Here is a 45257-nt window from a genome sequence, read left to right as displayed (position 1 = left end):
AAAACCCCAGGCCCTTCATCTGGACCAAGACCGCCGCAGAGATCCTTGAGTCACTGGCGAACTTCTGCCGACGAATTTCCGGCGCAGGACACTAGTGCATCGGCGGCCTTCTCGCGGTCCGCACCGCCGCGGCGCGTCCGGATCAGGTGGCGGCGGTCGCCGGATTCCACGCGCCGGTGGGCGCGGCCGGACCCGGGAGTTTCTCGCGGCTCACCGCGCAGGCACACTTCGGGCATGCCGCGTCCGACCTGACGCCGGAAACACTCGGCGAACTCAACCAAGCCCTCGATGCCGCCGGAGCCAGCTACCCGTCCGAGATCTACCCGGACACCGTCCACGGGTTCACCATGGCCGACACCGACTCCTTCCACCCCGCTGGCCTGCAACGGCATTGGCACCGGCTGCTGCCGCTCCTCGACCGCACCCGGTGAGACCTCGCTGCCCGACCCGCCACCAGCCGGACAGCACAGCCCGCGCCGTCGAGGTAGTCGTCAAAGCCGACCGGACGGCCGGGACGGTACTTCTCCGGGGAACCGGCGAAGCGGGCGGATCCCGAGGCACAGTCCGGAATCCCGGACCAGACGCGGACGAACCACCCGGGCTGGGCCAGGTCGTTGTTGATCCGCGAGATGCCTTCGGACGGGCCTACGCCTCTCGCGAAGCTGCCGAGATAGCGCACCGACCGGTGCGTCGAGTACCAGGTGGTGGCGTAGAAGTGCACCCAGCCGGTGCTGGCCATCAGCACCGCACAGGCCGCGTACCCGGCAAGACCGCGCGAGCGGAACACGGCGGTTGCCCGGTCTTCGGTCGCGCTCGGGCACCCACAAGTCCGTGAGGGGAACCCTGAAGGAATCTGATTCCTTCAGGGTTCCCCTCACGGACCGCTCGGTGTGTACAACGCGCCGAGAAACTCCACCAGCAGCCGCTCCCGCAACGGTTCCGGCGCGGCGGCCAGCAGCGCGTTGATCGGCGCCATCCGCTCCGGCAGCCCGTCGCCGCCGGTCAGGCCCGCCGCGGCGAGCAAGCCGCCGAACTGCTCGGACGTCAGCGTTTCCGGGTCGAGGGCAGCGACGAACGCGGCGACGTCCGGATCGACCCGCACCGGGCCTTCCGCCCGCGCCGCCTCGACCGAAGCCGCCAGATCGGCGAGGAATTCCGGCTCGCTGCCGTGGTTCGCGGCGGTGACGGTGAGGTGCAGATTCAGCGGAGAAGTCCCGTGCGCGAACTGCGGCTGGACATACCAGCCGCGCCCTTTCATCTCGTCGGCGACGGTGAACAGGTCGAAGCCGTCCGAGCCGGTGAACGCGATCAGCGTCGACACCGGATCGCCCAGCACGCGCAGGCCCGGAATCGAAGCCACGCCAACGCGAATCCGTTCCACGGCCGCCCGCGCGCGCGAGGCCAGCGTCAGGTATCCGTCCTCGCCGAGGTGGTGCACGACGGCCCACGCGGCGGCGAGCGGACCGCCGGAGCGGGTGCTCTGCAGCGTCGGGTTGAGCATCGTGTAGCCGGGCCAGGCCGCGCTTGCGAAGTAATGCGTCCGCCGGAGTTCCGCCGAGGCGTGCAGCAGCACCGAGACGCCCTTGGCGCAGTAGGCGTACTTGTGCAGGTCCACCGAAATGCTGGTGACGCCGGGAACGCTGAAGCCGAACGGCGGCAAGTCCGCGCCGAGCTTCGCGAAGTACGGCAGCACCCAGCCGCCGATGCACGCGTCGACGTGCATGCGCACCCCGCGTGCCGACGCGGCGGCGGCGATCTCCGTGATCGGATCGACGACGCCGTGCGCGTACGACGGCGCGCTTGCCACGACGAGCACGGTGGAGTCGTCGATCGCCGCGGTCATCGCCGCCGGGTCCGCGCGGAAGGTGTCCGGATCGACCGGCACCACGATCTTCCGCACGCCGAACAGATGCGCGGCCTTGTGGAACGCGGCGTGCGCGGTTTCCGGGAGCACGATCGACGGCGCAGCGAGGTCCGGCCGCGCGTCACGGGCGGCGAGGACCGCCAGCAGACACGATTCGGTGCCGCCGGACGTCACCGTGCCGACCGTCTCCGGCGTGCCGCCGAGCAGTCCGGCCGCGCGGGCGACCAGGTCGTTCTCCATCCGCAGCAGGCTGGGGAACGCGGTCGGGTCGAGGCCGTTGGCGGAGCTGGCCAGCGCGTGCGCGGCGGCGGCGATTTCGTCCACTTCGGACAGTCCGCTGTCGTACACGTAGGCCAGCGTGCGCCCGCCGTGCGTCGGCAGGTCGCCGGAGCGGAGTTCGCGCAGCCGCGCCAGGATGTCGTTCACGCCTGCTTCTCCAGGACCGAACCGCGCAGCAGCGGGATGCCGAGCGCGATCAGCACCGCGGGCAGGACCGACGTGCCGATCACGATGGCGGTGATCGCCGAATGCGGCTGCGGGACGGCGCTCGTGCCGGTGCTCGACACATAGCTCCCGCCCTGCAGCACGAGCCCGAACAGCCCCGGCCCGAGCGCGAGCCCGAGCGTCTCGGACGCGGTCCACACACCGGCCGTGACGCCCGCCCTGGTCTCGCCGGTCCGCTCCTCCTCGGCGCTGATCAGGTCCGGCAGGATCGCCAGCGGGAACACCGAAATCCCCGCGTAGCCGACGCCGGCGAGCGCGACGAACACCAGCGTCGCGGCGAACGGGAGCCGGTCGGCGAAGTACATCGCGACGAGGCCGACGAAGAACGACGTGGTGGCGATCCGGAACCCGGCGAGCTTGCCCCAGCTCGCGCCCAGCCGCGGCCACAGCGGCATGGTGACGAGCGCGGGCCCGACGAACCCGACGAACAGGTAGGTGCGGTAGCTCGGGTCGCCGAGCACGTGCTGGGCGAAGTACGGGATCGCGGCCAGCACGGTGCCGATGCCGAGCGCCTGGATGAAGTAGACGCCCAGCAGCCACCGGAACGAACGCCACCGCGCGATGGTGCGCGCCAATTCCTTGAGCCGCACCGTGTTGGGCCGCAGCGAGCCGACCGGCGCGCCCTTCAGGCCGAAGTAGACGCCGAGCGTGGCGGCCAGGATGATCACCGCCATCACCAGGCCCATCACCCGGTAGCCCGGCACGCCGGGCAGCAGGTCGGTGATCGCCGGGGCGCCGCCGCCGGACACCAGCACCGCGACCGCCAGCACGCCGATCCGGACGCTGGTGAGTTTCGTGCGTTCCTCGGCGGAATCGGTCAGCTCGGCCGGGAGCGCGTTGAACGGCACCTGGAAGAACGCGTACGCGGTGGCGCACAGGAAGAACATGACCACGACGTACGTCGCGTCCCACAGCGGCGCGCCGAAGCCGGGATGCGCGAACAAGGCGAAGAACAGGATCGCGACGCCGATCCCGCCGCGCAGCAGGAACCGCCGCCTGCTGCCGGTGCGCGCGAGGTCGGCGTCCGACAGCCGCCCGGCGACCGGGTTGAAGACCACGTCCCACGCCTTGGGCACGAACACGATGATCCCGGCCGCCGCGGCGGGCACCGCCATCGTGTCGGTCAGGTACGGGAGCAGGAGCAGCCCCGGCACGGTGCCGAACCCGCCGGTGACGAAGGAGCCGAGCGAGTAGCGGAATCTCGTGCGGCGGGACAGCGACGCCAAAGGTCCTCCTCGAAGGCGGAACGACGAACGCATGCCTAATGGATCTTCGCCGGTTCCGGGTAGTGGTCGGGAGGAATCGTGCCACCGTCGTGATGCACTGGCCGTACCGGGCCGACTACCCGCTCGTGAGTGCCCGTCGCGGTTCTGACCGGGATGCGCACTCACGAGCTTCCCTCAGCAGGACAGCGCTTTCGCCGCCTTCGCCAACGACCCCGCGTCCCCGCGCAGCAGCAGTGTCGTCACCACTGTCGCTTCCCACGCACCCAGCTCTTCCCGGATCTTCTCCGCGGGCCCGATCAGCGAAGTGTCCTCGACCAGCGAAGTCGGGATCGCCTTGACCGCTTCTTCCTTCCGTCCCGCCAGGTACAGCTCCTGCACCTTGTCCGCCACGTCCGCGTAGCCGAGCCGGGCGAACACGTCGTGGTGGAAGTTCACGCTCTTCGCGCCCATCCCGCCGATGTAGAGCGCCAGCGCCGGCTTGATGAAGCTCGCCGCCTCCTCGACGTCGTCGTGCACGATCACCGGCACCGACGCGGCCACCTCGAAATCGGCCAGGCTGCCGCGCGCGCCCGGGCGGGCGAAGCCCTCCTCCAGCGCTGCGCGGTAGAAGCCGTCGGACTTGGGCGAGAAGAACAGCGGCAGCCAGCCGTCGCAGATTTCCGCGGCCAGCGCGACGTTCTTCGGGCCTTCGGCGGCGAGGTAGATCGGCAGGTCGGCGCGCAGCGGATGCACCGTCGGCTTCAACGGTTTGCCCAGGCCGGTCCCGCCCTTGAGCGGCAGCTGGAAGAACTGCCCGTCGATGGTCACCGGTTCCTCGCGGGCCAGCACCTTGCGCACGATCTCGACGTACTCGCGCGTGCGCGCCAGCGGCTTCGGATACGGCTGGCCGTACCAGCCCTCCACCACCTGCGGCCCGGACGCGCCCAGCCCGAGCACGAAGCGGCCGCCGGAGAGGTGGTCCATGGTCAGTGCGCTCATCGCCGTCGCGGTCGGCGTGCGCGCGGACATCTGCACGATGTTGGTGCCGAGCTTGATCCGGCTGGTCGCGGAGCCGACCCAGGCCAGCGGCGTGAACGCGTCCGACCCGTACGCCTCGGCCGACCACACCGAGTCGAACCCGAGCCGTTCGGCTTCGAGCACGCTCTCCCGCGCGCCCGGGATCGGCCCGCTCCCCCAGTACCCGAGGTGAAAGCCCAGCTTCATCAAGCCCTCCTGATCTCGAAGTCCGTGAGGGGAGCCCTGAGGGAATCAGAGTCCCTCAGGGCTCCCCTCACGGCACGTCCGGCGAGTAGTGCTCCGGTTTCCCGCGCTCGGCGAGCGGGGGAAGATTGCGGCGCGGGGTTTCGACCGGCGGCGTCCCCGGGGCCAGTTCGCCGCGGGCGCGCCGCCAGCCCGCCCGTGCCCGCGGATGGTAGCGGCGGTCGTGCGGAAGCAGCGAAAACGCCGCGTTGACCAGCTTGCCCACCAGGCGGTGCCGGCGGGCGTCCCGCGCGGTCCAGCGGTAGCCGAGGAGATCGCGCACTTCCGGGTCGTACATCCCGACGGTCAGCCAGACGAACTGTTTCGCGATGATCTTCGCGACCGGTTTCCACCATGGATCCGGCAGCCACGGCAGGAACGGCGGCTTCGCGATGCCGCGGAGGTCGAGGACGTCGCGGGCGGCCTTGTTGTCCTCCAGCACCTCGGCGCACATGTGCTTCCAGTACCGCTGGAAGTCCTCCCACGATTCCGGCACCGGCCGCATCGTCATGTCGTACATCCGCCACCAGCGCACGTGCTCGTCGAACAGCGTGCGCTTCTCCTCTTCGCCGATGCCGCCCATGAAATTGCCGGCGATCAGGATGGTGCTGACGAAGAACGTCGAATGCGCCCAGTAGTACGTGTCCGGGTCGAGCGCGTGGTATCGGCGGCCTTTCGCGTCCACGCCCTTGATCCGGTCGTGGTACCCGCGCACCTCCAGCGCCGTGCGGTGCGCGAGCGGGCCGTCGTAGACCACGCCGCCGATCGGGTACAGCGAACGGAACAGCCGCTGCCAGCGTTCCTCGAAAAACCGCGAATGCTCCTCGACGCCCGCGCCGAGGCCCGGGTGCATGTTCTGCATCGACCCGGCCCACAGCGCGATGAGCAGCCCGCGCCAGTCGCCGAAGTACTTCCAGGTCAGCGAGTCCGGTCCCAGCGGCTCCGGTGCGTCCCTGCTCATCGCGGCTCCTCGGGGGGTCAGCGAAGTGACTACAGCTGTTGTCAGGCTAGGATGTGACAACAGCTGTGGTCAACTCGGGACGGGAGCGGGTATGCCGGGCCGCACGTGGGCGGGCACGACGCTGGACGACCGCAAGGCCCAGCGCCGCGCGCAGCTGCTGGCCGCCGGGCTCGACCTGCTGGGCGCGCAGGGCAGCGCGGCGGTGAGCGTCCGCGCGGTGTGCCGGTCGGCGAAACTGACCGAGCGGTACTTCTACGAAAGCTTCGCCGACCGGGAGAGCCTGGTCGCCGCTGTCTACGAGGACGTCGGAGATCAGGCCCGGAAAGCATTGTCCGACGCGGTTTCCGGCGAAGCCGATCCGAGCCGCCGCGCCGAACGCGCCGTCACCGCGTTCGTCGAGCTGATGCTGGACGACCCGCGCAAGGGCCGTGTGCTGCTGCTCGCGCCGCTGACCGATCCGGCGCTGACCCGCCGCGGCCTGCACCTCCTCCCGGCGTTCACCACGCTCGTCGGCGAGCAGCTGTCGCGCGGCGACGAAACCGGCCGCCAGCTCGTGGCGATCGGTCTCGTCGGCGCGCTCAGCAACGTGTTCATCGCCTACCTCGACGGCACGCTGAAGGTGAGCCGCGAGCGCCTCGTCGAGCACTGCGTGCGGCTGGTGCTCGGCGCGGACGCCTTCGACTCGGGGACTCACTGAGCGGCTGCCCGCTCGTCGCGCAGCCGCAGCGCGATGTCGATGATCATGTCCTCCTGGCCGCCGACGTAGCGTTCTTCGCCGACCTTGTAGAGAATTTCGTGCGCCGGGACCCCGTAGCGTTCGGCGGCGCGTTCGGCGTGCAGCAGGAAGCTGGAGTACACGCCGGCGTAGCCCTGGATGATCGACGACCGGTCCATCACCGGCAACCGGGTCAGGTACTTCTTCACGACGTTCTCCGCGGCTTCCATCAGAACGTCTTTGTCCACCCCGGTTTTGACGCCGAGCCGCTCGAACGTGGCCGCCAGGACCTCCGTGGGCGAGTTGCCCGCACCGGCGCCGAGCGCGGCGAGCGAACCGTCGATCTGCCGGGCCCCCGCGCGGTACGCGAGCACCGAGTTGGCGACGCCGAAGCTCAGGTTCTGGTGCCCGTGGTAGCCGACCTGGGCGTCGTCGCCGAGTTCCGCGACGAGGGCGGCGACGCGGTCGGACGCGTCGTCCAGGATCAGCGCGCCCGCGGAGTCCACGACGTACACGCACTGGCAGCCCGCGTCGGCCATGATCCGGGCCTGCTTCGCCAGGCCCTCCGGCGCCGACATGTGCGACAGCATCAGGAATCCGACGGTTTCCAGGCCGAGATCGCGCGCCGCGCCGAAGTGCTGGACGGACACGTCGGCCTCGGTGCAGTGCGTCGCGATCCGCACCGCGCCCGCACCGAGGCCGGCCGCCGCGCGCAGGTCGGTGACCGTGCCGAGGCCGGGCAGGAGGAGCACGGCGATCTTCGCCTGCTTCGCCTCGTCGACCGCGGCGGCGATCAGCTTTCGCTCGTCCACCAAGGAAAAGCCGTAGTTGAAGGTCGAGCCGCCGAGGCCGTCGCCGTGGGTCACCTCGATCAGCGAGATGCCCGCGTCGTCGAGCGCGCGGACGGTGTCGCGCACCTGCTTTTCGGTGAACTGGTGCGCCATGGCATGGCTGCCGTCGCGCAGAGTGGTGTCGACCAGCCGGACGTCGGTGTTGTTCACGCGGCCACCTCCTGAGCGGCGAAGAGGTCGCCGACGCGCGCGGCGGCGGCGGTCATGATGTCCAGGTTGCCCGCGTATTTGGGCAGGTAGTCGCCGTTGCCCGCGACCTCGAGGAAGACGCCCACGCGGGCCTTGCCGCTCCAGTCCGGGCGCGGCGGGTCGAACTGCGGGTCGGCCTTGAGCGTGTAGCCCGGCACGTACTGCTGGACGTCTTTCACCATGCGGTGCACGGATTCGCTGATGGCGGCGAAGTCGGCGTCCGGGTCGACCGCGCAGAACACCGTGTCGCGCATGATCATCGGCGGGTCCATCGGGTTGATGATGATGATCGCGCGGCCCTTGTCCGCGCCGCCGACCTGCTCGATCGCGTGCGAGGTGGTCTCGGTGAACTCGTCGATGTTCGCGCGCGTGCCCGGTCCGGCCGACCGCGACGACACTGAGGCGACGATCTCCGCGTACGGCACCGGCGTCACCCGCGAAACCGCGTGCACGATCGGAATCGTCGCCTGGCCGCCGCAGGTGATCATGTTGACGTTGCGGTCGGTCAGCTGGCCGGGCGGATTCACCGCCGGGCAGGTCAGCGGGCCGACCGCGGCGGGCGTCAGGTCGATCGCGCGGATGCCGGCCTCGGCGTACCGCGGCGCGTTGGCCTGGTGCGCCTTCGCCGACGTCGATTCGAACACCAGCTGCGGCAGCTCCGTGCGCGACAGGAGCCAGTCGACGCCCTCGGCGGACGTCTCCAGCCCCAGCTTCGCGGCGCGGGCGAGCCCGTCCGACGCCGGGTCGACGCCCACCATGTAGCGCACTTCCACGTGCTCGCTGCGCTGGAGTTTCGCCAGCAAGTCCGTACCGATGTTGCCCGGGCCGACGATCGCGGCCGTCACCTTGCGTTCCGCCATGCCGCCACGGTGCTCGCCGGGATGGGGCACACTCAACCCATGCGTACCACTGGACGGAACGGCGACGGGCTCGTGACCGCGCGGGTCGCCGCCGTGCTGGAAGCCTTCCGCCCCGGCGACGACGCGCTCGGCGTGTCCGAACTGGCGCGCCGGACCGGCCTCGCGAAGACGACCGTGCACCGGCTGGCCGGGCACCTGGCCGACACCGGCCTGCTGGAACGCGACGGCACCTCCGTCCGGCTGGGACTGCGGCTGTTCGAGATCGGCCAGCTGGCGGTGCGCCGCCGAGGTCTGGTGGAGGCGGCGCGGCCGTACCTGGCGGATCTGCGGGAGGCCACGCGGAACACAGTGCATCTCGCGGTCCTGGAAGGCACCGAGGTCGTGTACCTGGACGTGCTGCGCGGGCCGGACGCGCCGGACCTGCCCTCGCGCACCGGCGGGCGGTTCCCCGCGCACGCGACCGGGGTCGGGAAAGCGATTCTGTCCTGCTCCCCCGACGACGTCGTGGCGCGCGTGATCGACGCCGGGCTGCCCCGGGTCAGCCCGCGGACGATCACCGCGCCCGGATTGCTGCGCCGTCAGCTGGCGCGGATCCGCGAGGACGGGATTGCCTTCGAGCGCGAGGAATCCGGCGTGGGCGTGGTGTGCGCGGCGAGCCCGCTGGTCGACGCGAACGGGCTCGCGGTGGCCGCGGTGTCGATCTCCGGATGGGCGACGCGGATGCGGACCGAACGGGTCGCGCCCGCGGTGCGGACGGTGGCGCTGGCGTTGTCGCGGACGGTTTCCGAGACCTGATCAGGCCTTGCTCATGCGCAGGAGCAAGGCGACCGCCTCCTCCGAAGGCCCCTCCGGAGTCAGCACCTCCCGCAACATCAGACCACGAATCGCGGCGACCGCGACGGTCGCCATCGTCCGCGCTTCCTCGGCGCCACGCCCTTCCCGTTCGGCGAGCGAGGCCAGCATTTCGGTCAGGTCGTCCAGCGAATCGACCAGCTCGCGAAAGTCCTCCGGCCGGTACGCGGCCAGCCCTGCGACGTGGAAGAACCCGCGGAGCCGCGACAGCTGTTCCGGGCGAGTGTAGGTCCGCCAGATCGTCATGACGAACTCGTCGAAGGTGCTCCGCTTCGCCTTCTCGAACAGCACCTCGTTGTCGCGGGATCGCTGTGCCTTGAGCATCGCCGCCAGCACCCCCGGCAGCGACCCGAAGTGGTAGCGCAGCAGGGCATGGCTGGTGCCGGCCCGGGCGGCGACCTCGCGGAGCGACACCTCCGGCGAGGGAAGGGTCCCGTCGAAGGCGTCGAGAAGCCGGGTCAGGAGGCGCTCGCGGGCGTCGCCTTGAGGTTCTGCGCTTGACAAGGTCACCCTCGCAGTTTATCCATTGGAAAAGAACAGTGCAACGGCGGAGGGACGGCTCGTGGGACGTTTTCAGGTGGTCGGCGCGACGGTCGCCGACGGGTCGGGGCGCGATCCGGCCGACCTCGCCGTCACGGTCGAAGACGGGCTGATCGCCCCGCCCGGCGCGGCCGGCGAGCGATTCGACGCCGACGGGCTGACGATGACGCCCGGCCTGATCGACGCGCATGTCCACCTGGGCCTGGCAAGCCCGATCGAGCCGCAGTTCTCGTTCCGGCTCAGCGCCGCCGAACTCGCGGCGGACATCTTCGCCACGGCAGGCGCGGCGCTCGACGCCGGCTTCACGACCGTCCGGGACACCGGCGGCATCGACGGCGGCGTCGTCACCACGATCGCCAAGGGCAAGGTCCGGGGACCGCGCGTGCTGTCGTGCGGACCGGTCCACTGCCAGACCGGCGGCCACGGCTACTACGGAGCCGAGTGGGAGCCCACCGAGTTGTGGAGCAGCCATCACATTCCGGGCCTCTGCGCCTTGTCCATGCAGTCGGGCAACGCGAACGAACTGCGCGGCAACGTGCGCGAGGCCTTCCGTCGCGGAGCCTCTTTCCTGAAGCTGTGCGTCACCGGCGGAGTGGTCAGCTCGCATGACCAGCTGACCGACACCCAGTTCACCCGGGAAGAAATCGCTGTCGCTGTCCAAGAAGCCGCCGCACGCGGGACCTACGTGACGGTTCACGCGCACAACAACGAAGGCATCCGGAACGCGGTCGAGGCCGGGGTGCGCTGTGTCGAACACGGCACCGACCTCGACGAGCCGACGGCCGCCCTGATGGCCGCTCACGACGTCGCCCTCGTGCCCACGCTCGCCGTCGTCGAACAACTGCTTCGAGACACTGCGGGCACCGGCCTCAACGAGTCGATCCGCGAGCGAGTGCTGGGCGTTCGCGAGCGGATGGCCGAGGCGCTCGCTGTCGCCAGGAAAGCCGGGCTGCGGATCGGGCTCGGGTCCGACCTCATCGGTCCGGCCCAGCACCACCGCGGCGAAGAACTCGCCTTGCGCGCTGCCCTGGAGACGCCGATGGAAGCTCTCGTGGCGGCCACGAAGACCAACGCCGAGATCCTCGGCCTGTCCGGCGAGGTGGGAGTCATCGCGCCCGGTTTGCAGGCGGATTTCGTGCTCTGGAACGGAAACCCGCTCGAAAATCCGCACCTGTTCGCCGACCCGGCCAACGCGATCGTCGTCGTCAAGGCCGGACACGTAGTGAAGGACCTCCGATGAGCACCATGTGGCACGGCTGCCTCGCCGACACCGACTACTTCGAAATGCGTTCGAGCAGCGGGCACGACTACGGCGTCTGGGTCACCACGCCGCCGGGCTACGACCCCGCTGCGACGCGAGTGCCCGCCGTGTATGTGCTCGACGGCAACTGGGCCGTGGGCATGACGGCCCCGCTCGTCGTCACCCAGGCGGACCCCATGCAGCAGATCCAGCCGTATCTCCAGGTCAGCGTCGGCTATGCGGGCGAGGACGCCCAGCATTGGGCACGGCTGCGCAACCGGGACCTCGTGCCGCCCGGCGAGCCCATCGCCCCGGAATTCGCGGATGCCGTGGAGATGAGCGTCAGCACGGGCAGGATGACCCGCGAGGAGGCCGAGGCCTACCTCGCCGAACTGCGCGACACCCGCGCCGACGCGTTCCTGGCCTTCCTCGCCGAAGAACTGCACCCGCGCATCGAACGCGACTACCACACCGCCGAGAGCGGTCACGGCCTCTTCGGCTACTCCTATGGCGGGCTTTTCAGCCTCTACGCCTGGCTCAGCGGCCGCCCGCTCTTCGAGACCGTCGGAGCAGGCAGCCCCGGCGTTATCGGTGAAGACAGCCAGATTTTCGCCCGGCTCCGCGAGCTGGGCGACAGCCTGCCCGCCGCCAAGCTGCACGTGACCGTCAACGATCGCGAGCTTTTCGGAGACCTCGCCGTCTACCAGAACCTCGCGAAGAACACGGCGACGCTCCTGCACCGCCTCACCCCGCGCGGCGGGGCCGTCACCAGCGAGGTCCTGCGCGAAACGCACCTGACCGGGGTGCAGGCCTCGTTCCTCAGCTACCTCAGGACCTGCCGCTGCGCGTAGCCGCGTGGACTGCGGGTCGCCGGGACGCCCACGGCATCGCCTCTTCCAAGAACGCGGCGACCCGCAGCAGCACCGACTCCGAACACGCCGGACCACCCAGCTGCACCCCGATCGGCAAGCCCTGCGAGGACTCGCCCAGCGGAAGGCTGATCGCCGGAGCGCCAGTCTGGTTGAACAGCGGCGTGAACGAGCAGGCGTCGAAAAGCTGCCTCGTCCACTCGCCGGCGGCCAGCTCGGCGTTCGCGTCCAGACGGCCCAGCGGCAGCGCCGGGGTGTTCATCGTCGGGGTCAGCAGCAGGTCGTATCCGGTGAAAAACCGGCCCGCCTCCCGGGAAACGACATTCATCGCGCCCAACGCCGCGGTCAGTTCCGTCGCGCTGATCGAGCGGCCGTACTCGACGCACGCCCACGTGGTGCGTTCGAGATTCTCCGGACCCGCCGCGACCCCGGTCAGCTCTTCGATCCCGGCGACCGAACCGGCCAGGAAGCCGGACCACAGCACGTGATTCGCGTGCATGAACGATTCCCAGTCGAAGACCGGCGTCGCGCGTTCGACGTGGTGGCCCGCCGCTTCGAGCACTTCGGCCACGGCTTCGACGGCGCGCGCGACCTCCGGGTCGACGTAGCTGCCCGCCCACGATTCGGTGTGCAGGCCGATACGCAGCTGTCCGGGATCGGCACCGACCTCGTCGAGCCACGGGCGCGCGGGCGGGGCGAGGACGTACGGGTCGCCCGGATAGCTCACCGCGACCTCGTCCAGCAGGGCCGCGGTGTCCCGGACCGTCCGCGACACTGCGAGTTCGACGCCCATGCCGTACAACGGATCGGCGTAGTCCGGGCCGGTCGGCACCCGGCCCCGGCTGGGCTTCAGGCCGACCAGGCCGTTGCAGGCCGCGGGAACGCGGATCGACCCGCCGCCGTCGTTGGCGTGCGCGACCGGGAGCGCCCCGGCCGCGACGAGGGCCGCTGAACCGCCGCTGGATCCGCCTGCGCTGTGCCCGGTGTTCCACGGATTGCGCGTCGAACCGTACGCCAGCGCTTCGGAATTGCCGTTGAACCCCAGTTCCGGCGTGGTCGTGACCGCCAGCGTCGCCAGGCCCGCCGCACGGAAGCGCTCCATCAGGTGGGTGTCCGCCGGCGGGACGACGCCGGTGCCGAGCATCCGCGTGCCCATCCGGGTCGGCACTCCGGCCGCGTGCAGGACGAGGTCCTTGATCGCGAACGGAACTCCGGCGAACCGGCCGTCGCGCGAGTAGCCGAGCGGGCGCTCGAACGGACCGCCTGCGACCGCGTTCAGCTCCGGGTTCACCTTGCCGATGGCTTCGACGGCGAGTGCGGCCACCTCCTCGGCGGCTGCCTCGCCGGAGGCGATGACCGCGGCCAGCGCGGTCGCGTCCAGTGCGGCGTATTCGTCGAGGTTCATCCAGTCTCCTTCAGCCGGGGAACCGGAACGCTACGAGCGGGTGCGGACGGTGGCATCGGCCGAAAAGCCGTTCCGTCTCCGCCGCGGATGTGCGCCCGTTGACATCCCGGACAGCGGCCGTTCATGCTCCGTCCGGCGGCGGAGGTGCGGAAATGACCGCGGATGTGCAGTGGTGGGCCTGGCTGGCCCGGGAAGTGCGCGCGGCGGGCCGCGGCGAACTGCCCGTCGAAACCCCGCTCCGCGCGGTGCGGGACAAACTCGGTTTCGCCTGCGTCGCGCTGGTGAGCGGCAGCAAACAGCGCACCGCCACGGTCAACCTCGGCTACCCGGCGGACATGCTCGGCTACCTGACCACGACCTACCGCTGGAAATGCCCGATCCACCTGCGCGCGGCCCGGCTGGGCCTGCCGCTGCGCTTCGCCGACATCCCGCAGGTCCACGAGACCAGGACGTACCGGGAAGGCATTCAGCCCTACGGTTTCCGCGAAGGCGTGACGTTGCCGCTCGCGCCGGGCACCGGCCCGGAGCAGAGTTTTGTCGCGCTGAGTTCGACGCACGACCGGCCGCTGGACGACGGATCCGTCCTCGCGCTCACGATGCTGTCTCACGACTTCGCCGCGCTCGCCGATCCAGGTGCCGAACCGGGCGATCCCGCGGCCGAAGTCGTACTGCACGTCTCTCGGGCCAAGGTCGAGGTGCGCTCGGCCGTCGTGGAGCAGCTGCCGCTGAGCGAGCACGAGTCCCGGCTCGCCGCCCGGTGCGCCACGGCCGAGCGGACCGGATTCCGCCATCGGGACGCGGACGGCGCCTGGTGGCAGGTGCGTGCGCGGGTGCGCCGTCCGGACCGGGTACTGCTGCGGATCTCCCGCCTGTCCGATCCCGGGCCGCTGACCGGGCGGGAACTGGACGTCGTCGGGCTGGTCGCGCGCGGATGGCCGAACGAGCGGATCTCGGCGGCGCTCGGCATCGCGGTCCGGACCGTGCGCAGCCATGTCGAGTCCTCGCTGGTCAAGCTCGGCTGCCCGAACCGGACCGCGCTGGCCCGGCACGCGCTCGAACACGACCTCGACACTCTTGGCGCGCTGGAGTCCGCACACCGCTGATTGTGTCACAATCCTTGCACTCTCGAAGGGGCCATGCTTCACTCAGCCTGCACAGGAGTTCCGGAAACACTGGTGCAGCACACAGTTCACCGGCTTGCGATTGTGTACCGATTTTCTCGGCGGCCAGGAGGCAGCGGATGACCACGTTCGAACCGGAGCACCTGCCCCGGCGGGCGATCAAGCGGCGGCTGCCCCGGCCGTCGGAGATCCGGCCGCTGCTCAAATTCCGGCAGCCCCGGTTCGACGTCCGCGAGCGCCGCCTCGCCACCGCGCACACCGTCGACGACCTGCGCACCATCGCGCGCCGCCGCACACCCCGGCCGGTTTTCGACTACGTCGACGGCGCGGCGGAGCAGGAAATCAGCCTCGGCCGGGCGCGGCGGGCCTTCGAGAACGTCGAGTTGCATCCGCGCGTGCTGCAGGACGTCACCGAGGTGAACCCGGCGACTTCCGTCCTCGGTGGACAGTCCGCGCTGCCGCTTGTGCTGGCGCCCACCGGTTTCACGCGCATGATGCACCACGAAGGCGAGATCGCCGTCGCCCGCGCGGCTGCCCGCGCCGGGATCCCGTACGTGCTCTCGACGATGGGAACCACCGATCTCGAAGACGTCCGGTCCTGCGCGCCGTCCGCGCGGCAGTGGTTCCAGCTCTACCTCTGGAAAGACCGCGCCGCGAGCGAAGCACTCGTCGAACGCGCAGCTCAAGCCGGGTACGAAGCGCTCGTTCTCACGGTCGACACCCCGATCGGCGGGGCGCGGATGCGCGATGTCCGGAATGGGCTGACGATCCCGCCGACGCTGACCGTCCGCACGCTCGCCGGGATCGCGGTCCGGCCGTCCTGGTGGATGAACCTGCTGACCACCGAACCGTTGCGGTTCGCCGCGCTGACCAACTTCGACGGCACGGTCGAGGAGCTGATCGGGACGATGTTCGACCCGTCGCTGACCGTCGAAGACCTGCGGTGGCTGCGCGGGCTGTGGCCGGGAAAGCTGATCGTCAAAGGGATTCAGAGCGTCGCGGACGCCAAGGAGATGGCTGCTTGCGGCGTTGACGCCCTGGTGCTCTCGAACCACGGCGGCCGCCAGCTCGACCGCGCGCCGACCCCGCTCGAACTGCTGCCGCGCGTCGTGGACGCTGTCGGGGACGACTGCGAGGTCATCCTCGACACCGGCATCCGCACTGGTGCCGACCTGGTCGCGGCACGGGCCTTGGGCGCGTCGGCGGCGATGGTCGGCCGGGCCTACCTGTACGGCCTGATGGCGGCGGGCGAGCAAGGCGTCGAGCGCGCGATCGAGATCCTCCGCGCCGAGTACGTGCGGACGCTGCGGCTTCTCGGCGTCACACGTACCGACGAGATCAGCGCCGAACACGCCTCCCTGCGGCTGCCTGTCCGGCTGTGACGGCGGTAAGATCGGCAGTCGCTGTGGGAAGTTCTGCTGAAACGAGTGGCGAAGTGCGCGAACAGGCGGGCAGTACGCCGGGAAGCATCGCGCAAGCCCTCCGCGACGACCTTCTGGACGGCCTCCTCGAACCCGGGACGCGGCTCACCGAGGAATCGCTGAGCGCCCGCTTCGGCGCCGGACGGCATTCGGTGCGGTCCGGCCTGCAGACGCTGGTGTCCGAGGGCCTCCTCGAACACCAGCGCAACAAGGGGATCGTCGTCCCCGCGGTGACGACCGAACGCATCGACGCGATGTGCTCGTACCGCTCAATCCTGGAACTCGGCGCGCTCCGGCTCGCCCTGCTGCAGAACGCGAACTTCGACGCGGTGGACGAGGCGGTGCGGCGGCTCGAAGCGATGACCGCCGAAACGCCGTGGCGGCACGTGATCGAGGCGCACAGCGCGGTGCACACGGAAATCGTGGCGGCCAGCGGAAACCCCCGCGTGCTGGCGGCGCACCGGGCCTGCGCGAACGAACTGAACTGCATGCTCGCGACCATCCGCGCCGAGTCCTCCGCCGCCCACCTGGCGACCACCCACCGCCACCTCGTCGACCAGCTCGGTTTCGGTGGCCAGACCGCGCTGAAGGCCCTCGAAGACGACCTCGAACTCGGCGGCCGCGCGACGATGCACCTCGCGCTGCGCCGCCGGAACGAAGTGCCCCACCTGCTCTCGTGAGTGTTCATCCCGGTTCTAGCTCACGACTCCCAGGCTGGCGCACCACCGGCCCCGCCGCCCCGGCCGGCGCGGAGACTCGTGAGTGTTTGTGCCGGTTAGAACCGGCAACGCCACTCACGAGCACCGCGACCACCCCGGCAACGCGAGAACCCGTGCGCGTCCGCCCGGCCGTCACCGGCACAGGCACCCGAAAGACCCGCCTTGCCGAACGCACCACCGACCCCGCCGCTCTGGCCAGTACGGAGACTCGTGAGTGGCGATCCCCCTACTGAGCAGCCACCGCCCGCTCCCCCTGCACCGCCGGCTCCGCCCGCACCCCCGGCACCGTCCGCTCCGCCGCCGCCCCCTCGTCCAGCAACCCGCGCCGCGCCAGCTCCGGCCGCACTCCCTCCCCGAACCAGTACGCCTCCTCCAAATGCGGATACCCGGACAGCACGAACTCCGAGACCCCGGCCTCGTGGTACTCCTCGATCAAGTCCGCGATCTCCGCGTAACTGCCCACCAGCGCCGTCCCCGCGCCCCCGCGGACCAGGCCGATCCCAGCCCACAGACGCGGATGGATCTCCAGATCCCGCGCCGTCGTCGCGGCTCGGCCGCCGTGCAGCGCGACCATCCGCTGCTGCCCCACCGACTCGCTCGCCGCCAGCTGCGACTGCGCCTTGGCGATCTGCTCCGGGCCCAACGCATCGAGCAGCTTCTGCGCCTCCGCCCAAGCCTCCGCCGACGTGTCGCGCGCGATCGTGTGCAGCCGGACCCCGAACCGGACCGCGCGTCCTTCCTTCTCCGCCAGTTCCCGCACCTTGCCGATCTTCTCCGCGACCTGCGCGGGCGGTTCGCCCCAGGTCAGGTAGACGTCGGCGTGCCGGGCGGCGACCGGGAGCGCCGCCGCCGAGGAACCGCCGAAGTACAGCGGCGGCACCGGATCCGGCGCGGCGAGCGTCGTGGCGCCTTCGACCCGCAGGTGGTCGCCCGCGAAGTCGAACGGTTTGCCCGACCACACCCCGCGCACGACGGACAAGAACTCGTCGGTCCGGGCGTAACGGGCGTCGTGGTCGTGCCAGTCGCCGAAACGACGCTGTTCGATCGCGTCGCCGCCGGTCACGATGTTCAGCAGGACCCGGCCCCCGGACAGCCGCTGGAACGTGCCGGCCATCTGCGCGGCGAGCGTCGGCGAGATGACGCCCGGCCGGAACGCGACCAGGAACTTCAGCCTGCTCGTCTCGCGGATCAGCGCGGCGGTGGTCAGCCAGGCGTCCTCGCACCAGGTGCCGGTCGGCGTCAGCACGCCCTCGAAGCCCAGCCGCTCGGCCGCGCGGGCGACCTGCGCGAGATAGTCCAGATCCGCGGGCCGCTGCGCGCTCGGGCCCTGGGATTTGTTGGCGTGGAAGCGTTCCACGATCGTCCGGCCGTCCCCGGCGGTCGGCAGGAACCAGTGCAGTTTCAGGCTCATCCGTTCCTCCTCGCGGCCTCGATGTCGGGCCCGTAACGGCGGTCGACGAACGCCGCGAAGTCGACCTTCCCGGGCAGCGTGCCCTCGTTCGCGAACGCGTCGGAGAGCTGTTGCTCGGACGCGACGACGGCATCGTCCAGCGGAATCGGCCGGTCCCGTCCGGCGGAGACGGCCTTCTTCGCCACCTCCGGCTTCAACCCGGTTTCGGCCGCCCACGCGCGCGCCCATTCGTCGGTATGCGAGTTGGACCAGAGCTGGGCTTTCACCACGCGCTGCACGAAATCCCTGATCGCCGAGTTCTTGCCCGGGTCGGCCAGCGCGGTCGTGCTGGCGGTCTCGAAGGCGAGCCCGTTGGACGCGCCGCGGCCGTCGGCGAGCACCCGGGCGTGGGCGTCGATCTGGGCCTGCGCGGTGTACGGGTCCCAGATCGCCCACGCGTCGATCTGATGCTGGGTGAACGCGGCGAACGCCTCGGACGGTTGCAGGAACGCGATCTTGATGTCCTTTGTGGAGAGACCAGCCTTCTTCAGCGTGTTGAGCAGCTGCCCGTGCGCCGAACTCCCCTTCGCGACTCCGACCGTCTTGCCGCGCAGGGACGCGACGTCCGGCAGCGGCGAATCCGGCGGCACCAGAATGGTTTCCCGCTCCACATTGCTCTTCGCCACACTCACCACGGAGATCTTCGCCTTCGACGCCGCCGCGAAAATCGGCGGCGTATTGCCGACCCGGCCGACGTCGATCGCCCCCGCCGAAGCCGCCTCCAGCAAGGGCGGCCCGGAAGTGAACGTGGACCATTCGATCCGGTACGGCGCGCCGTTCAGCTGATTCGCCGCGGTGAGCAGGGATTTCACCCCGCCCTTCTGATCACCGACACGCAGCGTGACCTTCTTCAGCTCCGCAGGCGAAACCACGGCGGGAACCGGCGCGCGACCGTCCGAAGCGGACGACGAGCAAGCGGCGAGCCCGGTCAGCAGAAGCGCTGCGGCCAGGACGTTACGCAGGTGCACCTTCGGTCACTCCCAGATCAGCCAGGACGCGGCTGCGTACCTCGGCATTGTCGGCGGCCTTCCGCGGACGCGGCTGGCCGAGAACGTGTTCGGCGACGATGTGCCCCTCGCCGAGGACGAGGATCCGGTCGGCGAGCACCAGAGCTTCGTCGACGTCGTGAGTCACCAGCAGCACGGCGGGCTCATGCTTGCGCCACAGATCCTCGACCAGCCGGTGCATCGCCAGCCGGGTCAACGCGTCGAGCGCGCCGAACGGTTCGTCCAGGAGCAGCAGATCCGGCTCGCGGACCAATGCCCTGGCGAGCGAAACCCGTTGCGCCTCACCGCCGGACAGCGTGAGCGGCCACTTGCCGGCATGCTCGGCCAGCCGCACCTCGGCCAGCGCTTTCTCCGCGACCGCGCGGTCGTTGTCCTGACGCAGGCCGAGCACGATGTTGTGCCAGACCTTGCGCCACGGCAGCAACCGCGGCTGCTGGAACGCGACGGAAACCGTCCCGTCGACGCTGGCTGTGCCCTCGATCTCCTGGTCCAGCCCGGCCAGCACCTTCAGCAGCGTCGACTTCCCGGATCCGCTCCGCCCGAGCAACGCGACGAATTCGCCGCGGGCGATGTCCAGGTCGAGTCCGGCGAGGACAGTACGGTTCCCGAATTTCTTCGTGAGGTCACGGACTTCGACTACTGGGCTCGCCATCGCAGGGCCCTCCTTTCGAGCAGCCGGACGAGCGCGTCGGTGACGAGGCCCAGCACGGCGTAGACCACGAGCCCGACCACCACGACGTCGGTGCGCAGGAACTCGCGGGCATTGTTGATGAGATAACCGATCCCGGCGTCCGCGTTGACCGTCTCGCCCACGATCAGCGCCAGCCACGCGACCCCGAGCGACTGCCGCAGCCCGACCAGCGCCGGCGGCAAGGCACCCGGCAGGACGACGTGCCACAGCCGTTCGGCGCGGGTGAATCCCAGCGCCCGCGCGGCTTCCACGAGCTGCGGATCGGCGGTGCGGATTCCCGAGTGGACATTCAAATACAGCGGAAACGCCACGCCCAACGCGACCAGGAAGATCTTGGTCTCTTCGCCGATCCCGAACCACAGGATGAACAACGGGATCAGCCCGAGGAAGGGCAAGGTCCGCAGCATCTGCACCGGCGGATCGACCAGCGCCTCGCCCCAGCGCGACAACCCCGCGACGGCCCCGAGTACTAGGCCGGCGAGCGCCCCGAGCGCGAATCCCGCGCCGACGCGGCCCAGCGAAACCACGAAAGCGCTGCCGAGTTCGCCGCTGCGGGCGACGTCGGCACCGGCTTGCAGGACAGTCCAGGGCGAGCTGAGCTTGTCGGGCGGCAACGCGCCGGTCGAGCTGGCGATCTGCCACGCCGCGACCAGCGCGACCGGGCTGATCCAGCGGCGCGGCGACGGCAGCCGCCGCCGCGGCGCGCGTTTCGGCGCGGCCGTTTCGGCGCGCGGCAGCACGCCCGTGGTGGAAATCGACACGGATTTCTCCCGGGTGGGGTTTTCGGTTCAGGAAACGGAATTCAGCGGCGGGACAGACAGACCGCGCTCGCCTGCTGCCGGAGGTCGACGTGCAGGCGGCACACGAGGAGGACGCCGCGCTTCATGTCCCCGAGCTTCGATCCCCGGACGGGTGAAGTCAATGTCGTGCCGGACGGCTCTCACGCACTGGAATCCGTGCGGCGGTGTACGGGGTTTGTTCCTCGGGCGGGCACCCGGATGCCCGGGATGCGGGACGGGTTTCCCGGTCCGCTGCCGACCACCGGCGCTCGATCGTCACGAAATTGTCGGTGCCGTGCGGTACAAGATCACTATGTTCTTTTCCCGCGCACAGCAAGCGCTCTTCGCCCCGAACCCGAACCCGCGGCGCGCACCCCGCCGCAGCCCGCGGGCAACCTGCCGCACCGCCGCCGCGGCGAACGCACAATCAACCGGCCGGACCCGCCGTCCTCCGGCGATGCGCACCGAGCCGAATCGGCGGCGGCCCGGACCGAAACCCGGCTCAGCCGCCGAACATCATCCGCCATTCCTCGAGCGACCGGGGCCGGAACACGAAATTCGAACTCTTCACCCGCGACAACGACGCCGAAGACTCTGGCGAGTACTGGTGTCCCGGATACACCACGGGATCGCCCGGCAGCGTCGCCAGCCATTGCAGGCTGCGGAAAATGGCGTCCGCGTCGCCGCCGGGGAAGTCGGTCCGGCCGCAGCCCTCCAGGAACAGCGTGTCCCCGGAGACCAGCCGGTCGCCGACCAGGAAACACTGGCTGCCCGGCGTGTGCCCGGGCGTGTGGAGCAGCCGGATGTCGATCGAGCCGACCGTCACGACGTCGTCGTGCTCGTGCGCGCGCAGGTCGGTGTCCGACACGCCGGTCACCCGGCGCACCCATTCGCTTTCCCGCGCGTTGACGTGGATCGGCACCGGCCGCAGCGCGAGCAGTTCCGCGATCCCGGGCAGCGAGAAGCCCATCATGTCGCCGCCGACGTGGTCGGGGTGGTGATGCGTCGCGAGCACGCCGGTCAGCCGCATCCCGTCGGCTTCCAGCGTCTCCACCAGGTCGCCGACCGCGTACGCCGGGTCGACCAGCACCGCCTCGCCCGATTCCCGGTCCCCGATCAGGTAAGCGAAGTTCACCATCTGGGTCGCGACCGGGTCCCCGACGGCGAAATCGCGGCCGGCGAGCAGTTGGCGGAAGTAGAGCTGGTCTGCCATGCCCGCAGCGTAACGTCACTCCCCCACGGAGCCGTCGGCCAGTTCCCGGAGCGCGTCGAGGTGCCCGGTGTGCCGCGCGGTCTCCTGCACGACGTGCGCCAGCACCCAGCGGACGGTGAACTCCCCCGACCGGCGAGTGCGGTCCTCCGGGGTGAGCCCGGCCAGCGCCGAAGCCGCCCGTTCCCGCTCGGCGCGATAAGCCGCGACCACCGACGCGACGTCGTCTTCCGGCGTCAGGTCCCAGCTCGGGTCCGGCGAGCCCGGCCACAGCGAAGGCTCGGCGGAGCCGCCCGCCTCGATCACCAGCCACCACCGCTCGACCGCGGTCAGGTGCTTGAGCACGCCCAGCGCGCTGGTCCGCGGCGAACTCGGCAGCGGTGTCGCGGCCGCCTGCTCCCGGGTCAGGCCGGTGATCTTCTGCACCGCGGTCGCCCGGAGGAAGTCGAGGAACCGCGTCTGCACGGTCATCTCGTCGCCGTCGAGCGGATCCGGCCAGACGCGTTCGCTCTCCGCCATGGCCCCGACCCTACTGGTGCCGGAGAGGAATAGTCTCGGCCGCATGGTGTGGGGATTTCTGTGCGCGCTGCTGTCCGCGGTGGCCTACGGCGTCGCTTCGGTGCTGCAGGCAGTGGCCGCGAAAGCAGCGCCCGACGAGGGCGGTGCCGGGGTCGACCCGCGCTTGCTGCTCCGGGTGCTGAAGCAGTGGAAGTTCGTCGTCGGACTGCTGCTCGACGGCGTCGGCTTCGTCGCGCAGATCGCCGCTCTGCACGTCCTGCCGCTGTTTCTCGTGCAGGCCACGCAAGCCGCGAGCCTCGCGGTGACGGCCGTCGCGGTGCGGGTGTTCGGCGTCCGGCTCGGGGTGCGGGAATGGACCGCCGTGGGCGTCGTGGTCGCCGGACTCGCGCTGCTCGGCTCGTCGGCGGAAAGCGAGGGTTCCAGCGAGGTCGGCCTCGGTTTCCGGCTCACGCTGGCCGGTGCCGCCGTTGTCCTGGGCGTCGCCGGGCTTCTCGCCGGACGCGCGGGCGATCGCGTCCGCACCGCCGGGCTCGGGCTGGTCGCCGGGCTGTGCTTCGGACTGGTCGCGGTGGCGGGCCGGGTCATCCCGAGCCTCGCGCCGCTGGACCTGCTGCGCGACCCCGCGCTGTACGTGGTCGCCGTCGCGGGCGCGCTGGCCATGCTGTTCTTCGCCACCGCACTCCAACGCGGCAGCGTCACCACCGCCACCGCGATGATGGTCCTCGGCGAAACGGTCATGCCGTCGCTGATCGGCGTCCTGCTGCTGGGCGACCGGACGCGGCCTGGGTTCGCTGCCGTCGCACTGATCGGGTTCGTCCTCGCTGTGGCCGCCGCCCTCGCACTCGCTCGCTTCGGCGAACCCGAACCGGCAGTCGCCTCGGCCGGAGAGCAACCGCCGGAAGCGGAACCCGCGGGACGCGACGCCCGCCGGTAGCTCTTCCCCGGCACCGTCTCGCCAAAAGGTTAGGCTAGCCTTCTCTAGTGGACGAAAAGGAGAAACCGGCGACCGGACCGGCCGCGTCCGCACGAACGGAGGCGCCGATGACCACCGGCCGGGACGTCCTGCGCAGTGCCATCGCCGGACAACGGAAATCCGTCGTCGCCGGGGCTGTCCTCGCTGCGGGACACCAGGGCGGCGAGGCGCTTGTCCCGGTAGTGATCGGCGTCGTGCTGGACCGGGCCGTCGCCGACAGCTCGGTGCTCACCCTCCTCGGCTGGCTGGCCGTGCTGGCGGTCGTCTTCCTCGTGCTCTCCTCCAGCTACCGCTTCGGCGCGCGGGCCGCCGAACGCGCGTCCGAGCGGGCCGCGCACGAGATCCGGCTCGCGGTCAGCCGGCGCGTCCTGCATCCTCGCGGCGGCGTGGAGAACGGTGCGCTCGCCGGGGAATTGGTGAGCGTCGGGACCTCGGACGCCCGCCGGGTCGGGATGATCAACGCGGTGCTCCCGTTCGGCGTCGCCGCGCTCGCCGGGCTGGTCGTGAGCGCGGTCGTGCTGCTCCGGATGTCGGTGCCGCTCGGGCTGCTAGTCCTCCTCGGCACCCCGCCGCTGCTGTTCCTCGCCCACCTCATCGGCAAACCGCTGGAGAAGCGCAGCGAGGTGGAACAGGAACGCGCCGCGCACGCCTCGGGTGTCGCGGCCGACCTCGTCAGCGGGCTGCGAGTGCTGAAGGGCATCGGCGCGGAACCGGCGGCGACCGCGCGGTATCGGCGCACCAGCCGGGATTCCCTGCGAGCGACCATCCGCGCGGCTCGGGCGCAGGCGTGGCACAACGGCGCTCTGCTCGCGCTCACCGGGATCTTCATCGCGATCGTCGCGCTCGTCGGCGGCTCGCTGGCCGCGAACGGCGAGATCTCCGTCGGCGACCTCGTCGCCGCGGTCGGGCTGGCGCAGTTCCTGCAGACGCCGTTCACCATCTTCGCCTGGGTCAACGGCCAGCTCGCCCAGGGCCGCGCCTCCGCCGGCCGGGTCGCCGCGGTGCTCAGCGCACCGCCGGCCGTCCCCGAAGGAACCGGAGAGCTGCCCGCGCCGGCTGCCGGCGGGGTGGAGCTTTCCGCGGTATCGCATGGAAAACTCCGCGAACTCGACCTCGTCGTCCCGCCCGGCGAGCTGCTCGGCGTCGTCACCGCCGACCCCGCCACGGCTACCGATCTCCTCGATTGCCTGGGCCGGTTCGCCGATCCGCGCTCCGGTGCCGTCCGCGTCGACGCCGTGAATCTGTCCACTGTGGATCCCGACCGAGTCCGCGACGTCGTCCTCGTCGCCGCGCACGACACAGACCTGTTCGAGGGCACCGTGGAAGAGAACGTCCGCGGCGGAATGCCCGCCGTCCCCGACGGGGTGCTCACCGCCTCAGCCGCCGACGAGGTCGCCGCGACGCTCCCGTCCGGCACCGCCACCGCCGTCACCGAACGCGGGCGATCACTGTCCGGCGGACAACGGCAACGGGTCGCGCTCGCCCGCGCCCTCGCCACCGAGACTCCGGTCCTCGTGCTGCACGACCCGACCACCGCTGTCGACACCGTCACCGAAGCCCGCATCGCCGCCGGAGTCGCGGAACTCCGGCGCAACCGCACGACGATCGTGGTCACCACCAGCCCGGCGCTGCTCACCGTGACCGACCGGGTCGTGCTGATCGAAGACGGCCGGGTCGTCGCCGAAGGCAGCCACGCCGAACTCGTCCGCGCCGAGGCGGCCTACCGAGCGGCGGTGCTCTCGTGACCGAACGCGAACTCCTCCCCGTCGCCGCCGGACCGCGCATCCGTTCGGTCCTGCTCGACCTGCTGCGGCAAGCGAAAGGCCGCGCGATCGGGTCCTTCGCCTTCGTCGTCGGCGCGACCGCGATCGGGCTGCTCACCGCTCCCCTGCTTGGCCGCGTCGTCGACCTTGTCGCCACCCGCCAGTCCGCGGCCGCGCTCGGCTGGCCCGTCGCCGGACTGGTCCTGGTCGCCGCGACGTCCGCGATCACCACCGCGATCGGCGTCTCGATGCTCGCCCGGCTCGGCGAAACCATGCTCGCCGACCTGCGCGAACGATTCATCGACCGCGCTCTCGGCCTGCCGCTGGAGCAGGTCGAGAAGGCCGGTTCCGGCGACTTGACCACCCGGGTCACCAACGACGTCTCGGTCGTCGCCGACGCGGTCCGGCAAGCGCTGCCCGCGCTGGCCCGTTCGGTGCTGACGATCGTGCTGACGCTGGTCGCGATGGCGATCCTCGACTGGCGTTTCCTCGTCGCGGCCCTGCTGGCGGTCCCGATCCAGCTGCACACTGTCCGCTGGTACGTCCGCCGCGCCACCCCGCTGTACGCCGCCCAGCGAGCCGCCGTCGGAGCGCAGCAGCAACAACTTCTCGACACCATCGGCGGCGCCAAGACCGTCCGCGCGTTCCGGCTCGCGGACGCGCACGTCGACCGGGTCCGCGAACGGTCCAACGGCGCGGTTGAGCTGGCATTGCGCGGGGTTCGCCTCGCCACCCGGTTCTACGGGCGGCTGAATCTCGCCGAGTTCGTCGGCCTTTCCGCGGTACTGGCGGCCGGTTTTCTCCTGGTGGGCGCGAATCTCGCGACGGTCGGCGTCGCGACGGCGGCCGCGTTGTACTTCCACAGCCTCTTCGGGCCGATCAACACCGCCCTCGCGCTGGTCGACGACGCGCAGGCGGCGACCGCGAGCCTGTCCCGGCTCATCGGCGTCACGGATCTGCCTTCACCGGCCGAGCCGACCCGCGTGGGCCCTCCGGTCGACGCCTCGGTGAAGGCAGCAGGCATCGGACACTCCTATGTGGACGATCATCCGGTGCTGCGCGAGGTCGACCTCGAGGTCGCGCCGGGCGAGCGCGTCGCGATGGTCGGGGCGAGCGGGGCCGGGAAGACGACGCTGGCCAAGCTGATCGCCGGGATCCATCAGGCCACCAGCGGCACGGTGTCGATCGGCGGCGTGCCGCTCGACCAGCTCGGCCCGGCCGCCACCCGGCGCGCGGTCGCGTTGATCAGCCAGGAAGTGCACGTCTTCAGCGGATCGCTGGCCGACGATCTCCGGCTGGCCGCCCCCGAGGCCGGCGATGAGGATCTCCACGCCGCGCTGGCCAAGGTCGGCGCGGCCGAGTGGGTTGAGGCGTTGCCGGACGGGCTCGCGACGGTCGTCGGCGAGGGCGGGCATCGGCTCACCGTCACGCAGGCTCAGCAGCTGGCGCTCGTTCGGTTGGTGCTCGCCGATCCGCCGGTCGCGATCCTCGACGAGGCCACGGCCGAGGCAGGCAGCGCGGGGGCGAAAACGCTCGAATCCGCCGCGGCGGCCGCGCTCGAAGGCCGGACCGGCCTGATCGTGGCGCACCGGTTGACGCAAGCGGCCGCTTCGGACCGCATTGTGGTCTTGGACTCCGGGGTGGTCGTGGAATCCGGGACGCACGACGAACTGGTCGCGGCCGGCGGCCGGTACGCCACGCTCTGGACCGCCTGGTCCGGGCTGCGCGGCCACCGCTGGTGAGGGGAACCCTGATTCCCAGGGTTCCCCTCACCGAGGTCAGGATTCGTCAGGCGCGAGAAGAGAAAGCGGGCGCAGATCGGTCCAGGTCCGCTCGATGTGGTCCAGGCAGGCCTGCCGCGCGGCCGGCCCGAAGGCGGTCCGCCACCCGTCCGGCACGGCCGCGAAGTCCGGCCACAGGCTGTGCTGGCCCTCGTCGTTCACGAGGACCCGGTAAACGCCGTCGGGGTTTTCGAACGGATTCGTCATGGCCCAGACCTTCCCCCGCTTCAGCGGATCCCGCTGACCGCGTACTCCACCGGATCGGATCCGGCCGCCCGCCGGTCCACAATGGACTGCAGGATCTCGCCGACCCGCACCGCGGTGTTCGACAGCAGCGACGACGTGATCCCGTGCGTGTGCTCGGTGCCGCCCTGCAAGTAGAGCCCGCCGCGCACGGCCGGGTCGGTCGTGATCCGGTAGTCGCGTTCGACCTTCAGCCTGCCCTGCTCGTCCCGGCGGCATCGGCCGGCCAGTCCGCCGAGCAGCGGCGTCGGGTCTGCGGGCAGGTAGCCGGTCGCGTAGACGACCGCGTCGGCGTCGAGCACCGAACGTTCGCCGGTCGCCAGCGATTCGACAGTCGCGCGCACGTGCGTGCCCTGGTCGGCCACCTCGACCGGACGCGAGACGTTGAACAGCCGCAGCCGTTCCACGCCGAGCACCTTCTCCTGGTAGCGCCGCCGGTACAGCTCGTCGATGAGGTCGAGATCGACCGCGGAGTAATTCGTCGCGCCGTGATAGCCCATCAGGCGTTCCTTGACCGGTTCGCTTGCCGCGTAGAAGGAATCGACCCCCTCCGGGTCGAAAATCCGGTTGGCGAACGCACTGTCGTCGGCGGGGCTGTAGCCGTAGCGCGCGAACACCGCGCACACTTCCGCGCGCGGGAATTCGTCGTGCAGCAAAGCGGCGACTTCGGCCGCACTCTGACCGGCGCCGATCACTACGAACCGCCGCGCGTCCGTACCGCGCAACGACTCGACGCGGTGCAGCAGCTCGCTGTTGTGCCAGATCCGGTCTCCGGCCACGACCCCCTCCGGCAGCTTCGCGCGCAATCCGGTGCCCAGCACCAGATTCCGGGCCCGCAGCTCGGTGATCTCGCCGTCCACCGCGACGCGCACGTCGAAGAACGCGATCTCGTCGCCGTCGCGGACCGGTTCGACCGAAACGACTTCGCTGCCGTAGGACACCAGGTCGTCGACCTTCGCCGCGGCCCATTCGAAGTAGTCGTGGAACTCGACGCGCAGCGGGAACAGGGTCTTGTGGTTGATGAAATCGACCAGCCGCCCCTTCTCGTGCAGGTAGTTCAGGAAGGTGAACGCGCTCGCCGGATTCCGCATCGTCACCAGGTCCTTGAGGAACGACACCTGCATGGTCGCGGTGTCGATCAGCATCCCGCGATGCCAGCCGAAACGGGACTGGCGCTCCAGGAAGTGCGCCGTGACCGTCTCCCCCGAGCCCGCGTTGTGCTCGGCGAGGGCGATCGCGAGCGCGAGGTTGGACGGCCCGAACCCGACCCCGACCACGTCGTACACCGGCACCTGGCTGTCCTCGGCCCCTGCTCGTGACATGAAAGTCCCCTAGCGCGGCACTGCCGCATCACCGTTCTCGACTGACCAATGCTCAAGAAACCCTAACCTAACTTAGGCAAGCCTCAGCTAGTACTGTCTTCCGGGTGATGTTCGTCCCGACCACGAAAGGTGCACCGCCGATGCGCGTGGCCATGTTCGGCTACCAGACCTGGGGACACCGCACCCTGAAGGCCCTCCTCGACGCAGGCCAGGACGTGCGGCTGGTGGTCACTCACCCGCCGAGCGACCACGCCTACGAACGGATCTGGAGCGATTCGGTCGCCGAACTGGCCGAGGAGCACGGGATCCGCACCCTGCTGCGCACCCGCCCGGACGACGCCGAACTGCTCGCCGAGCTGAAGGCGGCGGACCTCGACCTGATCGTCGCGAACAACTGGCGCACCTGGCTGCCGCCGGAGATCTTCGCCCTGCCGCGCCACGGCACGCTCAACGTGCACGACTCGCTGCTGCCCGCCTACGCCGGCTTCTCTCCCATCATCTGGGCGCTGATCAACGGCGAGCCGGAAGTCGGCGTCACCGCGCACATGATGAACGACGAACTCGACGCGGGCGACATCGTCGCCCAGCGCGCGGTCGCGGTCGGCCCCCGCGACACCGCCACGGATCTGTTCCACCGCACCGTGGATCTCATCGAACCGCTCGTGACCGAGGCCCTGGGCCTCATCGAATCCGGCACCGTGGTCCCGATCGCGCAGGACCGGACGAAGGCGAGCTTCTTCCACAAACGCGCCCCGCGCGACAGCCTCATCGACTGGTCCTGGTCCGCCGAGGAACTGGACCGCCTGGTGCGCGCCCAATCCGACCCGTACCCCAACGCCTTCGCCTACCACCGCGGCGAGCGGCTGCGCATCGTGCGCGCCTCGGTTTCGGACGGTCACTACGGCGGAACTCCAGGCCGCATCTTCATCCGCGAAGGCGAGGGCGTGGTGATCGTCGCCGGCCGGGATGCACGGCGCGGCCAGTCGCCGGGGCTCCGAATCGAACGCGTCCGCACGGCTGACGACCGGGAACTGCCGGCGGCTGAGTACTTCACGACCATGGGCGGATATCTCACCGACCGTCCGTAGCCAGCACTCTCGGTGCCGGACCCGGCTCCGCGGCGAGCCGGGTCCGAAGCTGGACTCAGACTTAGGCTAGCCTTACCTATCTCGCACCGCTAACCTGTCGGCATGAGCGCTGTTCTGGTGATGGGCGCGACCGGGAAGGTCGGCCGGCACGTGGTGGCCCGCTTGCGGGAGCTGGGGCACGCGGTGCGGCCCGTCTCCCGGTCCAGCCCGGTTCGCTTCGACTGGGCGGACCGGTCCACCTGGCAGCCCGCTCTCGCCGGGGCGGACACGCTGTACCTCAACGTGTGGGGCGCGGTCGGCACGGCGGATCCGGCGGAGTTCACGGAACTGGCGGTGCGGTCGGGAGTCCGGCGGATCGTGGCATTGTCCGGCCGCGGCGACGACGGCGAGGACTACCTGCTGAAAACCCCGTACGGCCCCTGGGCGCAGGCGGTGCTCGACGGCGAGCGCGCGGCCGGCGAGAGCGGCGCGGAATGGACGATCGTGCGCCCGTGCTGGTTCGCGCAGACCTTCGAGGAAGACCCGAAACTGTCCGAACTGCGCGACGGCGAAGTCGCGATCCCGGTCGGCGACGGCACAGTGCCGTTCGTCGACGCCACCGACATCGCCGCGGTCGCCGTCGCCGCCCTCACCGAAGACGGGCACCAGGAGCAGAGCTACGAACTCTCCGGTCCGAGGCCGCTGACGTTCCCCGAGGCGGTGGCCGAGATCGCGAGGGCGACCGGCCGGGAGATCAGGCAGATGCCGGTGGAGATACCGGAGTACGTGCGCCGCCTGATCGGCCGCGGCTACGACCGGGCAGCGGCGGAAATGCAAGCAGGCCCGTTCGAATGGCTGCACCGAGGGAAAACCGGCTTCCTCAGCGACGGCGTCCAACGCGCGATCGGGCGCGAGCCAAGGGATTTCGCCGACTACGCCAAGCGGGCAGCGGCGACCGGGGCGTGGTCCGCGGGCTCACCGAAGTGACCGCGGTTCCGTCCTAGCGCTCGAAAACCTTGCCCCCGCCGACTTCCAGCCTGCGCGTCACCGAAACCGCGTCCAGCATCCGGCGGTCGTGCGTCACCAGCAACAGCGTGCCCGGGTAACTGTCCAAAGCGGACTCAAGCTGTTCGATCGCGGGCAGGTCAAGGTGGTTGGTCGGCTCGTCCAGCACCAGCAGGTTCACCCCGCGCGCCTGCAGCAGCGCCAGTGCCGCGCGGGTGCGCTCGCCGGGCGACAGTGTCGCCGCCGGGCGCAGCACGTGCGCGGCCTTGAGCCCGAATTTCGCCAGCAGGGTACGGACTTCCGCGTCGGCGAGCGCCGGGACCTCCCGCGCGAACGCGTCCGCCAGCGGGAGGTCGCCGAGGAACAGCCTGCGGGCCTGGTCGACCTCGCCGACCACCACGCCGGGGCCGAGCGCGGCGTTGCCCTCGGCCAGCGGCAACCGGCCGAGCAACGCCGCCAGCAGCGTGGACTTGCCCGCGCCGTTCGCGCCGGTGATGGCGACCTTGTCCGCCCAGTCGATCTGCAGGTCCACCGGTCCGAGCGTGAACTCGCCGCGCCGCACGACCGCGCCCCGCAGCGTCGCGACCACCGCGCCCGCACGCGGAGCCGCCGCGATCTCCATCCGCAGCTCCCACTCCTTGCGGGGCTCCTCGACGACCTCTAGCCGTTCGATCATCCGGTCCGTCTGGCGCGCCTTCGACGCTTGTTTCTCGGTGGCCTCGCTGCGGAACTTGCGGCCGATCTTGTCGTTGTCGGCCGCCTTGCGGCGCGCGTTCTTGACGCCCTTCTCCATCCACGCGCGCTGCATGCCCGCCCGGGCCTCCAGCGCCGCACGGGTATTGGCATATTCGTCGTAGCCCTCGCGCGCGTGCCGCCGCGCGAGGGCTCGTTCCTCCAGATAGGACTCGTACCCGCCGCCGTAGGTGTTCACCTGCTGCTGCGCCAGGTCCAGTTCCACCACGCGGCCGACCGTGCGGGCCAGGAACTCGCGGTCGTGGCTCACCAGCACGGTGCCCGCGCGCAGCCCGGCGACGAACCGCTCCAGCCGGGCGAGCCCGTCGAGGTCGAGGTCGTTCGTCGGCTCGTCGAGCAGGAAGATGTCGTAGCGGCTGAGCAGCAGCGACGCCAGCCCGGCGCGCGCGGCCTGCCCGCCCGACAGCGAGACCATCGGCTGGTCGAGGTCGACGGCCAGCCCGAGGTCCGCGGCGACCTCGCCGGCCCGGTCGTCCAGGTCGGCGCCGCCGAGCGCGAGCCAGCGGTCCAGCGCGGCGCCGTATGCGTCGTCGGCGCCGCCCGCGCCCGCGGCAAGGGCATCCGTCGCCGCGTCGAGCGCGGTTTGCGCCGCCGCGACTCCGGTGCGTCGCGCGAGGAAGGCGCGCACCGATTCCCCCTCGCGCCGCTCCGGTTCCTGGGGCAGGTGCCCGACGGTGGCGGTCGGCGGGTTCAGCCGGACCTCCCCGGATTCCGGGCGGGCCAGCCCGGCCAGCGTGCGGAGCAAGGTGGACTTCCCGGCGCCGTTGACGCCGACCAGTCCGATCACCTCGCCCGGGGCGACGACGAGATCGAGACCGGAGAAGAGAACGCGGTCACCGTGGCCAGCGGCCAGGTCCTTCGCGACGAGTGTGGCGCTCATATCGGAGCCGAGTTTACGGGGACCCCGCGCGCCGCGTGCCGCGTGTCGGCTCAGTCACTCCGAGTGGGTACTCTGGGCGGGTTGCCGGGTCCAACTTGAGCAGTGAGGTCGGTGAAAAGCGATGGCGGAACCCGCCCCGGTCCCGTTCGGACAGGGGAAGCAGCGGGCTCCCCGGCCGACCGTCAGCAGACGGCGCGAGGTGAGCCACGCGAGCGCGCGGTCGCTGCTGATGACCGTGCTGGGCGAGTACGTGCTGCCCCGCGACCGTCCGGTGTGGACGTCGATGCTGGTCGAATCCCTCGGCATGCTCGACATCGAGGAGAAGTCCGCGCGCCAGGCGCTGGCCCGGTCCGCGGGCGAGGGCTGGCTGGTGTCGGAGCGCATCGGCCGCCGCGTCCGGTGGTCGCTGACCCCGCCGGGGCGGCGGCTGCTCACCGAGGGCGCCGAGCGCATATACGCCTTCGGCCGCGACGCGCACGCCTGGAAGAACCGCTGGCTGATGCTGATCGTCTCGGTGCCGGAGGCGAAACGCGACCTGCGCCACCGCCTCCGCACCCGGCTCACCTGGGCCGGTTTCGGTTCGCCGGTCGCGGGCGTCTGGGTGAGCCCCGATCCGAGCCGCGAGCCCGAGGCGCAGAAGATCGTCGCCGAACTGGGCCTCGAAGCGCAGGCGATGTCCTTCACCGCGCAGTACGGCGCGATCGGCGACCAGGAGAGCATGGTCGCGCGGTCGTGGGACCTGTCCGAGCTGACCGACCGGTACGAGGACTTCATCGACCGGTTCACCGGCGTGTCGCCGTCGGACGAGCAGGCGATCCTGCGCGCGCAGACCGAGCTGGTGCACGAGTGGCGGCGTTTCCCGTTCCTCGACCCGCAACTGCCCGCGGAGCTGCTGCCCGCGAGCTGGAGCGGAGCCAAGGCGGCCGAACTGTTCCACCGCAAACACGTGGAATGGCGGCCGGCCGCGCAGGCGTACTGGGACCACCTCACCGCGAACGAGGACCAAGCATGACGAGGCTGGAACGCGACGGCGGGCTCGCCGTGCTCACCATCGACGAGCCGCCTCTCAACCTGTACACGAAGCCGCTCCAGGACGCGCTTCTCGACGCGATCGGCTCGCTGGAGGAAACCCCCGCCCGAGCCCTCCTGATCCGTGCCGAGGGCCGCGTCGTGAGCGGCGGTGTCGATGTCGCACTCTTCGACGCACAGTCTTCCGCGGCCGAAGCCAAGGTGCTCTTCGACGAGCTGCTCAGCGTCCCGGATCGCCTTGCCGCACTGCCGTTCCCGACGGTGTTCGCCGCGCACGGCCTGTGCCTGACGTGGGCTTTCGAGGTCGCGATGGCCTGCGATCTTCTCCTGGCTTCCTCCGGCGCGAAGTTCGGCCTGGTCGAAAAGGTCGTCGGCCTGACCCCCACCATGGGCGGCACCCAACGCCTCGCCGCCCGGGCTGGAGTGGCCCGCGCGAAGGAGTTCGTCTTCACCGGCTCCCCTTTCGACGCGGCCACGCTGGAACGGTGGAACGTCGTCAACCGGGTACTGCCGGACGAGGGTTTCGACGAGGCGGCCCGGGAATTCACCCGCCAGCTCGCCGACGGCCCGACGCGGGCGCACGCCGCGACGAAGCGGATCTTGGCGCACTTCGAGCATGGCGGAGTGCCGGAGGCGAACGCGCATGTGACGGCTATTGCGGCGGAGCTGTACAACACGGAGGACTTGCGGGGTGCGGTGAAGTCGTTCCTGGCCGAGGGGCCGGGGAAGGCTCGGTTCACCGGTCGCTGACGGGAATCGCTGCCCAGCCCTGGTCCGGTGTGGGACCAGGGCTGGTTTCGTATGCCGGCGATCGCGTGCCGTTGATCTTGGCGGGGTCTTCACCGCTTCCCGGCGGGAGTGTCGGGTTGCTGTGTTTGCGCAGGTCAGGAGGTAAAAGAGACCTCGTTGCAGGGCCGGTTGGGGGACCCGCTAGAGTAGTCACATCGCACTTCACGAGGGGTTCCTCGGGGGTGCGGAGTCCGGGCTGTGGCGCAGTTTGGTAGCGCACTTGACTGGGGGTCAAGGGGTCGCAGGTTCGAATCCTGTCAGCCCGACCGGACGAACGAGCCGCTTGGCTTGGGTGAAAGCCCAGGTCGGGCGGCTTTTTTGCGTTGCGGTGTTGATCTTGCCAAGTGGCTCGCCAGACTCGGCCCCCGGGAACTTGACCAAGCATGGCGCGCTTGCCGCCCTGACACCGCCGACGTCCGCACAGTCGGCATCAGCGGCTGCCGGACATGGCGATCCAACCCGCGATGACGCCCGGCCGCAGGAATCAGGCCGTCGGCGGATTGGTCAACCGCAGAAGGAGGACTGAAGAAAGTCCGCGTTTGGCGAAAAACGACGTTCGACAACCATTCCTCTCACACGGCCGAAAGCGCAACGCATTTGTGACAGGATACTCCGACAGATTTCACCGAATTACCTTACTGCGCACAAATGCGCGCGTTTCGGCGACCTGAGGTGCTGGGCGAGCAACTCGCCGGCGCCGGTGATCGCGCTCAGGTTCGGGTGGAGATATCTCTGCGTCGTCGACAACGAGCCGTGGCCCGCGGTCTTCCGCAAGTGGTGAAGAGGTACGAGCGCATCAGCCATCCAGGTCAGCCCCGTGTGCCGCAGATCGTGGTGGCGCGGGTGCTCGGAGCCGAGCTTCGTCACGACGACGTCTCAATGCGTCGCGTCGCGGAGGACCGCAGTCGAGATGCGGCGGCCGCGATACGGGTCGGCGGGCGTTGCGCCGTTCGGTCACTTCGAGCCGGATGAGTTGACCTTCGCGGAGGAGATCCGGCACCGTGAGGGATCACGCATCGCACTCGCTGCCCCGCGGAGGGTGGGAATCCGCTCGTGCGCGAACTGGTCGTCAAGCTGTTTCCCGAAGGCGTTTTCCTCTCGCGGCCGTGGGGCCGGTCCGGGATCACGCGCGGACGCGCCTCTTCTGAGGCGGCCCCGGGCGGTTTTCCCGGCGCGCGCTGCCGTCCGGGCGGCTCACTCCCCCTCGCGCCGCGTCCAGCCGTCGTCGTGGAACCGGCCCCGGGTCGTGCCCAGGTCGGTGACCCGGCCGACGAGTTCGACCACCGACTCGCCGAGTCTTTCGGGCAGCGGCACCTTGAGCCGCCGGGTCCATTCGGTTCCGCCCGGCGGCCGGAAGCTGAGGTAGAGGAACCGTTCCCGGGCCGGGCCGTGGACGTGGTCCCCGGAGTAGGACACGGTGCCGTCGGGGCGGGGCCGGGTGCCGACCTCGGTGGTGTAGCGCACCGCGCCGTCCGCGAGCGCGGTGCCGGGCTCGAGCGCGCCGGCCCGGTCCTGCAGGCCGTATTCGAGCTGGCCGTCCCGGTCGTCGAGCCCGTCCACGGTCAAGGTGATTCGCACCATCGGCATATCCCCGGAATCGGTGAAAGAGGTGTCGGTGAAACCCATCCCGCGCATCATCCACCAGTTGTATTTCCCCGACGAGGCCGCAGCGCCGAGCAGCTACCGGGAATACCGGAAAGGAGTGCTCGCCAGCCACCCGGACTGGTGCCACCGGTTCTGGACCGAAAGATCGGCCAGGGGCCTGCTGCGCGAGCACTACCCGGCGTTCCTCCCGGTCTTCGACGCGTACCGGTTCCGCATCCAGCGGTGCGACGCGATCCGCTACTTCCTGCTGCACCGGTTCGGCGGCTTCTACGTGGACATGGACATCGAGTTCGTCCGGCCGCTGGACACGCTGCTCGGCGACCACCAGCTGATCTTCTGCGACCGCAACTGCATCGGCAACGCCATCATGGGCAGCGTGCCGGGGCATCCGTTGTGGCCGGAGGTGTTCGCCGCGATGCGGCGGCGCCGCGAGCGCCCGCCGCCGCGCCCCGGCAGGCTGCTCGACTGGACCCAGATGTACTACGTCAGCCGCAGCACCGGCTCCGAGATGCTGGAGGACTGCGTCGTCCGCCTCGGCTGCCGGGACGACGGCACCGCGCTGGTCGTCCCCGGGCACGTGCTGGAAGGGGACGCGCGGTACCAGGTCGGCCGCGACCGCAAACCGCTGCCCGGGCACGAGGACATGTACGCCATCCACCACAAGGGCATGCGAGGCGTGCCGCTGCGGCTGCGCGTGATGAACCGGGCCGCCGCCTGGACGGTCCGCCACGCGCAGACGCTGCGCGCCCGGTTTTCCGGCAAGGAGGGCAAGAAGTGCTGATTCCGCCGTTGCCCGCCGGGATCCCCGCCGTCGCCGGCTACGAGCGCCTGCTGCGGTCGGAGGCTTTCGCCGTCGTCGAGCGGTACTCGGACCGGTTCCTCGCCCGGCACTGGACCGCGCTCCGGCCGTACCGCCGGAAATGGGTTCCCGATCCGCTGCACCAGTGGAGCAGGCAATGGGAATACCCGTTCGTGGTGAGCCGGATGCCCGACCGGCCCGCCCGAGTCCTCGACGCGGGCTCCGGGGTGACCTTCCTTCCGTTCCTCATCGCCGAGACCGCGCCGGACGCGGACGTGTGGTGCTGCGACCAGGACGCCTCGCTCGCCTCGGTGTTCGACGCCGTCGACGGCCCGATCCGGTTCACCGTCGCGGATCTGCACGAACTCCCCTACGAATCCGGCAGTTTCGACGTGGTCTGCTGCGTTTCCGTGCTCGAGCACACGGACCGGCAGGAGGAGATCGTGGCCGAATTCCACCGGGTGCTCAGGCCCGGCGGGCGGCTGATCCTCACCGCCGATCTGCCGCCGGACCCGCCGCTGGTCGACGAGGCCGTCCAGGTCCTTTCGGTGCTGGCGGCCGGGTTCTCCGACGACGACGGCGCGGACGTGGCCGCCGACCTCGCCCTCCCGGACCGGCTGACCACGTCCTACGCCGCCAAGCTCGACCGGCGGCTGCTGCCGTGGCGGCATCCGCTGCTGTACCGGCTGGGATGCCTGGCGACCGGGCAGGGCCTGGTGCCGTTCCCCCCTCCGATCACGGTCGCCTGCCTCAGCCTGACGAAGCGCCGCTGAAGGCGGCGCCGGATTCCGGACGCGAGCGCCCGTCCGGATCAGCTTTCGGTTCCGGCGGCCTGGTAGAAGGTGAGTGCGTTGTGGTCCCGGTCGAGCACGGTGAATTCCGGGCCCCACGGATGGGCGTCCAGTGCCCCGTTGGGGTGCACGACGTCGAGCACGCGCAGCTCTTCGTAAAGCGCCTTCACGTCCGACACCCGGACGCGGCACGAGCCGGAGCCCGCGAGATGCGGTTCCGCGCCGGCCGTGCCCGGCTGGTTCGCCGGCCAGAAGTGGATCTCCACCCCGTCGCGCTCCACGACGCCGTAGTCGTCGCCCACGTAGCCGGCGGCGAAACCGAACTTCTCGGCGTAGAAATCGGCGGCCTGCTTGATGTCGGCGACCGGAAGACACGGAATCGCGGTCAACAGAGCCATTTCAGCCATCTCCAACCCGAGGCGGTCGTCGTTCTTCGTCGCGGCCCACCCTACCGCCCGAGCCGGGACTGGCGAATGCGCGCGGCCCGATTCGCCCCTTCGCGTAACGCCCGCGAACAGCTAGGCTGAAAGACGGCCACCGGCAATTTCAGCCTCTCGACACTTCGCCCCTAGCCGTCGGCCGGGAAAAGCCGCGCTCCGACGTTCCGTCCGGGAGGAAATGTGGTTCGGATTCCGGCCGGGCGGCGCGGCGGCCCCGGGGAAAAGCGGAATATTCTCCGGCGGCTGTTCTCCCGGCGGCTGTTCTCCCGGCGACCGGCCGACCGCGAAACGCGCGAAACGGCGGACCGCGACGGGCCCCTGCCGCTGTCGTTCGACCAGGAACGCATGTGGCTGGTCGACCGGCTGTTCCCCGCGTCCGTCGCCGACGACGAACCGGTTGTGGCGCGGGTGCGCGGACCGCTGAACATCCCGGCGCTGGACGCCGCGGTCGGCGTGGCGGCGAGCCGCCACGAAAGCCTCCGCACCCGGTTTCCGTTGCGGGACGGCGCCCCGGGCCAGGTGGTCGATCCGTACACGCCCGCGAGGATCCGGATCCTCGACCTCGCCGGGCCCGGCGCTCCCCCGCTCGCCGCGGTCGTCGCGCAGGAGCGGGCCCGGCCCTTCGCCCTCGAATCCGGTTCGCCGTTCCGGGCCGGTGTGCTCCGGCTGGCGCCCGAAGACCACGTGATCCTGCTGAGCGTCCACCATCTCTCGGCCGATCTCTGGTCGATCGCGGTGCTGCTCGAGGAACTGTCTTCGGCCTACAGCTCCGCTTGTGCGGGCAGGCCGCACCGGCTGCAGCCCCCGCTCGGGCAGCCCGCGGAACTCGGCCGGCGGCAACGGCGGCGGCTCACTCCGGCCAGGATGTCCGCGCTGCGCGAGCGCTGCCGGGACCGGCTGGGCGGAGTCCGCCCGGTCGACCTGCCCTCCGACCGGCCGCGGCGGGCACTGCCCAACCTCGGCTCCCACTCCCGGGAATCCGTGCTCGACCACGAACTCAGCACCGGTCTGCGCCGGCTCGGCGCGGCGGAAGCGGTCACGCTGTTCGGCACGCTGCTGGCCGGGCTGCACGCGCTGATCAGCCGCTGGAGCGGGGCCGCCGACTTCGCCGTGGTCTCGGTTTCGGCCGGACGGCACGGGAGCGAGACCGAGCGGACGGTCGGCCTGCTGACCGAATGCCTGGTGCTGCGGCTCAGCGCCCCCGGGGATCCCACTTTCCGGGAACTGCTCGCCGCGGCACGAGATTCGGCGCTCGACGCGTTCGACGCCGCGAAGCTGCCGTTCGCCGAAGTCGTCGCCCTGCTGGACCCGGCGCGCAACCGCGAGCCGAGTCCGCTTCGGCAGTTCGGGCTTTCCGTGCACAACGTTCCCCGCGCGAAGACCCCGCTGCCCGGGCTGGCCCCGGCCGCCCTGCCCGAGCCGGAACCGGGTGCCTCGGCCGGTCGCTCGGAAGCCGATCTCTGGCTTGAGGTCTTCGACTCCGGGCACGGAGAGCTGCCGATCCGCCTCCAGTTGGACGACGTGCTGTTCGCGCCCGCGTCGCTGCCGCTGGTCGAACAGTTGCTGGTCGCGCTGCTGCGGGACGCTGTCGCGAGACCGGAGGCCCGGATCTCGGAACTCGCCTTCGAGAGACCGGCGCGATGGCGGACGCACGCCCCGGCCCGGCCCGAGCCTGCCGGGAAACCGGCGCCTTCGACCGCCGCCGGGGTCGCCGAGCTGGTCGGAGAAGTGCTCGGTGCGCGGAACGTCGCGGGCGACGACAATTTCTTCCGGCTCGGCGGGACGTCGATGGACGCGGCTCGCCTCGCCTCGCGTGTTCAGCGGCGTTTCGGTGTGGAGATCGGCCTCTACGCGATCGCCACCGCTCGTACCGTCGACGGGATCGCTGCGGCCGTCGAACGCGAAAGCCGGTGAGCTGCCGTCCGGAAACCGCGCGACGGCGGGTACCCGGCGGATGCTTTCGCCGGGGCGGATCCGGATCCGGACGGAGGAGAATCCGCTGCCGTGATCGGCGCACCGTCACCGATCATCGCCGCGGGTCCGGCGATGAGGTGATCCGCGGTTCACCCGGTCGCCCGTCGCGGAGACGGCCGCCGCACCGTTCTCTCGCCATTTTCGTTGCCGGCACGGGTATTTTCGGTGCGGCTGACCCGGAAAGGCTATCGCCCGCGTCCGCGAAAAGTACTACTCTCGACAACGCGCTTCTCGTCGGCGGCAGGAGGATGGAATGCGCGTTCACCGGCCGTCCGGAGTTCCCTGTCTCCAGGTCGGCGACGTGGGCAAGGCCGTCGATTACTACCGTACCTTTTTCGGTTTCGCCCCGGTCACCGTCTCCGGCCAAGCGGCGCTGCTGCACGGGCACGGCGTTTTCCTCGCGCTCCGAGCCGGGCCGCGCGCCGAAGACCCACCGGTGCCGGACGCGGTCATCCTTGTCGCGCAACCGGAAATACTGCGCCGCAGGCTCGACGACCGGGGCGCGCATCTGGTCGGCCCCGGCACGGCGCGGCCGGACTGCTCGTACGGTTTCCGGGACTGCTACGGCAATGTGATCGCCGTGGGCCCGGCGGGCGGGGTTTCCGCGCTCCGGCGCCGGATCGCCGAGCCGCTCGACACCGCGCGCCGCGCGCTCGACCGGAGCCGGACCGCCCGCGCCGAACACCGCGGGCTCCTGGCGTTCCGCGAGTTTCTGCGCGCGCGGCCTCGGACGTCCGGGGCTTACTTCCTCCACTTCACCGAAGGACTCCTGCACTGGGCGGGGAAAACCGCCGGGCTCGTCCCCGGCGACGTTCCCCTCGTGCTGCTCGGTTCCGCTCTCCCGTCCGCCGAACGCGCCTGGGTGCGGGAAAATCTCGGCCGTCCCTTCCACCACATCGACCTCCGGATGGACGACGCGGGCGTGCTGGAGTTCCTCTTCGCCGCGGCCGGGGACGATTTCGGCTGGCTGGAGCCGGGATGCCTCGTGCTCAACCCGGGTCTCTTCGCCGAACTGTCCGCGCTCGGCCGGGACACTTCGGTCGCCTGCGCGTGGTCGTGGGACTCCGGAGCCGGTTTCCCGATCGCCAACACCCATCTCGCGTTCTTCAGCGCCGGGACGATCGCCGAGGTGCGGGACGCGGGCATCGACGTCGGTCCCGGCGTCTACGCCCGCGAACGGTTCAACCGGCAGGTCGAGGGGCGGCGCTGCTACAGCAGGACTCCGTCGCGGGCGTTGCGCGAACTGGCGGGCCCGGCCGTCCCCGGCGGGATGGCCTTCTACGAACCGACCGTCCTGTACCAGCTCGCCGCTCGCACCCTCGGGAAGCGGATCTCCCAGGTGCGCGAGCTTTCCGGCTACGGCACGCCGCAGGGCGCGACGGCGGGAGACGAGAGTTCGGACGAGCTGATGTACATCGCCGGGCTCGGGCACGCCGACGTGCTCGAAGAATTCAGCGGATACTTCCACGACGCCGAGGTCCGGCTCCGCTATCTGCTGGCCGAGTACCTGGCGCTCGCCCCGGTCGCCGCCACGCTGCCCGACTGGTACGGCAGGAGGCTGGCCGCGGTGACCGAAACGCTGGCCGCGCAAGGCATCGCCGAGGAATCTGTCGCAGACCTCTGCACGCGGCACCTGGTCGAGGAACGGGGGCTGTCTCCGCACGCCGCCGCGCTCGCGGTCGGACGCCAGGAGCCCGCCGGAGGACCGGGATGACCTCGACCGCCGCCAAGCGAAGGGACAGGCAGGTGAGCCTCGCGTGATCGTCGTCGGGATTTCGGCTCTGTACCACGATTCGGCGTGCGCTGTGCTGATCGACGGACGGCTGGCGGCCGCCGCGCAGGAGGAGCGGTTCACCCGGCGGCGGTACGACGCGTCGATGCCCGCCCACGCTTTTCGCGCGTGCCTTCGCCAGGCCGGGATCGGCATCGCCGACATCGACCGCGTCGCCTACTACGAGGATCCCGTCGCGCGGCTGGGCCGTCAGCTGTGGAACGGCTTGCCCGAGTTGCCGCAGAGCAGTCCGGAAACCCTGTTCCGGCTCGACGCCGACCGGCCGTTCCGGGAGATCCGCGAGCTGCTCGGCTACTCCGGCGAGGTCGTCCCGGTCACCCACCACGAATCGCACGCGGCGAGCGCCTTCTACTTCTCCGGGTTCGCCGAATCCGCCCTGCTGACCGCCGACGCGGTCGGCGAGTGGACGACGACGAGCTACGGCCGCGCCGGTCCGGACGGGATCGAACTCTTCGAGGAGGTCGCGTTCCCGGATTCGCTCGGGCTGTTCTACAGCGCGCTCACCTCGTACCTGGGGTTCGAGGTCAACAGCGACGAGTACAAGGTGATGGGCCTCGCTCCGTACGGCGAAGGCACCTGCGCCGAGACGCTGCGCACGCTGGTCGCCGACCTGCCCGGCGGCCAGTTCCGGCTCGACCCGGAGTACTTCGACTTCCGGCGGCCGGACCGGATGTACACCGACGCGCTGGCCGACCTGCTGCCCGTTGCGCCGCGACGGCCGGACGACGAGATCGAGACCGTCCATCAGGACCTCGCGCGCAGTCTGCAGATCGTGCTCGAAGAAATCCTGCTGGCGAAGGCGCGTCATCTGCACGAGCGCACCGGATCGGAAAACCTCAGCTACGCGGGCGGTGTCGCGCTGAATTGCGTGGCGAACACCCGGCTCCGCCGCGACGGGCCGTTCCGCGACCTCTTCGTCCCGCCCGCGGCGGGCGACGCGGGCGGGTGCGTCGGCGCCGCCGCGCTGGTGCACCACCGGCTGACCGGAACGTATGTGCGGGAGCGGATGACCGACGCCCGCCTCGGCCCGGCCTATCCGGCCGACGAGGTCCGGGCAGGCCTCGACATCGCGGGCGTCCCCTACCTCGCGTTCGCCGGGGACGAGACCGGACTGCTGGACACCGCGGCGGAGCTGCTGGCCGGGGGCGAGATCATCGGCTGGTTCCAGGGCCGCATGGAATTCGGCCCCCGGTCGCTGGGCGCGCGGTCGATCCTCGCCGATCCCCGGGACTCCCGGATGCGCGACCGCATCAACGCGCTGGTGAAGAAACGCGAGTCCTTCCGGCCGTTCGCCCCCGCCGTGGCCGCCGACCGCTGTCCCGAGTTCTTCGCCTGGACCGGCCCGGCGCCGTTCATGCTCGATACCGCGCGGGTCCTCGACCCCGCCGCGCTGCCCGCGATCTCCCACGTCGACGGTTCGGCCCGGCTGCAGACCGTCGACGCCGCGGTCGATCCGCGCTTCCACGGCCTGCTGACCGCGTTCGGGAAGCGCACCGGCTACCCGATCCTGCTCAACACCTCGTTCAACGTGCGGGGAGAACCGATCGTGTGCACTCCCGCGGACGCGCTGGCCGCGTTCGTCCGCTGCGGGCTCGACGCTCTCGTCCTCGGCGACCTGCTGGTGCGCGCCCGGGATCTTCCGGACGGGTGGGACCGGCTCGTCGGCCTGATCCCCGCCTCGCCGCCGCGGGAGCGCACCACCGTGTACAGCTTCGTCTGACGCCTTCCCGGGAAGCAGGTGCCCATGCCCGCGACGGAACCCCTCCGGCAGAGGGCGGACCGGCTCGCCGCGCTGCTCGGCGACGCCGCCGGCGCCCAGATCCTGGCCGAACTCCAGAAACTGGCCGTCCGGCGGCAGCGGCCCGGACCGGCGGGCGAGCGGATTCCGGAACTCGGGCCGTGGCGGGTCGAACCGGACACCGCGCTGCGCCGGACGGACTGGCCGCCCGAAGAACTCGAATCCTGGGCCCCGGTGGAGTACCTGCCGCCGGCCGGGGATGCCCGGCGGGTCGTGCTGATCGGCGAATCAGCGGCCCGGGGCTGGCCGTTCGAGCACGGGCAAAGCTGCGGGCAAGTGCTGCAACGCCAGCTGGGCGGCGAGGGCTACCAATGCGTCGACCTCGCCAAGACCGGCGCGACCGGAGCCGTCCTGAACACCCTCGTCGACCGGCTGGACCTGGCGGCTCCGGACGTCGTGATCGCCTTCGCCGGGAACAACTGGGCAGAACCGTTCTTCCGGCTCGGCCTGGCCGGGGAGATCGAAGTGCGCGACACGCTCGCGGACGCGCTGCGGGAAGGCGGGTACGCCGCGCTCCGGGAACGGTTCCTTTCCGTGGTCACGCACGCATATGCCCAAGGGTTCCTGGAGCGCCTCGCCGCGCTTCGGCAACGGTGCCCGGCCGAGGTGGTCGTCGTGGTGCCCGAGTTCAATCTCCGCGGCTGGGTTCCGCCCGCCGACATCGAGACCCCGGTGCTCCCGCCCGCCGCGCTCGCCTCCTGGCACGACCTGAAGGACCGGGCCGGGCACGCCGCCGAAACCGGGCGGTGGGCGGAGATCGCCCCCCTGGCCGCGGCCATGGCCGCGCTCGATCAGGGCACCAGTTCGATCCCTGGCTGGCTGCGCGGCCGGGCGGCGCTGGCGACGGGCGACGAGGCGGCGGCGCGGGCGGCGTTCGAGGACTCCCGGGACGCGGTGTGCGGACTGTTCGTCCGGCACGTCCCCAGGATCACCCGGCCGGTCCAGGACCTGCTCGCGTCCTTCGCCCGCGACCGCGGCTGGCGGTGTGTCGACCTGCGCACCGTCTTCGGCGCCCCCGGACTGCCCGACCCGGACCTGTTCCACGACTACTGCCACCTTTCCGGCCCCGGCATCGAACGCGCCATGGCCGCGGTCGCCGACGCCGTCACCGGCAGCCCTCCCGGAACCACGGCGCCCGGCCCCGGACCGGACCGGCGGCTGCGGGCCTTCGGCCACGCGCACGCCGCCGCGCACATCGCTTTCCAAGGCCAGCCGGTGCTTCCGGTGCTGAATCGGCTGCGCGCCGCGGTCGACGCCGACCCCGGTGTGGGTCCGGTCCTGGCGGGCACGCTGGCGCTGCTGGACGCGCCGCGTCCATTGTGGACGCATCCGGCCGCGTTGCGGCTGGCCGAGGCCGCGGAGCTGCTGCCGTTTCTCTCCGGCCTGGTGCAGACCCGGTGCGTGCCGCCCGAACTGTGGACTCTGCGGGAATGCCTCGGCGAACTCTTCGAATCGGCGCCCGGGAGCGATCGCGACGCCGATCTGCTCGAAAGCCCCACCGCCGACGGGCATCCGCTCCCGAACTGGCGGCCGCCGCTCGCCTACCACCGGGGGATGGCTCGGCGGTCGGTGTTCGCGTTCGCTCTCGCGCGCCCCGGGGATCTCACCTTGGCGGTGACCTACCGGATGCCGGACGCGCCAGCGGGCACGACCGCGGACCTGCTGGTCAACGGGGCCGTCGTGGCGACGTTGCCGAGCTGTCCCCAGTGGACTTCGACGGCCGCGGCGGTGGACGGCCGGCTGACCCGGCGCGGCGTCAACCAGACGGGCGTGCGGTGGCCGGTCCCCGCGCCGGACCCCGCCGCGTGCCATCGGGCCGACGCCGAGGCTCTCGAACGAGGGGAATTCCCTTCCGTGCTGCCGGTCTTCGGGGAGTTGTTCGAAGCGCGCGTTCTGCTGAGGAACCCGGGCGCCGCTTCCGGGTGACCCGCGCTCACCCCGGCGTGCTCACCACGATCCGGTGCCCCTCCGGCAGGCGGAACGCGAACTCGCGCCGCCCCCACGGCTCGCGGACCGGCGGCTCGACTCCCGCCGTCCCGGCCGCCGTCACCGCGGCGTACAGCTCGTCGAACCCCGCGACGACGTCGAGCGTCAGGACCACCGGCGCGCACTCCCCGCGCGGCTTCCGGACGAACTGGACGCTCGGCCCGGCGCTCCACGGCCCGAAGACCATCCCGGCGACCTCGGGCGGTTCGCCCGCCGAAAAGGAGACCCGGCCCGC

Annotated in this window: 42 protein-coding genes and 1 tRNA gene (1 of these 43 cut by a window edge); 22 read left to right on the top strand and 21 right to left on the bottom strand. The window is 70.9% G+C overall.

Translation table 11 applies throughout. From position 1 onward, the window contains the following. Positions 1-98: 98 nt before the first annotated feature. Positions 99-431 (top strand): dienelactone hydrolase family protein, encoded by a 333-nt coding sequence (locus BM362_RS41190; protein WP_280142775.1) that lies wholly within the window; start codon positions 99-101, stop codon positions 429-431. A gap of 443 nt (positions 432-874) precedes the next feature. Here the strand turns inward: BM362_RS41190 and BM362_RS41185 are convergent, their stop codons facing one another. The 4 genes from BM362_RS41185 to BM362_RS41170 all read right to left on the bottom strand — a co-directional run bounded on the left by BM362_RS41185 (position 875) and on the right by BM362_RS41170 (position 5794). Then, positions 875-2290: a pyridoxal phosphate-dependent decarboxylase family protein gene (locus tag BM362_RS41185; RefSeq protein WP_093576832.1), complete on the bottom strand. Its 1416-nt coding sequence runs from the start codon at positions 2288-2290 to the stop codon at positions 875-877. After that, positions 2287-3594 (bottom strand): MFS transporter, encoded by a 1308-nt coding sequence (locus BM362_RS41180; RefSeq protein WP_067587225.1) that lies wholly within the window; start codon positions 3592-3594, stop codon positions 2287-2289. Before BM362_RS41180 ends, BM362_RS41185 begins: the two co-directional genes overlap by 4 nt. Positions 3595-3768: 174 nt before the next feature. Beyond that, entirely contained in the window at positions 3769-4797 is a 1029-nt protein-coding gene (locus BM362_RS41175) for an LLM class F420-dependent oxidoreductase (RefSeq protein ID WP_067587223.1), read from the bottom strand. A gap of 67 nt (positions 4798-4864) precedes the next feature. Beyond that, the gene (locus BM362_RS41170; protein ID WP_093576831.1) at positions 4865-5794 is read right to left on the bottom strand and encodes an oxygenase MpaB family protein; all 930 of its coding nucleotides are present in this window, start codon (positions 5792-5794) and stop codon (positions 4865-4867) included. Positions 5795-5885: 91 nt separating this feature from the next. Here BM362_RS41170 and BM362_RS41165 point away from each other — a divergent pair, with 91 nt between their 5' ends. Then, entirely contained in the window at positions 5886-6491 is a 606-nt protein-coding gene (locus tag BM362_RS41165; protein ID WP_067587220.1) for a TetR/AcrR family transcriptional regulator, read from the top strand. On the opposite strand, the gene dmpG is transcribed toward BM362_RS41165, so the two are convergent. Together dmpG and BM362_RS41155 are read right to left on the bottom strand one after the other, a co-directional pair. Then, positions 6485-7510, bottom strand: coding sequence for a 4-hydroxy-2-oxovalerate aldolase (gene dmpG, locus BM362_RS41160; RefSeq protein WP_067587218.1), 1026 nt, complete (start codon positions 7508-7510; stop codon positions 6485-6487). The genes BM362_RS41165 and dmpG overlap by 7 nt on opposite strands. Next, complete coding sequence (locus BM362_RS41155; protein WP_093576830.1) at positions 7507-8409, bottom strand: acetaldehyde dehydrogenase (acetylating); 903 nt, start codon at positions 8407-8409, stop codon at positions 7507-7509. Before BM362_RS41155 ends, dmpG begins: the two co-directional genes overlap by 4 nt. A 39-nt stretch (positions 8410-8448) precedes the next feature. Between BM362_RS41155 and BM362_RS41150 the strand changes: the two genes are divergently transcribed. Beyond that, positions 8449-9204, top strand: coding sequence for an IclR family transcriptional regulator (locus tag BM362_RS41150; RefSeq protein ID WP_067587212.1), 756 nt, complete (start codon positions 8449-8451; stop codon positions 9202-9204). On the opposite strand, the gene BM362_RS41145 is transcribed toward BM362_RS41150, so the two are convergent. Beyond that, positions 9205-9771, bottom strand: a complete 567-nt coding sequence (locus BM362_RS41145; protein ID WP_093576829.1) for a TetR/AcrR family transcriptional regulator — start codon at positions 9769-9771, stop codon at positions 9205-9207. A 52-nt stretch (positions 9772-9823) separates the two neighbouring features. Here BM362_RS41145 and BM362_RS41140 point away from each other — a divergent pair, with 52 nt between their 5' ends. After that, positions 9824-11041, top strand: a complete 1218-nt coding sequence (locus tag BM362_RS41140; RefSeq protein ID WP_067587206.1) for a metal-dependent hydrolase family protein — start codon at positions 9824-9826, stop codon at positions 11039-11041. Next, positions 11038-11892, top strand: coding sequence for an alpha/beta hydrolase (locus BM362_RS41135; RefSeq protein ID WP_067587203.1), 855 nt, complete (start codon positions 11038-11040; stop codon positions 11890-11892). The genes BM362_RS41140 and BM362_RS41135 overlap by 4 nt, the downstream gene beginning before the upstream one ends. Here BM362_RS41135 and BM362_RS41130 read toward each other — a convergent pair. Continuing rightward, positions 11870-13315, bottom strand: coding sequence for an amidase (locus BM362_RS41130; RefSeq protein ID WP_093576828.1), 1446 nt, complete (start codon positions 13313-13315; stop codon positions 11870-11872). The genes BM362_RS41135 and BM362_RS41130 overlap by 23 nt on opposite strands. A 152-nt stretch (positions 13316-13467) precedes the next feature. Here BM362_RS41130 and BM362_RS47990 point away from each other — a divergent pair, with 152 nt between their 5' ends. The 3 genes from BM362_RS47990 to BM362_RS41115 all read left to right on the top strand — a co-directional run bounded on the left by BM362_RS47990 (position 13468) and on the right by BM362_RS41115 (position 16537). Beyond that, complete coding sequence (locus BM362_RS47990; protein ID WP_157905014.1) at positions 13468-14418, top strand: response regulator transcription factor; 951 nt, start codon at positions 13468-13470, stop codon at positions 14416-14418. Positions 14419-14555: 137 nt separating this feature from the next. Next, complete coding sequence (locus tag BM362_RS41120) at positions 14556-15818, top strand: alpha-hydroxy acid oxidase (protein ID WP_143132623.1); 1263 nt, start codon at positions 14556-14558, stop codon at positions 15816-15818. A 53-nt stretch (positions 15819-15871) separates the two neighbouring features. Continuing rightward, positions 15872-16537, top strand: a complete 666-nt coding sequence (locus tag BM362_RS41115; protein WP_067587200.1) for a GntR family transcriptional regulator — start codon at positions 15872-15874, stop codon at positions 16535-16537. 265 nt (positions 16538-16802) lie between these two features. On the opposite strand, the gene BM362_RS41110 is transcribed toward BM362_RS41115, so the two are convergent. The 6 genes from BM362_RS41110 to BM362_RS41080 all read right to left on the bottom strand — a co-directional run bounded on the left by BM362_RS41110 (position 16803) and on the right by BM362_RS41080 (position 22232). After that, a complete protein-coding gene (locus tag BM362_RS41110; RefSeq protein WP_093576826.1) occupies positions 16803-17987 on the bottom strand; it encodes an LLM class flavin-dependent oxidoreductase in 1185 nt (394 codons plus the stop codon). Beyond that, on the bottom strand, positions 17984-18994 hold the full coding sequence (locus tag BM362_RS41105) for an ABC transporter substrate-binding protein (protein WP_167545632.1): 1011 nt from the start codon (positions 18992-18994) through the stop codon (positions 17984-17986). Before BM362_RS41105 ends, BM362_RS41110 begins: the two co-directional genes overlap by 4 nt. Beyond that, positions 18981-19685 carry an ABC transporter ATP-binding protein gene (locus BM362_RS41100; protein ID WP_067587195.1) on the bottom strand — a complete coding sequence of 235 codons (705 nt, stop codon included), beginning with the start codon at positions 19683-19685 and terminating at the stop codon, positions 18981-18983. Before BM362_RS41100 ends, BM362_RS41105 begins: the two co-directional genes overlap by 14 nt. Next, positions 19670-20485 (bottom strand): ABC transporter permease, encoded by an 816-nt coding sequence (locus BM362_RS41095; protein ID WP_093576825.1) that lies wholly within the window; start codon positions 20483-20485, stop codon positions 19670-19672. The genes BM362_RS41100 and BM362_RS41095 overlap by 16 nt, the downstream gene beginning before the upstream one ends. 520 nt (positions 20486-21005) lie before the next feature. After that, positions 21006-21716, bottom strand: a complete 711-nt coding sequence (locus BM362_RS41085; protein WP_093576824.1) for an MBL fold metallo-hydrolase — start codon at positions 21714-21716, stop codon at positions 21006-21008. Between the two features lie 15 nt (positions 21717-21731). After that, positions 21732-22232: a DinB family protein gene (locus BM362_RS41080; protein WP_093576823.1), complete on the bottom strand. Its 501-nt coding sequence runs from the start codon at positions 22230-22232 to the stop codon at positions 21732-21734. Positions 22233-22275: 43 nt separating this feature from the next. On the opposite strand from BM362_RS41080, the gene BM362_RS41075 reads away from it, so the two are divergent. The 3 genes from BM362_RS41075 (at position 22276) to BM362_RS41065 (ending at position 26710) form a co-directional block, all read left to right on the top strand. Continuing rightward, complete coding sequence (locus BM362_RS41075; protein WP_067587186.1) at positions 22276-23166, top strand: DMT family protein; 891 nt, start codon at positions 22276-22278, stop codon at positions 23164-23166. A gap of 107 nt (positions 23167-23273) precedes the next feature. Continuing rightward, entirely contained in the window at positions 23274-24950 is a 1677-nt protein-coding gene (locus tag BM362_RS41070) for an ABC transporter ATP-binding protein (RefSeq protein ID WP_067587760.1), read from the top strand. Next, positions 24947-26710 carry an ABC transporter ATP-binding protein gene (locus BM362_RS41065; RefSeq protein ID WP_067587183.1) on the top strand — a complete coding sequence of 588 codons (1764 nt, stop codon included), beginning with the start codon at positions 24947-24949 and terminating at the stop codon, positions 26708-26710. The genes BM362_RS41070 and BM362_RS41065 overlap by 4 nt, the downstream gene beginning before the upstream one ends. A gap of 36 nt (positions 26711-26746) precedes the next feature. On the opposite strand, the gene BM362_RS41060 is transcribed toward BM362_RS41065, so the two are convergent. After that, the gene (locus BM362_RS41060; RefSeq protein WP_067587180.1) at positions 26747-26956 is read right to left on the bottom strand and encodes an MbtH family protein; all 210 of its coding nucleotides are present in this window, start codon (positions 26954-26956) and stop codon (positions 26747-26749) included. Positions 26957-26976: 20 nt separating this feature from the next. Further along, positions 26977-28314 carry a lysine N(6)-hydroxylase/L-ornithine N(5)-oxygenase family protein gene (locus BM362_RS41055; protein ID WP_067587177.1) on the bottom strand — a complete coding sequence of 446 codons (1338 nt, stop codon included), beginning with the start codon at positions 28312-28314 and terminating at the stop codon, positions 26977-26979. 140 nt (positions 28315-28454) lie between these two features. On the opposite strand from BM362_RS41055, the gene BM362_RS41050 reads away from it, so the two are divergent. Then, the gene (locus BM362_RS41050) at positions 28455-29402 is read left to right on the top strand and encodes a methionyl-tRNA formyltransferase (RefSeq protein WP_067587174.1); all 948 of its coding nucleotides are present in this window, start codon (positions 28455-28457) and stop codon (positions 29400-29402) included. 102 nt (positions 29403-29504) lie between these two features. After that, a complete protein-coding gene (locus tag BM362_RS41045; RefSeq protein ID WP_093576822.1) occupies positions 29505-30368 on the top strand; it encodes an NAD(P)H-binding protein in 864 nt (287 codons plus the stop codon). A 13-nt stretch (positions 30369-30381) separates the two neighbouring features. On the opposite strand, the gene BM362_RS41040 is transcribed toward BM362_RS41045, so the two are convergent. Continuing rightward, positions 30382-32019: an ABC-F family ATP-binding cassette domain-containing protein gene (locus BM362_RS41040; RefSeq protein ID WP_093576821.1), complete on the bottom strand. Its 1638-nt coding sequence runs from the start codon at positions 32017-32019 to the stop codon at positions 30382-30384. A gap of 121 nt (positions 32020-32140) precedes the next feature. Here BM362_RS41040 and BM362_RS41035 point away from each other — a divergent pair, with 121 nt between their 5' ends. The 3 genes from BM362_RS41035 to BM362_RS41025 all read left to right on the top strand — a co-directional run bounded on the left by BM362_RS41035 (position 32141) and on the right by BM362_RS41025 (position 34103). Continuing rightward, entirely contained in the window at positions 32141-33031 is an 891-nt protein-coding gene (locus BM362_RS41035) for a PaaX family transcriptional regulator (protein WP_093576820.1), read from the top strand. Beyond that, positions 33028-33798 carry an enoyl-CoA hydratase/isomerase family protein gene (locus BM362_RS41030; protein ID WP_093576819.1) on the top strand — a complete coding sequence of 257 codons (771 nt, stop codon included), beginning with the start codon at positions 33028-33030 and terminating at the stop codon, positions 33796-33798. The genes BM362_RS41035 and BM362_RS41030 overlap by 4 nt, the downstream gene beginning before the upstream one ends. 231 nt (positions 33799-34029) lie before the next feature. Beyond that, positions 34030-34103: transfer RNA gene (locus BM362_RS41025), tRNA-Pro, on the top strand. Positions 34104-34467: 364 nt separating this feature from the next. Here the strand turns inward: BM362_RS41025 and BM362_RS49690 are convergent. Continuing rightward, a complete protein-coding gene (locus BM362_RS49690) occupies positions 34468-34704 on the bottom strand; it encodes a tyrosine-type recombinase/integrase (RefSeq protein WP_280142774.1) in 237 nt (78 codons plus the stop codon). Positions 34705-35031: 327 nt separating this feature from the next. Then, a complete protein-coding gene (locus BM362_RS47985) occupies positions 35032-35463 on the bottom strand; it encodes a DUF5990 family protein (protein WP_067587127.1) in 432 nt (143 codons plus the stop codon). On the opposite strand from BM362_RS47985, the gene BM362_RS41010 reads away from it, so the two are divergent. Both BM362_RS41010 and BM362_RS41005 read left to right on the top strand, forming a co-directional pair. Next, a complete protein-coding gene (locus BM362_RS41010) occupies positions 35453-36223 on the top strand; it encodes a glycosyltransferase family 32 protein (protein WP_167545631.1) in 771 nt (256 codons plus the stop codon). The genes BM362_RS47985 and BM362_RS41010 overlap by 11 nt on opposite strands. Then, on the top strand, positions 36217-37014 hold the full coding sequence (locus BM362_RS41005) for a class I SAM-dependent methyltransferase (RefSeq protein WP_093576816.1): 798 nt from the start codon (positions 36217-36219) through the stop codon (positions 37012-37014). The genes BM362_RS41010 and BM362_RS41005 overlap by 7 nt, the downstream gene beginning before the upstream one ends. Positions 37015-37052: 38 nt before the next feature. On the opposite strand, the gene BM362_RS41000 is transcribed toward BM362_RS41005, so the two are convergent. Next, positions 37053-37430, bottom strand: a complete 378-nt coding sequence (locus BM362_RS41000) for a VOC family protein (protein WP_093576815.1) — start codon at positions 37428-37430, stop codon at positions 37053-37055. Between the two features lie 222 nt (positions 37431-37652). On the opposite strand from BM362_RS41000, the gene BM362_RS40995 reads away from it, so the two are divergent. The 4 genes from BM362_RS40995 (at position 37653) to BM362_RS47980 (ending at position 44962) form a co-directional block, all read left to right on the top strand. Further along, the gene (locus BM362_RS40995; protein ID WP_093576814.1) at positions 37653-39386 is read left to right on the top strand and encodes a condensation domain-containing protein; all 1734 of its coding nucleotides are present in this window, start codon (positions 37653-37655) and stop codon (positions 39384-39386) included. Between the two features lie 313 nt (positions 39387-39699). After that, a complete protein-coding gene (locus BM362_RS40990) occupies positions 39700-41160 on the top strand; it encodes a VOC family protein (RefSeq protein WP_093576813.1) in 1461 nt (486 codons plus the stop codon). Between the two features lie 43 nt (positions 41161-41203). Next, positions 41204-42958, top strand: coding sequence for a carbamoyltransferase family protein (locus BM362_RS40985; RefSeq protein WP_093576812.1), 1755 nt, complete (start codon positions 41204-41206; stop codon positions 42956-42958). 24 nt (positions 42959-42982) lie between these two features. Continuing rightward, the gene (locus BM362_RS47980; RefSeq protein ID WP_093576811.1) at positions 42983-44962 is read left to right on the top strand and encodes a hypothetical protein; all 1980 of its coding nucleotides are present in this window, start codon (positions 42983-42985) and stop codon (positions 44960-44962) included. A 7-nt stretch (positions 44963-44969) separates the two neighbouring features. On the opposite strand, the gene BM362_RS40975 is transcribed toward BM362_RS47980, so the two are convergent. After that, positions 44970-45257: the end of a GNAT family N-acetyltransferase gene (locus BM362_RS40975; RefSeq protein ID WP_167545630.1), read on the bottom strand. It continues 591 nt past the right edge of the window; only the last 288 of its 879 coding nucleotides appear in the window; its start codon lies off the right edge, out of view — the gene reads right to left on this strand; the stop codon is at positions 44970-44972.

This window comes from Amycolatopsis rubida (genome assembly GCF_900115345.1).
In the GTDB taxonomy this organism is placed as follows: domain Bacteria; phylum Actinomycetota; class Actinomycetes; order Mycobacteriales; family Pseudonocardiaceae; genus Amycolatopsis; species Amycolatopsis rubida.
Note: the sequence above shows the minus strand (reverse complement) of the source record. Positions and strands in the feature narration are given on the sequence as shown.

Coding starts and splice junctions, on each gene's coding strand:
- BM362_RS41050 (WP_067587174.1), top strand. CDS start 28,455: ATGCGCGTGGCCATGTTCGGCTACCAGACCTGGGGACACCGCACCCTG.
- BM362_RS41155 (WP_093576830.1), bottom strand. CDS start 8,409: ATGGCGGAACGCAAGGTGACGGCCGCGATCGTCGGCCCGGGCAACATC.
- BM362_RS41045 (WP_093576822.1), top strand. CDS start 29,505: ATGAGCGCTGTTCTGGTGATGGGCGCGACCGGGAAGGTCGGCCGGCAC.
- BM362_RS41060 (WP_067587180.1), bottom strand. CDS start 26,956: ATGACGAATCCGTTCGAAAACCCCGACGGCGTTTACCGGGTCCTCGTG.
- BM362_RS41110 (WP_093576826.1), bottom strand. CDS start 17,987: ATGAGCCTGAAACTGCACTGGTTCCTGCCGACCGCCGGGGACGGCCGG.
- BM362_RS41175 (WP_067587223.1), bottom strand. CDS start 4,797: ATGAAGCTGGGCTTTCACCTCGGGTACTGGGGGAGCGGGCCGATCCCG.
- BM362_RS41120 (WP_143132623.1), top strand. CDS start 14,556: ATGACCACGTTCGAACCGGAGCACCTGCCCCGGCGGGCGATCAAGCGG.
- BM362_RS41075 (WP_067587186.1), top strand. CDS start 22,276: ATGGTGTGGGGATTTCTGTGCGCGCTGCTGTCCGCGGTGGCCTACGGC.
- BM362_RS41100 (WP_067587195.1), bottom strand. CDS start 19,685: ATGGCGAGCCCAGTAGTCGAAGTCCGTGACCTCACGAAGAAATTCGGG.
- BM362_RS47985 (WP_067587127.1), bottom strand. CDS start 35,463: ATGGGTTTCACCGACACCTCTTTCACCGATTCCGGGGATATGCCGATG.
- BM362_RS41165 (WP_067587220.1), top strand. CDS start 5,886: ATGCCGGGCCGCACGTGGGCGGGCACGACGCTGGACGACCGCAAGGCC.
- BM362_RS41000 (WP_093576815.1), bottom strand. CDS start 37,430: ATGGCTCTGTTGACCGCGATTCCGTGTCTTCCGGTCGCCGACATCAAG.
- BM362_RS40990 (WP_093576813.1), top strand. CDS start 39,700: ATGCGCGTTCACCGGCCGTCCGGAGTTCCCTGTCTCCAGGTCGGCGAC.
- BM362_RS41135 (WP_067587203.1), top strand. CDS start 11,038: ATGAGCACCATGTGGCACGGCTGCCTCGCCGACACCGACTACTTCGAA.
- BM362_RS41055 (WP_067587177.1), bottom strand. CDS start 28,314: ATGTCACGAGCAGGGGCCGAGGACAGCCAGGTGCCGGTGTACGACGTG.
- BM362_RS41150 (WP_067587212.1), top strand. CDS start 8,449: ATGCGTACCACTGGACGGAACGGCGACGGGCTCGTGACCGCGCGGGTC.
- BM362_RS41085 (WP_093576824.1), bottom strand. CDS start 21,716: ATGGCAGACCAGCTCTACTTCCGCCAACTGCTCGCCGGCCGCGATTTC.
- BM362_RS41040 (WP_093576821.1), bottom strand. CDS start 32,019: ATGAGCGCCACACTCGTCGCGAAGGACCTGGCCGCTGGCCACGGTGAC.
- BM362_RS41080 (WP_093576823.1), bottom strand. CDS start 22,232: ATGGCGGAGAGCGAACGCGTCTGGCCGGATCCGCTCGACGGCGACGAG.
- BM362_RS47990 (WP_157905014.1), top strand. CDS start 13,468: ATGACCGCGGATGTGCAGTGGTGGGCCTGGCTGGCCCGGGAAGTGCGC.
- BM362_RS41030 (WP_093576819.1), top strand. CDS start 33,028: ATGACGAGGCTGGAACGCGACGGCGGGCTCGCCGTGCTCACCATCGAC.
- BM362_RS41130 (WP_093576828.1), bottom strand. CDS start 13,315: ATGAACCTCGACGAATACGCCGCACTGGACGCGACCGCGCTGGCCGCG.
- BM362_RS41035 (WP_093576820.1), top strand. CDS start 32,141: ATGGCGGAACCCGCCCCGGTCCCGTTCGGACAGGGGAAGCAGCGGGCT.
- BM362_RS41070 (WP_067587760.1), top strand. CDS start 23,274: ATGACCACCGGCCGGGACGTCCTGCGCAGTGCCATCGCCGGACAACGG.
- BM362_RS47980 (WP_093576811.1), top strand. CDS start 42,983: ATGCCCGCGACGGAACCCCTCCGGCAGAGGGCGGACCGGCTCGCCGCG.
- BM362_RS41170 (WP_093576831.1), bottom strand. CDS start 5,794: ATGAGCAGGGACGCACCGGAGCCGCTGGGACCGGACTCGCTGACCTGG.